The 57,290-nt window shown below is 62.9% G+C and carries 52 protein-coding genes (1 of these 52 running past the window's edge); 33 read left to right on the top strand and 19 right to left on the bottom strand.

Features of this window, described 5'->3' with window-relative positions; genetic code table 11:
* The 3 genes from gnd to dnaA all read right to left on the bottom strand — a co-directional run.
* Positions 1-680, bottom strand: partial view of a phosphogluconate dehydrogenase (NAD(+)-dependent, decarboxylating) gene (gnd, locus tag VLA65_RS15965; RefSeq protein ID WP_059388866.1) — the 5' portion only. 205 nt of this gene lie to the left of the window's left edge; only the first 680 of its 885 coding nucleotides appear in the window; it begins with the start codon at positions 678-680; the stop codon falls past the left edge of the window.
* Positions 681-776: 96 nt separating this feature from the next.
* Positions 777-1,901: a DNA polymerase III subunit beta gene (gene dnaN, locus VLA65_RS15960; protein ID WP_059388865.1), complete on the bottom strand. Its 1,125-nt coding sequence runs from the start codon at positions 1,899-1,901 to the stop codon at positions 777-779.
* A gap of 536 nt (positions 1,902-2,437) precedes the next feature.
* Positions 2,438-3,859, bottom strand: coding sequence for a chromosomal replication initiator protein DnaA (gene dnaA / locus VLA65_RS15955; RefSeq protein ID WP_059388864.1), 1,422 nt, complete (start codon positions 3,857-3,859; stop codon positions 2,438-2,440).
* A gap of 456 nt (positions 3,860-4,315) precedes the next feature.
* Here dnaA and rpmH point away from each other — a divergent pair, with 456 nt between their 5' ends.
* From rpmH to VLA65_RS15915, 8 genes are all read left to right on the top strand, one after another.
* Positions 4,316-4,453 carry a 50S ribosomal protein L34 gene (rpmH, locus tag VLA65_RS15950; RefSeq protein WP_011776797.1) on the top strand — a complete coding sequence of 46 codons (138 nt, stop codon included), beginning with the start codon at positions 4,316-4,318 and terminating at the stop codon, positions 4,451-4,453.
* Positions 4,454-4,493: 40 nt separating this feature from the next.
* Positions 4,494-4,901: a ribonuclease P protein component gene (gene rnpA / locus VLA65_RS15945; RefSeq protein ID WP_084784496.1), complete on the top strand. Its 408-nt coding sequence runs from the start codon at positions 4,494-4,496 to the stop codon at positions 4,899-4,901.
* A gap of 1 nt (position 4,902) precedes the next feature.
* Positions 4,903-5,292, top strand: a complete 390-nt coding sequence (gene yidD, locus VLA65_RS15940) for a membrane protein insertion efficiency factor YidD (RefSeq protein ID WP_306963491.1) — start codon at positions 4,903-4,905, stop codon at positions 5,290-5,292.
* A 17-nt stretch (positions 5,293-5,309) separates the two neighbouring features.
* Positions 5,310-6,284: a membrane protein insertase YidC gene (yidC, locus tag VLA65_RS15935; protein WP_059388863.1), complete on the top strand. Its 975-nt coding sequence runs from the start codon at positions 5,310-5,312 to the stop codon at positions 6,282-6,284.
* Entirely contained in the window at positions 6,284-6,859 is a 576-nt protein-coding gene (locus VLA65_RS15930; protein ID WP_332603068.1) for a Jag family protein, read from the top strand. The genes yidC and VLA65_RS15930 overlap by 1 nt, the downstream gene beginning before the upstream one ends.
* Before the next feature lie 6 nt (positions 6,860-6,865).
* Complete coding sequence (gene rsmG / locus VLA65_RS15925) at positions 6,866-7,516, top strand: 16S rRNA (guanine(527)-N(7))-methyltransferase RsmG (RefSeq protein WP_059388861.1); 651 nt, start codon at positions 6,866-6,868, stop codon at positions 7,514-7,516.
* 86 nt (positions 7,517-7,602) lie between these two features.
* Complete coding sequence (locus VLA65_RS15920; RefSeq protein ID WP_253257323.1) at positions 7,603-8,658, top strand: ParA family protein; 1,056 nt, start codon at positions 7,603-7,605, stop codon at positions 8,656-8,658.
* Positions 8,659-8,725: 67 nt separating this feature from the next.
* Positions 8,726-9,922 carry a ParB/RepB/Spo0J family partition protein gene (locus VLA65_RS15915; RefSeq protein WP_307054157.1) on the top strand — a complete coding sequence of 399 codons (1,197 nt, stop codon included), beginning with the start codon at positions 8,726-8,728 and terminating at the stop codon, positions 9,920-9,922.
* Positions 9,923-16,068: 6,146 nt separating this feature from the next.
* Here the strand turns inward: VLA65_RS15915 and trxA are convergent.
* From trxA to VLA65_RS15890, 5 genes are all read right to left on the bottom strand, one after another.
* Complete coding sequence (trxA, locus tag VLA65_RS15910; RefSeq protein WP_059388860.1) at positions 16,069-16,395, bottom strand: thioredoxin; 327 nt, start codon at positions 16,393-16,395, stop codon at positions 16,069-16,071.
* Between the two features lie 36 nt (positions 16,396-16,431).
* Complete coding sequence (gene trxB / locus VLA65_RS15905) at positions 16,432-17,388, bottom strand: thioredoxin-disulfide reductase (RefSeq protein WP_306963420.1); 957 nt, start codon at positions 17,386-17,388, stop codon at positions 16,432-16,434.
* A 268-nt stretch (positions 17,389-17,656) separates the two neighbouring features.
* Entirely contained in the window at positions 17,657-19,303 is a 1,647-nt protein-coding gene (locus tag VLA65_RS15900) for an ABC transporter substrate-binding protein (protein ID WP_332603067.1), read from the bottom strand.
* A 143-nt stretch (positions 19,304-19,446) separates the two neighbouring features.
* A complete protein-coding gene (murJ, locus tag VLA65_RS15895) occupies positions 19,447-21,510 on the bottom strand; it encodes a murein biosynthesis integral membrane protein MurJ (RefSeq protein ID WP_284988553.1) in 2,064 nt (687 codons plus the stop codon).
* Positions 21,511-21,570: 60 nt separating this feature from the next.
* Complete coding sequence (locus VLA65_RS15890) at positions 21,571-22,071, bottom strand: NUDIX hydrolase (RefSeq protein WP_059388857.1); 501 nt, start codon at positions 22,069-22,071, stop codon at positions 21,571-21,573.
* 216 nt (positions 22,072-22,287) lie between these two features.
* On the opposite strand from VLA65_RS15890, the gene VLA65_RS15885 reads away from it, so the two are divergent.
* Together VLA65_RS15885 and VLA65_RS15880 are read left to right on the top strand one after the other, a co-directional pair.
* Positions 22,288-23,784, top strand: coding sequence for a CCA tRNA nucleotidyltransferase (locus tag VLA65_RS15885; RefSeq protein WP_332603066.1), 1,497 nt, complete (start codon positions 22,288-22,290; stop codon positions 23,782-23,784).
* A complete protein-coding gene (locus tag VLA65_RS15880; RefSeq protein WP_059388855.1) occupies positions 23,785-24,369 on the top strand; it encodes a histidine phosphatase family protein in 585 nt (194 codons plus the stop codon).
* A 113-nt stretch (positions 24,370-24,482) separates the two neighbouring features.
* Here VLA65_RS15880 and VLA65_RS15875 read toward each other — a convergent pair whose 3' ends face one another.
* Positions 24,483-24,905, bottom strand: a complete 423-nt coding sequence (locus VLA65_RS15875) for a hypothetical protein (RefSeq protein WP_332603065.1) — start codon at positions 24,903-24,905, stop codon at positions 24,483-24,485.
* A gap of 44 nt (positions 24,906-24,949) precedes the next feature.
* On the opposite strand from VLA65_RS15875, the gene VLA65_RS15870 reads away from it, so the two are divergent.
* From VLA65_RS15870 to VLA65_RS15860, 3 genes are all read left to right on the top strand, one after another.
* Complete coding sequence (locus VLA65_RS15870) at positions 24,950-25,090, top strand: hypothetical protein (RefSeq protein WP_172465581.1); 141 nt, start codon at positions 24,950-24,952, stop codon at positions 25,088-25,090.
* 190 nt (positions 25,091-25,280) lie between these two features.
* On the top strand, positions 25,281-26,834 hold the full coding sequence (locus VLA65_RS15865) for a glycosyltransferase family 87 protein (RefSeq protein ID WP_332603064.1): 1,554 nt from the start codon (positions 25,281-25,283) through the stop codon (positions 26,832-26,834).
* Entirely contained in the window at positions 26,827-28,272 is a 1,446-nt protein-coding gene (locus VLA65_RS15860) for a phytoene desaturase family protein (protein WP_332603063.1), read from the top strand. The genes VLA65_RS15865 and VLA65_RS15860 overlap by 8 nt, the downstream gene beginning before the upstream one ends.
* Positions 28,273-28,472: 200 nt before the next feature.
* Here VLA65_RS15860 and VLA65_RS15855 read toward each other — a convergent pair whose 3' ends face one another.
* Complete coding sequence (locus VLA65_RS15855) at positions 28,473-29,078, bottom strand: NAD(P)-dependent oxidoreductase (protein WP_332603062.1); 606 nt, start codon at positions 29,076-29,078, stop codon at positions 28,473-28,475.
* Positions 29,079-29,160: 82 nt separating this feature from the next.
* Here VLA65_RS15855 and VLA65_RS15850 point away from each other — a divergent pair, with 82 nt between their 5' ends.
* Complete coding sequence (locus VLA65_RS15850; RefSeq protein ID WP_284988547.1) at positions 29,161-29,553, top strand: winged helix-turn-helix transcriptional regulator; 393 nt, start codon at positions 29,161-29,163, stop codon at positions 29,551-29,553.
* On the opposite strand, the gene VLA65_RS15845 is transcribed toward VLA65_RS15850, so the two are convergent.
* Positions 29,540-30,259 (bottom strand): ABC transporter ATP-binding protein, encoded by a 720-nt coding sequence (locus VLA65_RS15845; RefSeq protein WP_332603061.1) that lies wholly within the window; start codon positions 30,257-30,259, stop codon positions 29,540-29,542. The genes VLA65_RS15850 and VLA65_RS15845 overlap by 14 nt on opposite strands.
* Positions 30,260-30,298: 39 nt before the next feature.
* Positions 30,299-31,390 carry an ABC transporter permease gene (locus VLA65_RS15840; RefSeq protein ID WP_332603060.1) on the bottom strand — a complete coding sequence of 364 codons (1,092 nt, stop codon included), beginning with the start codon at positions 31,388-31,390 and terminating at the stop codon, positions 30,299-30,301.
* A gap of 269 nt (positions 31,391-31,659) precedes the next feature.
* On the opposite strand from VLA65_RS15840, the gene VLA65_RS15835 reads away from it, so the two are divergent.
* The 9 genes from VLA65_RS15835 to VLA65_RS15795 all read left to right on the top strand — a co-directional run bounded on the left by VLA65_RS15835 (position 31,660) and on the right by VLA65_RS15795 (position 42,185).
* Entirely contained in the window at positions 31,660-32,916 is a 1,257-nt protein-coding gene (locus VLA65_RS15835; protein WP_332603059.1) for a sensor histidine kinase, read from the top strand.
* The gene (locus VLA65_RS15830) at positions 32,913-33,572 is read left to right on the top strand and encodes a response regulator transcription factor (protein WP_284988543.1); all 660 of its coding nucleotides are present in this window, start codon (positions 32,913-32,915) and stop codon (positions 33,570-33,572) included. The genes VLA65_RS15835 and VLA65_RS15830 overlap by 4 nt, the downstream gene beginning before the upstream one ends.
* 191 nt (positions 33,573-33,763) lie before the next feature.
* Positions 33,764-35,755: a penicillin-binding transpeptidase domain-containing protein gene (locus VLA65_RS15825; RefSeq protein WP_332603058.1), complete on the top strand. Its 1,992-nt coding sequence runs from the start codon at positions 33,764-33,766 to the stop codon at positions 35,753-35,755.
* Positions 35,756-35,915: 160 nt separating this feature from the next.
* Positions 35,916-36,095 (top strand): hypothetical protein, encoded by a 180-nt coding sequence (locus VLA65_RS15820; protein WP_332603057.1) that lies wholly within the window; start codon positions 35,916-35,918, stop codon positions 36,093-36,095.
* Positions 36,096-36,299: 204 nt separating this feature from the next.
* A complete protein-coding gene (locus VLA65_RS15815; protein WP_332603056.1) occupies positions 36,300-37,580 on the top strand; it encodes an FAD-dependent oxidoreductase in 1,281 nt (426 codons plus the stop codon).
* Between the two features lie 23 nt (positions 37,581-37,603).
* Positions 37,604-38,182, top strand: a complete 579-nt coding sequence (locus VLA65_RS15810; RefSeq protein WP_284988539.1) for a TetR/AcrR family transcriptional regulator — start codon at positions 37,604-37,606, stop codon at positions 38,180-38,182.
* Positions 38,183-38,216: 34 nt separating this feature from the next.
* A complete protein-coding gene (locus VLA65_RS15805) occupies positions 38,217-39,899 on the top strand; it encodes an ABC-F family ATP-binding cassette domain-containing protein (protein WP_332603055.1) in 1,683 nt (560 codons plus the stop codon).
* Positions 39,900-40,224: 325 nt separating this feature from the next.
* Positions 40,225-40,995, top strand: a complete 771-nt coding sequence (locus VLA65_RS15800; RefSeq protein ID WP_332603054.1) for a DeoR/GlpR family DNA-binding transcription regulator — start codon at positions 40,225-40,227, stop codon at positions 40,993-40,995.
* Positions 40,992-42,185, top strand: a complete 1,194-nt coding sequence (locus tag VLA65_RS15795) for an MFS transporter (RefSeq protein WP_332603053.1) — start codon at positions 40,992-40,994, stop codon at positions 42,183-42,185. The genes VLA65_RS15800 and VLA65_RS15795 overlap by 4 nt, the downstream gene beginning before the upstream one ends.
* A gap of 75 nt (positions 42,186-42,260) precedes the next feature.
* On the opposite strand, the gene VLA65_RS15790 is transcribed toward VLA65_RS15795, so the two are convergent.
* The 5 genes from VLA65_RS15790 to VLA65_RS15770 are packed head-to-tail and all read right to left on the bottom strand — an operon-like array spanning position 42,261 to position 47,017.
* Positions 42,261-42,674, bottom strand: coding sequence for a hypothetical protein (locus tag VLA65_RS15790; RefSeq protein WP_332603052.1), 414 nt, complete (start codon positions 42,672-42,674; stop codon positions 42,261-42,263).
* Positions 42,675-42,734: 60 nt separating this feature from the next.
* Positions 42,735-43,982, bottom strand: coding sequence for an ABC transporter permease (locus VLA65_RS15785; protein WP_059388845.1), 1,248 nt, complete (start codon positions 43,980-43,982; stop codon positions 42,735-42,737).
* Positions 43,979-44,707, bottom strand: coding sequence for an ABC transporter ATP-binding protein (locus VLA65_RS15780; protein ID WP_234752919.1), 729 nt, complete (start codon positions 44,705-44,707; stop codon positions 43,979-43,981). Before VLA65_RS15780 ends, VLA65_RS15785 begins: the two co-directional genes overlap by 4 nt.
* Positions 44,708-44,713: 6 nt before the next feature.
* Positions 44,714-46,252 (bottom strand): efflux RND transporter periplasmic adaptor subunit, encoded by a 1,539-nt coding sequence (locus VLA65_RS15775; protein WP_284988533.1) that lies wholly within the window; start codon positions 46,250-46,252, stop codon positions 44,714-44,716.
* 57 nt (positions 46,253-46,309) lie between these two features.
* A complete protein-coding gene (locus VLA65_RS15770; RefSeq protein ID WP_059388841.1) occupies positions 46,310-47,017 on the bottom strand; it encodes a phosphatase PAP2 family protein in 708 nt (235 codons plus the stop codon).
* Positions 47,018-47,054: 37 nt separating this feature from the next.
* Between VLA65_RS15770 and VLA65_RS15765 the strand changes: the two genes are divergently transcribed.
* From VLA65_RS15765 to VLA65_RS15740, 6 genes are all read left to right on the top strand, one after another.
* Positions 47,055-48,560 carry a bifunctional phosphatase PAP2/diacylglycerol kinase family protein gene (locus VLA65_RS15765; protein ID WP_332603051.1) on the top strand — a complete coding sequence of 502 codons (1,506 nt, stop codon included), beginning with the start codon at positions 47,055-47,057 and terminating at the stop codon, positions 48,558-48,560.
* A gap of 167 nt (positions 48,561-48,727) precedes the next feature.
* Positions 48,728-49,726 carry an ABC transporter ATP-binding protein gene (locus tag VLA65_RS15760; protein WP_284988530.1) on the top strand — a complete coding sequence of 333 codons (999 nt, stop codon included), beginning with the start codon at positions 48,728-48,730 and terminating at the stop codon, positions 49,724-49,726.
* Positions 49,723-50,613 (top strand): ABC transporter permease, encoded by an 891-nt coding sequence (locus tag VLA65_RS15755; RefSeq protein ID WP_284988529.1) that lies wholly within the window; start codon positions 49,723-49,725, stop codon positions 50,611-50,613. Before VLA65_RS15760 ends, VLA65_RS15755 begins: the two co-directional genes overlap by 4 nt.
* A gap of 64 nt (positions 50,614-50,677) precedes the next feature.
* Positions 50,678-51,964: a sensor histidine kinase gene (locus tag VLA65_RS15750; protein WP_332603050.1), complete on the top strand. Its 1,287-nt coding sequence runs from the start codon at positions 50,678-50,680 to the stop codon at positions 51,962-51,964.
* The gene (locus tag VLA65_RS15745) at positions 51,961-52,656 is read left to right on the top strand and encodes a response regulator (protein WP_059388839.1); all 696 of its coding nucleotides are present in this window, start codon (positions 51,961-51,963) and stop codon (positions 52,654-52,656) included. The genes VLA65_RS15750 and VLA65_RS15745 overlap by 4 nt, the downstream gene beginning before the upstream one ends.
* Before the next feature lie 54 nt (positions 52,657-52,710).
* Positions 52,711-54,012: a M18 family aminopeptidase gene (locus VLA65_RS15740; protein WP_332603049.1), complete on the top strand. Its 1,302-nt coding sequence runs from the start codon at positions 52,711-52,713 to the stop codon at positions 54,010-54,012.
* Between the two features lies 1 nt (position 54,013).
* Here the strand turns inward: VLA65_RS15740 and VLA65_RS15735 are convergent, their stop codons facing one another.
* Positions 54,014-54,685: a DUF1345 domain-containing protein gene (locus VLA65_RS15735; protein ID WP_253257315.1), complete on the bottom strand. Its 672-nt coding sequence runs from the start codon at positions 54,683-54,685 to the stop codon at positions 54,014-54,016.
* 171 nt (positions 54,686-54,856) lie between these two features.
* Entirely contained in the window at positions 54,857-55,195 is a 339-nt protein-coding gene (locus VLA65_RS15730) for a YnfA family protein (protein ID WP_332603048.1), read from the bottom strand.
* A gap of 259 nt (positions 55,196-55,454) precedes the next feature.
* Here VLA65_RS15730 and rpsF point away from each other — a divergent pair, with 259 nt between their 5' ends.
* The 4 genes from rpsF (at position 55,455) to rplI (ending at position 57,226) form a co-directional block, all read left to right on the top strand.
* Positions 55,455-55,760, top strand: coding sequence for a 30S ribosomal protein S6 (rpsF, locus tag VLA65_RS15725; protein WP_028267876.1), 306 nt, complete (start codon positions 55,455-55,457; stop codon positions 55,758-55,760).
* 55 nt (positions 55,761-55,815) lie between these two features.
* Positions 55,816-56,391 carry a single-stranded DNA-binding protein gene (locus VLA65_RS15720; protein WP_078107100.1) on the top strand — a complete coding sequence of 192 codons (576 nt, stop codon included), beginning with the start codon at positions 55,816-55,818 and terminating at the stop codon, positions 56,389-56,391.
* Positions 56,392-56,516: 125 nt separating this feature from the next.
* A complete protein-coding gene (gene rpsR / locus VLA65_RS15715; protein ID WP_003800144.1) occupies positions 56,517-56,756 on the top strand; it encodes a 30S ribosomal protein S18 in 240 nt (79 codons plus the stop codon).
* A gap of 17 nt (positions 56,757-56,773) precedes the next feature.
* On the top strand, positions 56,774-57,226 hold the full coding sequence (rplI, locus tag VLA65_RS15710) for a 50S ribosomal protein L9 (protein WP_059388834.1): 453 nt from the start codon (positions 56,774-56,776) through the stop codon (positions 57,224-57,226).
* Positions 57,227-57,290 lie beyond the last annotated feature (64 nt).

Genomic DNA, 57,290 nt, shown 5'->3' with positions numbered 1-57,290 from the left:
AGTCCCGGATCTTCGTCCAAGGCTTTGACCATGAGGTCCAGTAGCCAAGAACGGACAACGGTGCCTTTTTGCCACGCACGGAAGGTGCCGGGAAGGTCTTTGATGATGTCCTTGGCGGCGAGCAGTTCGTAGCCCTCGGCGTAGGCCTGCATCAGGCCGTATTCGATCCCGTTGTGGACCATCTTGGCGTAGTGGCCTGCTCCAACGCCGCCGACGTGGACGAAGCTGTCGGCACGATCGCCTTCGGGACGGAGTGCGTCGAACACCGGCATGGCGAGTTCGATGTCTTCATCCGCGCCGCCTGCCATGAGTCCGTAGCCGTTCTGCAAGCCCCAGACCCCTCCTGAAACACCGCAATCGGCGAAGCGGATGTCCTTGGAGGCCAGGAAAGTGGCGTGTTTTTGGTCTTCAGTAAAGCGCGAGTTGCCGCCGTCGATCACCATGTCCCCGGCGGAAAGCTTCTCGCCGAGTTCGCTGATCACGGCATCGGTGATCTCGCCGGAGGGAACCATGACCCAGACCAGGCGCGGCGCCGGAAGGGCAGCGATCAGTTCGTCAACGGACGCGACGTCGGCGATGTCCTGATTGCGGTCGAAGCCAGTGACCTCGATTCCGCCCTTCCGCATGCGTTCGCGCATGTTGAAACCCATTTTTCCAAGGCCGATCAGTCCGATGTGCACGGGGTGAACTCTTTCCTGCGTTGGTGGTTTTGGTCTTGACCCGACTGACTCGCATTTGTTGTCGTTTTGGGCGCCCAGAACGACAACTAATGTGAGCTAGTTGGGGAGGCGGACAGGCATCACGAGGTAGCGGTAGTCGCCTTTGTCATCGCCGTCGGCGTCAACCTGGGCGGTGATCATGGCCGGCTTCGGTGCCGTGGTGAAGGAGAAGCGCACGAACTTGGTCTCGATCACGCTCAGGCCTTCCACCAGGTAGTGCGGGTTGAACGCTACCGTGATGTCTTCGCCGCTGAGCTGGGCTTCCAGTTCCTCGGAGGCCTGCGCATCTTCGCCGGTACCGGCGTCCAGACTCAGCTGGCCCTGCGTGAACGCCAGGCGAACCGGGGTGTTCCGTTCGGCCACCAAGGACACGCGGCGAACGGCTTCAACGAGTTCCTGCGTTTGGACCGTTGCGTGGATCGGCGTGGAATCCGGGAACAAGGACCGAATCTTGGGGTAGTCGCCGTCAACGAGCAATGAAGTGGTGGTGCGCCCGCCGCTTTCGAAGCCAATCAGGCGGCTGTCGTCGTCGGCGAGGGCGAGATGGATGTCACCGCTGCCGCCGAGAGTCTTGGCTACCTCGTTGAGGGTCTTGGATTTCACCAAGGCACTCGTGGAAATTCCCGGGGTGACGGGCTTCCACGGTACTTCCCTCATGGCGAGGCGGTAACGGTCAGTGGCGAGGAGGGTGATCATGTCATCCTCGATCTCCATCCGGACACCGGTGAGGATCGGCAGGGTGTCATCCCTGCTGGCGGCGATGATGACCTGCGAAACGGCCTGGGCGAAGGCGTCGCCGGGCAGAGTTCCGCTGATGGCGGGAAGCGCCGGAAGCGGCGGATATTCGGATTCCGGCATCGTGGCGAGATGGAAGCTGCTTCGACGGCATGTGAGGGTGACTTTGCTGCCATCGGTTTCGATGTCGACGGGAGCCGAGGGCAGGCTGCGGCAGATATCGGCCAGGAGCCGTCCGGAAACCAGGATGGTTCCTTCGGTGGTGATGTCAGCTGGAATCTCGAGACGGGCGGAGGTCTCGTAATCGAAGCTCGAGAGGCTCACTGTTCCGGCTTCCGCCTTGAGCAGGAGACCTGAGAGTACCGGGACGGGCGGCCGCGGAGACAAGGACCGGGCTGTCCATGTGACGGCTTCTGCCAGGACATCCCGCTCGACTCTGAACTTCACGGAAGGGTGCCGCCTTTCATTGCTGCTGCCAGTGTTTCACCGGAAACTCCCCCAGGAGCTCCGAAAACCAGCGCCCGGAACCCGAACGCTGCATGGTCCGCACTGAGCGAACTACAAAGCAGCGCCAAGGATGGACGCGATGCAGACAGCTTAGCCGGAACTTCGGGCATTAACCCATCCCCGGCATGCTGGCTTGTGGTTCGAAGCAGCCGCGGGCTGCGTCGGTGGGTGGGCGGAAGGAGATTGTTATTTGAGGGAATTCATTTTTTTGGGATTAGTAGTGTTAATAACCCCTGTGGAAACTGTGGATAACCGTCCCTGGACCCGCAGTTCCGCGGTTAAGGCCTGTTCACGATATGTGGGTGACAGGGGTTTTAAACAGGGTGTGGACGTGGATAACCCCCAGGGCCGTTTTTAACGATCCACAGACGACTTAAGGGTTTTAAGCCCATTAACCGCGCTTGTCCCCTTAAGTATCCACAGGCTTATCCACATGTGCCTGTTAATAAGGTATGTAGTACCTCGAGCGAGCCGGCTCAGGAATCGCGTTGCTGCTGCTTGATGCGGTTGGTCAGCTCAGTCACCTGGTTGTAGATCACACGGCGCTCGGCCATCAGTTCGCGAATCTTGCGATCTGCGTGGATCACTGTGGTGTGGTCACGGCCGCCAAGCTCCTGGCCGATCTTCGGCAGGGACATGTCGGTGAGCTCGCGGCACAAGTACATGGCGATCTGCCGTGCGGTCACCAAGGTGCGCGTCCGGGACTTGCTGCAAAGCTCTTCCATGCTGAGCTTGAAGTACTCGGCCGTCTGCTTCAGGATCTGGTCGGCCGTGATCTCCTGGGCGCCATCGTCGGTGATCAGGTCCTTCAGCACCATTTCGGCGAGGGCCACATCCACGGGCTGGCGGTTGAGGCTGGCGAAGGCAGTGACGCGGATCAGCGCGCCTTCGAGCTCGCGGATGTTGCTGGAGATCTTGGAAGCGATGTACTCCAAGGCGTCGTCAGGTGCGGACAGTCCCTCGCTCTGGGCCTTCTTGCGGAGGATCGCAATACGGGTTTCGAGTTCCGGCGGCTGGATATCGGTCAGCAGGCCCCACTCGAAGCGGGACTTCATGCGGTCCTCGAAGCCGGCAAGCTGCTTGGGCGGGAGGTCCGAGGTGATGACCACTTGCTTGTTGTTGTTGTGCAGTGCGTTGAAGGTGTGGAAGAACTCTTCGAGCGTCCGGTCCTTGCCAGCCAGGAACTGGATGTCATCGATCAGGAGCACGTCGACGTTGCGGTACGTGGTCTTGAAGCTGGCGCCTTCGTCGTCCCGGATGGAGTTGATGAAGTCGTTGGTGAACTCTTCGGAATTCACGTAGCGCACCCGGATGCCGCTGTAGAGCCGGCGGGCGTAGTGGCCGATCGCGTGCAGCAAGTGCGTCTTGCCGAGTCCGGAGTCACCGTAGATGAACAGCGGGTTGTAGGCCTTTGCCGGTGCTTCCGCGACCGCGACGGCGGCAGCATGGGCGAAGCGGTTGGAAGAGCCTATGACGAAGGTGTCAAAGACGTACTTCGGGTTCAGCCGGCCGAATTCGTGCGAAGTACTCGGCGGGGTGGGCTGTGGCTTGGATTCCACGGCCAGGTCGTTCACGGAGGAGAGTTCGACGGCGGGGGCCGGCTCTTCGTGGATGGGCACTAGATCCGTGTCGACGTCGATCGCGCACCGGATGTCGTCGGAAAAGACGCTGCGGAGGGCGTCATCGAGGGCGTCCTTGACTTGCGTCTGGAGAACCTCGCGGGTCAACTCGTTGGGTACGGCCACCAGGAGCGTGGAGCCGATCAGGCCCTGTGCCTGGGCAAGGATAACGAAACCACGCTGCCGGGGTGTGACGCGATCGTCTTGTTCCAGCAGGCTCAGCACCCGCCGCCAGGAACTTCCGACCGTGTTGGCGTGGTTGGCTTCGTCTACCGTCATCAATTGGTTCCCTCGAGTGCTTGCTTGCCTGGATTGCGGCAGCCGAAGGTCCAAACCATGAGTGGATTCCGAACCGAATCCACAGGGTTATGCACAGTCCGTGGATAATCGGCTACTGAGACACTCTAGGGGATGGAAACTCCAGAAGATAGCTGGGAAGAGGCTTGTGGATAATTACACGGTTGTGGTTCTGAAACGGGGTCTGTGACCGGCTTCATCCACAGGCTGGGGGTGTACTTAGCCACAGCTGGGGATAGCGGGCACCGAGGCTCCCAGTTTGACCTTGGGGGTCTTTTTGCCCTAACGTTGTGAAGTCCTATGTGTCCGCTTTTTGACCACCCGCACTTCCGGTAAATCCGGCGTTGGGCGGCGGCGGATACTCAATAAACTTAGCGTCGGCCAGTTCTTCCCCTTTTGATCGGGTGGGCGCACCTTTGATCCACTGGAGTAACTAACGTGAGCAAGCGGACTTTTCAGCCGAATAACCGCCGTCGGGCCAAGAAGCATGGCTTCCGCCTTCGTATGCGCACCCGTGCCGGCCGCGCCATCCTGGCCGCCCGTCGTGGCAAGGGCCGCGTCGAACTGTCGGCCTAAATAACTGACTCGTCGGTCAGCCTTCCAAGCGAGTCAATAGGTGCTAGCCACCCGTAACCGTCTGCGGACTTCTACCGACTTTTCAACAACTGTACGTTCCGGCGTCCGCAATGGACGCCGGAACTTAGTGTTATATACGGCACCTATCGGTGCCGGAGAACCGAGCCGCATCGGCTTCATCGTTTCCAAAGCTGTCGGGAACGCTGTGACCAGGAACCTCGTTAAGAGGAGACTGAGAGAAGCAGGTGCTTTGTCCTTGAAAAGGCATGGCACGGGTCTTGCTGTTGTGGTCCGGGCGTTGCCGGCGGCTGCGACGGCGAGCTGGGACCAGCTGCTGACGGATTACAACGCCGCCTTGGCGGCAACCACGAAACGGCTCGGCGGATCCTCTCCGCGGGTTGTTTCGCCCACCCAGGGCACCACAACGGAAGGGACACCGCGTGCATGAGCTGAGCTCCGCCGTCGTCCGCTTCTTTAGAGTCGCTCCGAGGATCCTCGGAACATTTCTGTGGGAGCTGCCGCGCAACGTCCTCATCATCTTGTTGAAGACGTACCGCAAGATCATCTCTCCCTTATACGGCCAGGTATGCCGGTTCTTCCCATCCTGCTCGGCATATGCCCTCGAAGCGGTGACGGTACATGGTGCCGTCAAGGGAAGTTGGCTCGCAGTGCGGCGCCTTGCGCGGTGCCACCCCTGGAACGCCGGCGGCGTGGACCACGTCCCCGCCGGACATCGTCACTGGCCCGAAGGCCAGACGCCCACAATTGTTGTACTGAACAACCCGGACCAGTTCCTGGCTGTGTGGTCTGATGAAGACGGTCGCCGCACAGCGGCCTGAGGAAATAGGGAAAACGTATGGACATCTTTGGAACAATTCTGGCCCCGTTCAAGTGGCTAGTGTCCGCGATCATGCTGGGGTTCCACGACGGGCTGAGTTTCATCGGCCTGCCGCCGGAAAACGGCTGGACCTGGACACTGTCCATCATCGGCCTGGTGCTGGTGATCCGTGCCGCCCTGATCCCTGTCTTCGTCAAGCAAATCAAGGCACAGCGCGGTATGCAGCTGCTTCAGCCCGATCTGAAGAAGATGCAGGCGAAGTACAAGGGGAAGACGGACCAGCTCTCCCGCCAGGCGATGGCGCAGGAACAGATGGCGCTGTACAAGAAGCACGGCACCAACCCGTTCTCCGCTTGTTTGCCCATGCTGATCCAGATGCCGTTCTTCTTCGCGCTGTTCCAGGTGCTTTCCGGTATTACCCAGGCCCGCCAGGCCGGCCAGGGTATTGGAGCCTTGAGCCATGAGCAGGTGGTGCAGTTCGACGAATCCAGCATCTTCGGCGCTCCCCTGTCCGCGTCCCTGCTTCACGGCGGCCCTGCGGGTACCGACCAGACGGTTGTGTGGATACTCTCCATCGTGATGATCCTGGCCATGACGGCGTCCCAGTTCATCACGCAGAAGCAGATCATGGCCAAGAACATGTCCGAAGAGGCCATGGCCAGCCCGTTCATGCGCCAGCAGAAGATGATGCTGTACATCCTGCCGCTCGTCTTCGGCGTCGGTGGCATCAACTTCCCGATCGGTGTGCTCATCTACTGGACCACTACCAACCTGTGGACCATGGGCCAGCAGTTCTTTGTCATCCGCCGCATGCCGACGCCGGGATCCCCCGCAGCCAAGGCACTTGCTGAGCGTCGCGCCGCCAAGGGCCTGCCGTCCATCCCGCTCCTGGGCGGCAAGAAGGACGCAGACGTCGCTGCCGAGGTGGCCGCCGTCGAGGTCAAGGCACAGCAGCGCATCCAGCCACAACGTAAGAACAGGAAGAAGAAGTAATGTCTGTTGAAAGCACCGAAGAGGCAACGGCCGCTGCCGCCGAGGAATTGGCAGAAGCCACAGAAGAAACTTCCGAAGAGGGCGCTGCTGTCGGTAAGGGCACTTCCGTGAGCCGCCTCGAGGAAGAGGGCGACGTCGCCGCAGACTACCTTGAGGAACTCCTCGACATTGCCGACATCGACGGCGACATCGACATTGAGATCCGCAATGGCCGCACCTACATCTCGATCGCAGCCGAAGACGACTCCGAGGGCCTTGAGAGCCTGGTAGGACGCGACGGTGAAGTGCTCGAAGCCCTTCAGGAACTCGCGCGCTTGTCCGTGCTGTCCGCGACCGAAAACCGGTCCCGCCTGGTGCTCGACATCAATGGCTACCGCAAGGAACGCGCCGGCGATCTGCAGCAGATTGCCGAAGACGCCGTGGCGAAGGTCAAGGAAACCGGCGCCCCTGTGGCACTCGAACCCATGAGCGCCTACGAACGCAAGATTGTGCACGACGCTGTCGCGGACCTCGGTTTCGTCTCCGAGTCCGAGGGCGAAGGCGCCGGCCGCCACATCGTGGTTTCGGCCGACTAACGGATCATGGTTGAAATCACGGCAGCCGAACTGCAGGCGGCAGAGAAGATTTTCGGTGACCGGCTTGGCCTCGCCCAGCGGTACGTAGAACATTTGGCGACATCGGGAACCGAGCGCGGGCTGATTGGCCCGCGCGAGGTTCCCCGCCTATGGAGCCGGCACGTTCTCAATTGCGCCGTCATCGAGTCCGCGATTGCCCACGGAAGCCATGTTGCGGACGTCGGTTCCGGTGCGGGGCTTCCCGGCTTGTGCTTGGCGATTGCACGTCCCGATCTTGAACTCACGCTGATCGAGCCGCTGGAGCGGCGCGTCATTTGGCTTCAGGAAGTGGTGGACGACCTCGGGCTGGGCAACGTCACGGTCATGCGCACCCGCGCCGAGCTCGCAGTGGGCATGGTAGACGCGGACGTTGTCACGGCGAGGGCTGTCTCTGCCCTGTCCAAGCTTGCCGGCTTGACCATTCCTTTGCTTAACGGCAAGGGTGAAGTGGTTGCGATCAAGGGCCGCAGTGCTGCCGAGGAGATTGAGCAAGCAGCAAAAGTGATCCGCAGGCTCGGCGGCGTGGAAACGTCCGTTGTGGTTTGTGGGCAGGAGCTCCTGGAAGAACCCACCACAGTGGTGAGGATCGTCGTTAACAAACAGCGGAAGATCGCTTAGCTTCGGCGCTGTGTCCCGCGTGTCCGCAACTGAGCGGTTAAGCTAGAGAACGGCAGCTAGAGCCGAATGAGAGTGAGAGTGTGACAGTGGGCAGTAGCGAAACCTCCACCCAGCGGATCCCGCCATTTATTTCCTTGGGGTCGGCTCGGGCCATGGCTGCACCCTCGGCGTCTTTTGAATCTGCGCTGATGCGTACGAATTCGGTTGCGAACGCCGCTGTTTCACGTGAAACGCTGATCGTCGGACACGACAACGTCATGGACTCCATCGACGACTCCAGCCCTATCGCGCGGCAGCTCGCCAACGAAACCCGACGGCGCGAGCGCCTGGTGGGACGCGAGCTTCCCAAGCCGGAGAAGACCCGCATTTTCACCGTCTCCAATCAAAAAGGCGGCGTCGGAAAGACCACGACGACGGTCAATATTGCGGCTGCCCTCGCTTCCGCTGGGCTCAACGTCCTGGTGATCGACATCGATCCTCAGGGAAATGCGTCCACCGCGCTGGGTATTGAACACCACGCAGACGTCGACAGCATTTACGATGTGCTGATCAACGACCTTCCGCTGCGTGACGTTGTGGCTCCTTGCCCTGATATTCCGAATCTCATCTGTGCGCCGGCGACCATTCACTTGGCGGGCGCCGAAATCGAACTGGTCTCCCTCGTGGCACGCGAGCAGCGCCTGCGCCGGGCAATCGATGTCTATTCGAAGGAGCGCGCGAAGAACGGTGAAGGTCGCCTGGACTTCATCTTCATCGACTGCCCGCCCAGCCTGGGCCTGCTGACCGTCAACGCCTTCTGCGCGGCCAGCGAGGTACTCATCCCGATCCAGTGTGAGTACTACGCCTTGGAGGGCCTGAGCCAGCTCCTCAAGAACATCGAAATGATCCAGAAGCACCTCAATGCTGATCTGGTCGTTTCCACCATCCTCCTCACTATGTACGACGGCCGCACCAATCTGGCCGCGCAGGTGGCTTCTGAAGTCCGTCAACATTTCCCGAATCAGGTTCTTGGCGCAGTGGTTCCCCGCTCCGTGCGTATCTCGGAGGCTCCGAGCTACCAACAGACGGTAATGACCTACGATCCGTCTTCCAGCGGCGCGTTGTCCTACATGGAAGCCGCCGCGGAAATCGCCGAGCGCTAGACTTCCTTAATCACTGCAATATCCTTGGCGGGCTCTATTCTTGCCATTCCACCGGAGGGACATACTAATGAGCGAAAAGCGACGAGGCCTGGGTAGGGGTCTTGGGGCTCTCATTCCCAGCTCCGCTTCGGCCGGTGCATCGGGCAATGGCGTTCCGGCGTCCCGCCCCGTGGACCTCTTCTTCCCTGAGGCGCGCAAAGCCCCGGAGGCGGTGGATACGCCTGCGGTGCCTGAAACCGAGGTAGCGAAGAGTTCGCCTTCGCGAGGCTCTTCGTCCAAGAGTACGACGGCGGCAAAGACGCCTGCTGCGAAGTCGCCATCCGCGAAGGTCACCACTGGTGAAGACCCGTCCGCGTCCGAACCGTCCGAGGCTCCTGCCGCTGCTGCTGGGAAAGCAGTTTCTGAATTCGCTCCGACGGAAGCGTCCGAGGTCCAGCTGGTCGAGGTTCCTGGCGCGCGCTTTGCCGAAATCCCGGTCGGGGACATTCATCCCAACCGCAAGCAGCCCCGCAGCGTCTTCGATGAGGACGACATGGCGGAGCTGGTTCACTCCGTCAAAGAAATAGGCGTTCTCCAGCCAATTGTTGTACGTACTTCAACCGAAAAGGGTGGAGAACCGTATGAGCTGGTGATGGGTGAGCGTCGATGGAGGGCTGTACAGGCCGCCGGGCTCGAAACTATCCCGGCGATTGTCCGCGATACCAACGATGACGACCTCCTCCGTGATGCTTTGCTGGAGAACCTCCACCGGAGCCAACTGAACCCCTTGGAAGAAGCAGCTGCTTACCAGCAGCTCCTGGAAGACTTCGGCACCACACACGAGCAGCTGGCTGATCGAATCGGACGTTCGCGTCCCCAGGTGTCCAACACGCTCCGTCTCCTCAAGCTTCCTCCCTTGGTGCAACGGCGCGTTGCAGCCAGCGTGCTCTCGGCCGGCCACGCTCGTGCGCTGCTCGCTCTCCCGGACGCAGCCGCGATGGAGCGTCTCGCTCAGAAGATTGTCTCCGAGGGTATGTCCGTACGGGCTACCGAGGAAGCAGTCGCGTTGTACCAGGATCCTACGGTGCCGCCCAAGAACAGCATCCCGCGCCCCAATGCACGCCATGAGCGTCTCGACTACCTTGCTTCCTCCCTTTCGGATCGACTCGACACAAACGTCAAGATCACCTTGGGTGCGCGTAAGGGCCGGGTCAGTATTGAGTTCGCGAGCGTTGAAGATCTGAACCGCATCATGGATGTATTGTCGCCCGGGGACGAAGGCTAGTCGCTGGATCTCTACGGAATCGGGGTTTGCTTCTAAAGAGGCAAGCCCCTTTTTCGTTTAACGGTCGATCGAGGCGGGAATCGACATTCGGAGGATATCCGGCCACGTTTGTCGCGCTGACTGGCGACAATTCGCTCCGCGGATGCCCTCGATGTGCATCCGGGGGCTGTGGATGGCTTTTGCAGCAAACTGGGATCCGTTGCCCTTTCTGCAAACGGGGTCAGGTGACGGCTGCCCTTGCCTGGAATGGAGCAAGCCGCCACCCGCGCTTCTCAACGATGCTTCGCTGTAAGACTTTCCGCTGCGTCTTATCCCTCGTATGTGGCGCGCCTTCGCGCCCGCGGGGTCGGCGGCAAGCGATCTTCCCGTTTGGAACGATCGGGGCTGCTGCGGATCTAGTCGGGTGTTTCACGCGAAACGAACAGACTTTAGTGCACAGGAGGGCAGGAGTCCGCTTATCGTTGACCGGATGAGCTGCAGTTCGAGTCTCTAGTAGGCGATTGAATACTTGGGTGCCTTCTTCGCTGCATCCCTTTCGCACTCATTGAGAGTTCGCCTCCGCTCCTGGCGTGTTCGAGATATGCTCCTTCATGCCTGGCCGCCAGGTTCCTTATGGGCCCATACCCCGGCGTTTCACGTGAAACAACACAGCTTGCCGGCCTTCAGATCGACCGTCACCCGGATCTCCCTCGGCTAGAGCGCAGGGGCTTCGCCAACACTTCGCTGCGGACTCAGGTATCTGCTGTCCTGGATCGATTTGTTCTCTGGCGTTCGGTTCAGCTTCGTCCCCTTCTCTCGTGTTGTACCCGCGCGAGGCGGACTTGTGGACAAGAGCTGAACAACGTCCAGCTGCCATGTCTTGCGCGCAGAGATCGCGACCATGCCGATCAACGGCACCCGGGATTTAGGGATGGTTCAGAATGCGGAGCTGCCAGTTAGGGACTCCTTCCCCGCACCGCAGTGGCCACTGTTTCACGTGGAACAGGAAGAGCACCAGACGGGGCCTCGCATAGCTGGAGTTCGGCTAATCCCCGTGAGCTCGTTTGGTTAGGACACTAGTCTGTCAGTGGGCCTGTAGCCAGTGCTTCTGTAGTGGATAGCGACTTGCTCTGTTTCACGTGAAACGAAGCGGCGCAGTCTGGGCTGTGGGGTTCAGGGCGAGACACCCAAGGTAATTGGTAGTCGACTCGCAGAACGAGGTAAATCTCCAAGACGCGGCTTCGTAGCGTGTCTCACCGGCTGGTGGTTTTCCGCTTTGGTTCTTTCAATTCACCGTCCATAAGGTGATGCTTCGGCATTTCGGCGCCGCCATCTGGCCTGTCAAAGGAGCTGGCGCTCTGGCCTAAAGCCACTGAGCGAAACCTCCAGATGGTGGCGATGGCCCGATGATGCCTTCGCATCCGCCATTCTCGAGCGCCGAACTGACTCCTCTCGGCGCTAGCCTCCCCCTGTGGTGGACTACGATCACACTCAGCGCCAGGCCAGTTGGCTGCGCGCGGAAGGCCAAGAAGTAGTTCTGTTGGGCGCTTGATGCCGGCAATCGCGCGTCCGTTCAGCTTCCTCCTCCAATTCCCCTCCAGCGTGAGGTGGGCTTCAATAGCGCTCTGCTCGCGTCAGGTGCAGGCGGGTGCGCGGCTCACTGTGGCGGTTGGGCACCGATAGGTGCAATGCAGAAGGGTGCTCTGCGAGTCTTGAACGCCGAAGGATCAGGGGCCGGTCACGGTGTGTGGGAAGGTCGCGGCGGAGTTTCCTCCGACAGCGCAGCGTCACGTGAGGGGTTGTCGTTCTCTTGCCGGAGGTGTCTGTCGCATGCGCCGACGACCGATGACGGCAAGCGTAAGGTTCGGATCGAGCCCATGCTGAACCCTCGTGAACTCCGACACATGCGACGCGCGGTCGAGGTCGGCGCTCGGATACCGCTTCCCTGTTTGGATACAAGGTGAGATCGATACAAGCAAAGTGCCCTCTGGGTAGACTGCATCTCGCTCCGGAACAATAGGCCGGTCCGGTCTGGGTAGACATCAACGTTGTTCCATGCCCGATGCAGGTAAGCAGGCAAGACTGCTCACAAAGGTCCCGGCCCGTGGGATGGAAGTCGTCCAATTTGTGCCGCCGGCTCGGGCCGTGACTCAAGGACCGGTAGGGTCAGCGGATCCAGACGTAGCCTCACCGCATTCCCTCTGTACGCCTGAACTCGCCGGCTTCGTGTGTAGGAGTGTTCTCGTTGGAGCTGAGACCAGCTTCCACGCCGGGAGTCGGACTGGTGATTAGTGCCCTTGTACTAGTCGCGTGATCGCCGGGAAGGAGTTGAAGGAGCGTCTGCTCCCCCAGGCTCGTAACCAGAGTGCGCCCTCGTGCCTTGAATGTGGTCTTACTGGCCCCGGGCCCAACTCTTGCTTGGCAGCGCCTTCGCTGTGACCGTTCTTTCGTTGGCTCACGCGTTCGCGTTGTGTGAGTGACGCGAGGCAAGGTGGTTGGCCGTCAACCCATGCGGAGGAACAAGTATGTTGTTGAAAGCCCTGGAAGCGGTGGCGCGTGTGAACCTGGACCCGACAAGGCATCCTCGTGGCCGCGCGAATCAGGTGGGTGTGGCTCTGAGCACTGGTTGGTGATGCGCAGTGTTTGTGTCCGCTGCTTCACATGACCATCCGAATTCTGGGGTAGTACGCGGACCGGTCTCTCAGCGCGTCATCGTAGGAACACTGAGTCTGCCCCGGCCACTTCATTCGGAAGATCGGCTGGAGATATTGACGGTCCTAAGGGCTGACGATGACGCAAGATGGAGGCGTCGTGTGGAGCTGGCTCCGTGTACGAAAGTGAAAATTTGCTCCGCCCGCAGGATGTGTACACGTCCTGCACCACGAGAAGCCGCTGTTGAAAAGTCTGAGGGCAGCGGTGGATATCTCTGTGGATAACTTTGTTGATAAGTCTGCCAGGTTGAAGTGTAGACAGCGAGCAGCGTCTGGGTCTGTATCTGGCTGGCGGTCATAGTCCTTTCAAGCTCGTGTCCTTCGATCGCTCTGTTTCACGTGAAACAGGGCCACGGTCTTGAAGCTGGCCATTTTCACCCGAATTGGGCCTGATTTTGGGCAATTAATCGCTCTTTGCGAGCATTTCGGGCCCCCGCTCTATCTGATTTGACGTGCGGAGCTGGATGTCGCCTTGATTCGCACTGATCGCGCCCAATACCCGGGTAGGAGGAGTTGTTCGAACCGACCCATTCATGCGGTGGATATCGCTGTGGATAACTTTGTGCATAACTTTTGACTGAACGGTGGATATCCGGCGGAGCCTCGACGCAGCCGCTGTGGCACGCCGTCCCATGTTGGCGACTAGTGTCGCCACTTTGATCGCCGATCGACGGGACCCCACGGGCTCCCAAGCCTAACGTGACTTGCGTTTGAGCGGCCGGACTTAGTCATGTTTCACGTGAAACGACGTCAGCCGACGGAGAAATTCTCGACCCTCAAGGCGGTACTGAGACGTCCCGGATGCAGGTCTGGGAGTACATCAACATGGGCCTTGGACGAAAGGCTGGTCCGCCGAGTTAGTGTCCGTCCACGGGACCAGCGAGTAGTCGCGCCCGCCTTCGATCTAGATCGAAGGCACGGACGCTTGTCCTGGGTCCAGCTTGAGTCCCACTTTCACGGGCGAAAGATCGGTGGACGATCGCCATGTACGCGCGACGAGCGAATCCTCAGCCATGGGATCTGTGGTCCGATCTTCAGTCTGTACAACCGGGCGCACCTTACGCTCCAGGATGTGCACCGGTCCTTCAATACACGCTAGACGTTTCGCGCCCCCGCAAGTACCGAATGCCCTTCATCGCCCCCACGTTCCGCGCTCCCTGCGGTCGAATCGGCCCGTTCCCACTCCTGTCTGTGCCGGGTGCTTAAGCTCATGGAAGCGGTGTCAGGGCGGTATGTCCTGTCCCTATGCGGTGTCCGCGGTTGCTGCGTGTCTGGATGATCACCCCCACGAGCCCGCAGTTGGTGTCTGAGTGCCTCCGCGCCGTGAGGCTGCCAGGTCGGAAGGAGGGGCAAATTCAGCCGAAGTCCAGGCAATAGTTCGCCCCGCGGAGGTGCGTCGTCGGTTCTGGGCTTGGGGTTTATGAACAAGCACCACTGTTCCCGGATCGATGCAGAGTTGCCTACGGCGCGGTACTGAGTTGTCTCGGACGACTGTCCTACGTTGGAATTGCGCGTGGAAACTGCCGGACGAGCTTAGTGAGCGGGGGCGTGGCTTCAGCCATTCCGGACCCCATGCCAATTGGAAACACGATCTGTCTATCGGGCCTGGCCTTCGAGAGGCAGACCCCCACGCCCGGGCATGGTCCGGTCGCCTGGTCACGATTCAACCTCCCGAATGACGTGCCGGGGGCAAATGGACGTCTGTTAGGGCGTGCTGTTTTCCCGGCCGCCGCCCCCGCAGGAGGTGGATGCAATGCTGTTGTTCTTGCCCTGTGCGAATGATGGCTGCTGGAGAAGATCCGGGCGGTTGGCCTGAAGGCGTAAGCTTCAATATCGCCCTTGTGGGTTCACCATGCAAGCTGCCCTCGAAGGCAGGCGCGCGGCCGGCGACTGGGCCGCGCGCGAATCTGAACCACTCTCACGCGCCAAGAAGCCAACGTCACGCTGCAAGATGCCAAACATCAGTCCTGGCGCCACTGAGAGGGATGTCTCTGCACAATGCCTTCCCGCACGCCTCACGGTGTATCCAGCCCAGGTGCACCGGTGGATCATCTTCTCTCAGTCCCTTGTCAGCAGCCTTCTTTAAAGTCTCCGATCGGAAAGCTACTGCGGACGCTGCACAGAAAGGGACTGAGTCCTTAGGTGCGGAAGCCCGCATATATGCAGACAGACTCCCTAAATTGATTGATCGCGGTTGTAAACACCGGTTTCCGCAGAAACTAGGCGCCTCGATGCATCATCGCGTCACCGAAGGCGCCGTCTGGACACACCGGGCAGTGCGTGCGACGAGGGCGCCGTCTGGATACGCCGGGCAGTGCGTGCGACGAGGGCGCCGTCTGGATACGCCGGGCAGTGCGTGCGACGAACCCAAGACCCAGGCTAATTGCCTTGGCATCCGCAAGATGAAGCGGAGACTACCAAGGACCAGTCATCCCGCGAGTGGGAACTGAAGCTTCTCTCGGCCATGCGTGAGTCGCCGTGTTGACGCATGTCGCGGCGGGACCTTACGCGCGAATCGTCCGTCAGCCCGCACCCAGTCAGCCCGAGTGATGTGCGGGATGCTCTCCGGACGGATCGCCGTTTCACGTGAAACATGAAGCACGGAAAGGCGCGCTGGCGATACGCATATGTACCGGTGTCGAATGGCCCGGAGCGTGCACGTGCACTCACCAAGTGGGGATTCCAAGTGGCGAGCAGGAAGCGGCGTTCAGTGGTTCCGAGGAAACGGGAACCTAGCCCAACTTGAGTGCGGCAGCGCTGGAGTCCGCCAGCCCGGAACGTGTCCGCAGCTCTCGAATCGATCAGCTATTACGTTTCACGTGAAACCGCGTCAGTTTCTACTTTCATGCATTTCTGGCCACTCGGAACTGGAAACCGACGTGCAGTTCGAGGACAAGAGTCGGTAGCTACGTTTCACGTGAAACGGTGCGTGTACCGAGTGCAAAAAGGTACCTGTCTGGAATTGATTCAATTTGGGAGCCTTCCTAGATCGTATGAGTGGACAACGCGGTTTCACGTGAAACAGTGGAATGGAGGACTTCGTCGTTGCCCGCTCCCGCGGGCCACGCACGTGTGTGGACCCCTCGGCATCGGTCCTGCCTTAGGAGACTCGACAGTAGTCCCCCTGTCCCCTTTGCTCTTGGCCTGGGCCGTATTTTCCCGGCAATTGCCCTACCACTGCCCGGTTCCAGCTCAGCAACGGACCCCCCGACTATCTATGCCGTCTCCCAAAAGAACTGCCTGCTTTGAAATTGAAATAGGTCACAAATGGCGGAGCCAAACTTAAGGCAGCCGCCGCGCGTACCAGTGACCACCAATACCCCAGCAATCACCACCGGCGGCGAGGCTTTGGACCCAGGACCGTGTGCCCGAAGGCACGAAAAAGCCGATGGCCTTCGCTCAAGAGCGAAAACCACCGGCCGAATCAGAGGCGCCCGCTAAGGGACGCCAGACGAACTAGGACAGGACGGATTCAAATTCCTTTTCGAAGAACTGCTTCGGCTTGGCGCCGATCACCGTGCTCTTCACTTCTCCCCCGCTGAAGAGGTAAACCGCCGGAATAGACGTGATGCCGTATTCAGCGGCGATGGCTGGGTTGTCGTCGACATTCAGTTTGACGACATCGACCTTGTCTCCGTACTGGACAGAGATCTCGTCGAGGATGGGACCCAGCTTGCGGCACGGGCCGCACCACTCTGCCCAGAAGTCCACAATGACCGGCTTTTCAGCGGCCAGGACGTCGGTGCTGAAACTGGCGTCGGTAACGTTTTTAGCGTTGCTCATAATTCTTTCCCTTCGAATGGATGGCTGCTGTGCCGATTAGGCGTGCAGGTCTGCAAGATAGTGCTCGACGTCCAGGGCCGCGACACAACCGGAACCAGCGGCTGTGATGGCCTGGCGGTAAGTGGGGTCCACTACGTCGCCGGCGGCGAAGACGCCCTTGATGCTGGTCTTGGAGCTGCGGCCGTCGACGGCGATGGTGCCTTCAGGAGCGAGCTCCAGTTTTCCCTTGACGAGCTCCGTGCGGGGATCGTTGCCGATGGCCACGAAAACGCCTGTGACGGCGAGTTCGGACTCGGTGCCGTCGACGAGGTTCTTCAGCTTCAAGCCGGTCACCTTGTCCCCACCGATGACGTCCTCGACGGCGGTGTTCCACACGAAGTTGATCTTCTCGTGGGCCTGGGCGCGGTCACCCATGATCTTGGAAGCCTTGAGCGTGTCGCGGCGGTGCACCACCGTGACGGACTTGGCGAACTTGGTGAGGAAGAGCGCTTCCTCCATGGCAGAGTCGCCACCGCCGATCACTGCGATGTCCTGGTCCTTGAAGAAGAAACCGTCACAGGTTGCACACCAGCTCACGCCGTGCCCGGAAAGACGCTTTTCATTCTCGAGGCCGAGCTCACGGTATGCGGAACCCGTGGAGAGGATGATGGCACGTGCCTTGAAGGTCTCCCCCGTGGCGATGGTCACGGACTTGATGTCGCCGTCGAGGTCCAGTTCGGTGACGTCCTCGAACTGGATTTCAGTCCCAAAGCGTGCCGCCTGCTTTTCGAAGCTCTCCATGAGATCAGGTCCCATGACGCCCTCGGGGAAACCGGGGTAGTTCTCGACGTCTGTTGTGTTCATCAGTTCGCCACCTGCAGTCACGGAACCGGCGATGAGCAGCGGGTTCATGTTGGCGCGTGCCGTGTAGACGGCCGCCGTGTAACCGGCAGGCCCTGAGCCTACGATGATGACATCACGTACGTTGGACGCGGTGTTTTCTGCGTTGCTCACTGGTGGGTGAACCTCTTCCTTAGTCGATGCACCGGATCCTTGCGGCCGGCCACATGGCACAACCCTATGTCGGCGCGGAATATTCCGATGTTCCCGGGGACCCTAATATCCGCCACCATTCAGGGTACCTTCCGGGAGCACAAGGCATCGAAGGAGCAAGACTCCGTTACCGGAGTTGACGGCCGCCCTTGACGCACGCGCCCCAAGCTCCCAGCGGAAGCAAACGCCAGAGCGGTGACAAGCGGCCGAAGGGTCCTCCCGCCGTCGGCTACTGGACCTTGATCTCCGCAAGGCGCAGGCCGAAACCGTAGCGCGTCTTCGGCGCGGTCAGCTTGGGCAGGGACTTAATGGAGATGATGACGTATTGGGCCGTTACAGGGGAACTGAGCGGCATGGTGAGCTCCGGTGAGGTGAAGCTGTTGGTGCCAACCAATTTGGCGCCGTCCATAGCCGGACGATCGTTGGTATAAACGTTGATGTTTCCACCGGAAGCGCCCAACTGGCTCAATGTGACGGATGTCACTTGCGAGGGTGCCTTGAGCTTGACGAGCAGCGAAACTCCATCAGGAGCGAGTCCACCCCAGTCCGCAGTGGCGAACTCCATGTCCGACCAGTAACTCGCGGCATTGCCGTCGTAAGCCTTGACCAGGTCTTTGTCGTAGGTCGCAGCGAACTCGAAATCGCCCATGCGAGTGACTCCATCAATGGCCGGAGGCGCTGCGACCGGAGGTGCTGATGCGCTGCTGCTCGGCTGGCCGGTCACCGTTTGGGACGCTGTGGAGGATTGCTTGGCAGCGGGCGACCCGCCAGGGATCAGGTTGCCGAGGTTGGTGACAGCCAGGATCAAACCCACGATCAAGACGGCGGCAAGGACCCCGCCCACGAGCCAACGGAAGGAACGGGGCTCGCGTACTGGTTCCTCGTCGTAGTATTCGTCCTCGTCGAGCGGCTCTGCCTGCTCACGCGCAGTCGACGGGAAGCTCGATGCTCCTCGGCTGTACCCGCCGGTAGCGGCAGCCGCATCGCGGGAAGCGCCCGTACCGCGGGAGCGGGCGTCGTCGTTAACGAAGCCGTAGTCGTCTTCGGACCAGAGGGAAACCTTGGATTCCTGGGCGGGGTTCGCGGAGGCAGGCGCCGGAGGGGCGGACGCTTGAACAGCCTGCGTGGCAGGGGGCGCCTGGATTTGCTGGGGAGCGGTCCGGTTAGACTCATCGGCCCGGTTCGATGGGGCGGCAGCCGAAGGTGCGGCTTCGACGTCGTCGCTGTTTGACTTGCCGGTGCCCTTAACGGCGGCCGCGGCCGCAGCGGCAGCCGCCCCCGCTCCGGCTGCCGCAGCGGCGATCCGGGAACCGATGCCTCCCGGGGCCGACGCCGGCCGGCTGGCGGGCATGGGAGGAACCACCGGGCGGCGCGGGTCCGCGGGTGACGCGGCGCCTGGTAGTGGTTCGCCGGCCGGATTCGGCTCGACCTCGTCGTAACTGATGTACTCGGCGTCGTGCTCTTCGTCGTCGTACAGTCCGTCGTAGGTCTCGGGCTCGTGGGACCGGGCCTGGCCGAAGATCTCGCTGCCAAGCGTGTCCGTGAAGAACGGTTCGACGTAAGGCGGGTTGGTAGCCACCACGAGGTCCAGCAGGTCAGGAGCGCTGCTGTGGTTGGTGATGAGGTACGTGGTGCTGTCGCTGACGCCGAGATCGAGGATCTGGACATGCCCGGGCCGTTCGCCAGTGGCTACCTCGCGGGCGCTCTTGGCAACCTGATCGGCGTTTCCGGGGCCCGCCACGAGGATGCTGACGGGTCTGTTGAGGACCTGGTCCACGCCGTCGAGCACCAGATCTTGGTCGTGCGAAGTCAAGACGGTGGCTGTGACTTTGTAGCGGCCGCCAAGCACTGATCCGACATCGATCGGGTGGGACACGGGTTCCTCCTATGACTGTCCGGAAGCTGCGGGTCCTGAATACGGGATCCGGCCAGCCGGGTGACCCGTGGTCTGCAACTACCTGTATTAGTTTCTGATCCTAGCTGATTGGGCCGTTCTGGCTCCCGGTTTGCGAGGATGCGTCACCTTTTGCGGCGGGGTCCACCGCGGAAATAGGGGTTGTTTCCCAGCGTCCCCTGATAGGTGCGGCGGCCGGGCAACGGGATGCCTGGGCGGCCTGCGGCCCCCTGCGCGGTGCTGGGGATGTCTTCATCGGGCAGGTATGCCTTCTCGACGTCGGACCAAGCGTCCACCTTATCTTTCCCTTCGGCAGTAGCTCCATCGCGGACGTCATCCCACCCGTCCTTGGAAGGGATTGTCTGCAAGGCGGGTCCGGCGCGGAAGGATGCGGCGTCGAACTCGCCCGAGATGCGCGGAATGAGCCCGGTGTCGTCCGAAACTGTGGCGCGGACCGCCGTTGTGGGCTGCTTTCCGCCCGCGGACGGTGCCTTGGCGACCGGGACTCCCCGGCCGAGCCGGCCGAGCACCGGGCGGAGCAAATCGCGCAGCTCACTGACGTGGAAGACACGCAGGAGGAACAGATACGCAACGAGCATGACGGGTCCGACGACGACCACCGTCACCAAAGCGGCGAGCCTGCTGCTCCAGGCGAAGCCGTCAGCGTGATAGCTGCCCAGGAGCCATAGGGCCAAGGCGCCGGCGATCGCCGATCCCAGAGCGGCGTAGCCCATGCGAATGTACGAGTTTGCGATCCGGGGGCCGTCCACGTGGCCGAGGAGGCGACGCAGGAACCAGACGCTGATGACCACGGAAAGGATATTGCCGAGCGTATACAGGACGGCGATCGCGAAGATGATCCGGCCCACCGGCAGGAATTGGATGATGAACGCACCCACAACGTTGAGCAGGGCCAGCATGAGCTGGATGTAGAAGGGCGTCCGGGCGTCTTCGTTGGCGTAGAAGACCCGGGACATCATGAAGTTGGCGCTCATGAACGGCGTGCTCAGCGCCAGGATCGTCAGCGTCTGGGCGAGCATGACGCCGTCCTGGGGGTTCCCGCCGGAGAAGAACATGCCCAGCGGTCCGGCGAGGGCGAACAGGGCCAGTGCCCCGAAGACAGTGGCGACGGCCATGGTCCGCAGCCCGTGCGAAAGTGCTTCGCGGAGCTCGGCTTTGTTGCCTGCCTGGGAGGCGTGGGCCATCCGGTTGAACAGCACTGTGGCGAGCGACAACGCGATGATCGAGTGCGGGAGCAAATACAGCTGGCTGGCGACTTCCAGGACCGCGTTACCGGGGAGGGTGGCGGCAGCAGGGTCCCCTTCGTGTGCCAGGCGGAGCCGCTCGGAGCCGGGAATCGTGGCAATCCTCATGACGTAAAGGAAAGCGAGCTGCCCGACGGCGGCGGTCAGGAGCGTCCAGACGCTCAGTTTTGCTGCCTGGCCCAGTCCCACGCCCCGCCAGCCGAAACGCGGCCGGAGCCCGAGCCTCAGGCGGATCACCGGGACGAGGAGTATGGCGGTCTGCGCGATCACGCCGACGGTCGAGAATCCCGCGATCAGGAAGGTCTGGAAAGGTCCCCAATTGTCCAAAGTGTGGGGGTTGGTGATGTTGGCGCCGAGGATCCAGATGAACATGCCCAGTCCAGCGATGGCCACCACATTGTTCAGGATCGGCGCCCACATGGCGGGCCCGAAGGCGCCGTTGGCGTTGAGGACCTGGGTCAGGAGCGCATACAAACCGTAGAAGAAGATCTGCGGCAGGCAATAGAACGCGAAGGTTACGGCCAGCGATTTCTGCTGGGGTGAATAGCCCTGGGTCGTGAGGTCGATAACCATCGGCGCGGCCAGTGTGACCAGCGCCGTCAGCGCCAAGAGAACCAGCACCGCCAGCGTCAGCAGCCGGCTGATGTAGTCCGCGCCGCGGTCCGGGCCCTTGCTGGCTTTGATGATTTGCGGGACAAGCACGGCGTTGAACACACCGCCCGCCACCAGAAGGAAGATCAGGTTGGGCAGGTTGTTGGCGTTGATGAACGTGTCGTTAACCGTCGATCCCAGGCCCAGCGCGGCGCCAAGCATCCAGGTTTTGGCGAAGCCGAGGAACCGCGAAACGAGCGTCCCTGCGGCCATGACGGCGCTGGAACGGGTTTCTCCGGACTGGGTTGACTGGGTTGTTTTGGCGGCAGACATTGTCATTATCGTCCCATGAGCCGGGCTGCCTGATGCGTCAAGACCATATAAAAGGCCGCGTTAGAGGTGTTCGGGCAAGACTTCCCGGGCAAGATCGGCGATGCGCCGCTCATTGGGAAAGGACAACTTGCGGGCCAATTCCTGGAGCGGAACCCAAGCGGCATCGATGGCCTCTTGGTCGGGATCGTTCTCGATGGTCAGCTCTCCGCCCGTCGCACGCAGGAGGAAATGGTGCACCGTTTTGTGCACGCGGTGCCCGCTTACGGTGAACCAGTAGTCGATGCTGCCGAGCGGAGCGAGGACGTTGCCTTCGATCCCGGTCTCCTCCGCAATCTCGCGCACGGCTGCTTCTTCGTTGTTTTCCTTGCCCTCCGGGTGCCCCTTCGGCAGGCACCACTCGAGCCGGCCACCCCTATTAAGGCGGGCGATGATCGCAACCCTCAGTTCGCCGTCGGACGTGTCCACTACGACGCCGCCGGCGGAGACTTCTTCCACGGTCGGAAGGGCGGCCTGTGCCGGGTGCGGAGCGGGCGCGACGTGGGCACCAATTGCCGACGGCAATGGTGCGTTCGTCCTCCTGCCAGGAGCACTCGGGATCGGGTTGGCCATGAAGTCCACTCTAACGACTCTTGCCCGTTGGTGATGACCGGGACATGGACTCAGGGTGACGTGCGGATGGCGTTCGGCCGTGATCCCGGTGCAGTCGCCACGCAATCGCAGCGCAATGACAAGGATCCGGTGGGATGGCGCAGCGAAATCTGACAAGCTTAAGGAACTATGGCGCAAGTATTGGACAGTTCTTCAGTTAATTTCCAGATGGATCCAGTGGTCCTGGACCTCGGCCAGCGGTTTGTGGACGCTGGCTTCGAACTGTCGCTGGTTGGCGGGCCCGTGCGTGACCTCTTCCTGGGCCGTGTTTCGCCGGACCTGGATTTCACCACCGACGCCACGCCGGACCAGACCCTTTCCATCATCAAGAGGTGGGCCGACAATTTCTGGGAGATCGGCCGCGCTTTTGGAACGATCGGGATGAAGAAGTCCGGCTTCCAGATCGAGATCACCACCTACCGCGCCGAGGCCTACGACGCCGGTTCCCGCAAGCCCGCGGTGGCCTTCGGCTCCTCGCTCCTGGACGACCTCCTACGCCGCGACTTCACCATCAACGCCATGGCGCTCCGGCTGCCCTCCTTGGAACTCGTGGATCCATTCGGCGGGGTCCGCGACCTCCACGCCTCGGTGCTTGCTACCCCTGGCTCTCCCGAATCGTCATTCTCCGACGATCCCCTGCGCATGATGCGTGCTGCCCGCTTTGCCGCGCAGCTCGGCGTCGCAGTGCACGACGACGTCCGCCTCGCCATGTCCGGCATGGCCGAGCGGATCAAGATCATTTCCGCCGAACGCGTGCGCGAGGAACTCGTCAAGCTCGTCAACGGTGCGCACCCGCGTGCGGGCATCGACCTCCTCGTGGAGACCGGACTGGCCGAATTCGTCCTCCCCGAGGTTTCCGCGCTGCGCCTTGAAGCCGATGAGCATCACCGCCACAAGGATGTCTACCAACACTCCCTGCAGGTCCTGGAGCAAGCCGCGTCGCTCGAGACGGGCCCGGACGGCCCGGTGCCTGGTCCGGACTTTGTGTTGCGCTTCGCCGCGTTGATGCACGACGTCGGGAAGCCGGCGACGCGCCGTTTCGAACCGGGCGGCGCGGTGAGCTTCCGCCACCACGACATGGTGGGCTCCAAGCTGACCGCAAAACGCATGAAGGCCCTGCGCTTCGACAATGACACCATCAAGGCCGTGGCCCGGCTTGTGGAGCTTCACATGCGTTTCTACGGCTACGGAGACGCGGGCTGGACCGATTCCGCGGTCCGCCGTTACGTCGCCGACGCCGGCCCCCTGTTGGAGCGCCTGCACCGACTCACCCGGTCCGACGTCACCACGCGTAACCAGCGCAAGGCGGAGCGGCTCTCTTTTGCCTACGATGACCTTGAGCAACGGATTGAGGTCCTGGCCGAACAGGAATCGCTCAATGCCATCCGGCCTGACTTGGACGGAGCGCAGATCATGGCTTTGCTGGGACTCAAACCCGGGCCCGTGGTTGGCCGCGCCTACAAGTTCCTGCTGGAGGAGCGCATGGAAAACGGTCCGCTGTCCCAGGAGGATGCCGAGTCCAAGCTCCTGGCGTGGTGGGCCGGGCAACCCGAGTCCGCCGTCGAACTTTCATCGGAACCAGCCGTCGATGCCAAAGCAGGCACCGCCGAACTAGAGGAGTCCTAAGTGAACCCTGCAGCCAAGCCTTCCCGGCCACAGCTCTGGATCATGCGTCACGGCGAGACCGAATGGTCCAAGAGTGGCCAATACACCGGTTTGACGGACCTTCCCTTGACGGTGGAAGGCGAACAGCAGGCGGTGGAAGCCCGCAAGATCCTGGAAGGCATCGACTTCGACCTGGTCCTGACATCGCCGCTGCGCCGAGCCCGGCGTACCGCGGAGTTGGCGGGCTTCCCCGACGCCGTTCATGAACCGCTCGCTGTGGAGTGGAACTACGGCGACTACGAAGGCATCAGCTCGGACCTCATCCGCAAAGACAACCCCGACTACCTCATCTGGTTCGACGGCGTTCCCAACGGCGAGACTCTCGACTCCGTGGCGGCCCGTGCCGACAAGATCATTGCCCGCGTCCTCGAGTCCGGAATGGACAACGTCCTGATTGTGGCCCACGGCCATTTCTCCCGCATCCTCACGGCCCGCTGGCTTGAATTGGATGCCCGGGAAGGACGCCATTTTGTCCTGGGAACAGCCAAAGTTTGTACCTTGGGATGGGACAAGCGGACGCCTGCCATTCTTCGCTGGGGACTGTAGGAAGAATTAATTTCTAAATTCTTTGTAATTGGCTGGTCAACAGTGCGATTCATGGTGTAACTTTATTTTTGATCCCAGAGCGATTCGCCGGGATTGAGGCGTGCACTATCCAGTCAGTCAACTGCGGTAGTGCCAAAGCAGAAAAGGAGGTTGGGAAAATGATTACTTTGACTAGCGGATGGAAGATGACCGTTGCTGGCACCCCGGCCTTTGCTGCTCGACGCCGTTTTGCGGCCTAACTCCCCCTGATGTACTTCCTCCCCTGATTCCTCGGGGCGGTTCACAGTGCAATCAGGCTTCGAGTCGGGCCTGCCATTGAGCGGTATCACGCGATCGACGTGGTGCGCAGTTTCCTCATAGTTCGGAACCAGCTTCTTGTTGGGGACGGCTGCCCCTGGATACCAGGTACCGGAACTCCACGCTTCGGTACTGTTTACGGTCATTCGATAGATCCGCTTAATCCACCCACCATCGCCGGCATTCACATGCCTAATTCCGCCTTTGTTTTCTTCGAATTCAGGGGGCTTAATTGTCATGCCCGAATTCCGGCAATTCTCTTCACTACGAAAGGAGGTGAACCTTGGCCAAGCGCCTCAAGGACCTGATGGTCTTCAACGGCAAGCCCGTCGTCAAAGACAAGACGCTCTTCAACGGACAACTGCTGGATCAACGCCGGGAAGATGTCTACGTCGTCCTGCACCAAATGGGCATCATCCGCTAAGTGTCCCCCACCATTGCACTTCAGGAGGGACTGATGGCACACATCGGACCGTTCGCCTCGGAAGCCCACGCGGCTATGCGTGGGCTTCCGCCTTTTAATGGCCCGAGTTGGGAAGGGCTGTCCTCGGCCGGATCCCGTCCCCCGCGCCTGGCCGGATCCCGTCCCCCGCGCCTGCGCTAAGCTCGATTCCATGCAGGAGACGAAGCCGCACAGCCAGGAAAAACGTGCTCGCTTTGTGGTTCCCAGCCGTAGTGATTCCTTGCTCAGGAGCTTCACCGAGTTGATCGGAGGACCCCTCGGGCAGCGGTCCTCGCCTGGAGCGGTCTCCCCGGGATTCTTCACGGTTGAACGGGTCCTGATTATCCTCACGATCGTTGCGGCACTCCTGTCGATACTGATCAAGGGCTATTGCCGCGTTAACGGCTGGCACACTCCGCAGCAGTTCTACGCCACCTGCTACTCGGATTTCCCCGAACTTTTCAGCAGCCGGGGCCTTGCAGATGGCGTGTTTCCGCTCTTCGACCAGAAGGCCCTCTTCGAATATCCCGTGATCACGGGGCTGATAGCGGGTATCACTGCATGGCTCGTGCCAGGGCGCGGTGCCAGCCCGGACCGGATCCTTGGCTATTTCGATGTGAATGCCACGCTGATTGCGGCCATGTGGATCGTGGTTGTCCTGGCCACCGCACGCATCAACCGGCGCCGGCCGTGGGACGCGGCCATGGTGGCCCTGGCGCCCGGGATTGTGCTGGCCGGAGTCATCAATTGGGACATATGGGCGGTGGCCATGCTTGCGGTGGGGATGTACTTCTTCGCTAAGGAACGTCCCGTCATGGCCGGTCTGTTCATCGGTTTGGGGACGGCAACCAAGCTCTATCCGCTGCTCATACTGGGCGCAGTTTTTCTACTCGCGCTACGCACCGGCCGGCTGCGGGTCCTGTTTGTGACCACCCTGTCCGCGACGGTGGCTTGGTTGGCAGTCAATGTGCCGGTCGCAGCGGTCAATCCGGCCGGCTGGCGCTACTTTTTCGACTACACCCGCGATCGCCCCGCGGGTTACAGCTCGCCCTGGTTCGCCTACAACCTCGTTGCGGAGCGACTTCAACTGGTGCAGCTTGGCCCGGAAGCCATCAATGCCCTGGCGATGGACATGTTCCTCATTGCCTGCGTTTTGATTGCTGGATTGGCGCTGACAGCGCCACGGCGCCCGCGGCTAGCCCAGTTGACGTTCCTGATAGTGGCGGCCTTCATCCTGAGCAATAAGGTCTATTCGCCGCAATATGTGCTCTGGCTAGTGCCATTGCTGGCTTTGGCGAGACCCAACTGGCGCGATTTCCTGCTCTGGCAGGCCGCCGAGGCGTTGCATTGGACCGCCACATGGATGTATCTGGGCCAGACGAGCAGCGGCGGGGCCGCGCAGAACAATATCGATATGCCGTATTACGTCATGGCCGTGATGCTACACATGGCCGCGACGGCATATTTGATGCTGCGGGTTGCGTGGGACATCTGGGAACCCCATCTGGATCCCCTCCGAGTCCAGGGGGTGGATGATCCTCACGGTGGTGTGTTCAACGGGGCCCAGGATTGGTTCCGGATAGACCTCAAGAGTCCGGCGGCATCAGTGCTGCCTTGGCGGAGGGCGACTGTGCTCTCGGGTGCGTCCCGGGCGACTGACCACGCCGCGCCGCCCGGGCACGACTCAGTGCCGTCTACGCACGGCGAGGCCGAACGCGATGGCTGAGGTCGCCGTCGTCGGCTCCGGACCGAACGGCTTGGCCGCAGCGGTAGTCATGGCCCGCGCGGGACTGGCTGTACGGGTCTACGAGGCCGCCGAGACGATCGGTGGGGGCACGCGGACGGCAGAACTGCTGGAACCGGGGCACGTCTACGACGTCTGTTCCGCGGTCCATCCGATGGCGCTGGCTTCGCGTTTCTTCCGGGAATTCGAACTCGAGCGGCGCGTGGCGCTGCGTTTGCCTGAGGTCCAATACGGAACTCCGCTCGACGGCGGCAGGGCAGCCCTCGCGTATCGCTCACTGGAGCGGACCGCTTCTGAACTCGGGGCCGACGGAGCTGCGTTTACCCGCCTGATGGGACCGCTGGTGGAGCGGCTCGGCGGGGTGCTGGACGTGACGCAGAACCAATTGCTGCGGATGCCTGCCGATCCGGTGGCGGCGTTGCGACTCGGCCTTGCAACCTTGGAGCAGGGTTCGCCGTGGTGGAACCGGCGCTTCGCCGGGGATGCGGCTCCCGCACTCCTGACCGGGGTCGCGGCGCACGCCGTCGCTCCCCTGCCTTCGCTCGCTGCCGCGGGGGCGGGACTCCTTCTGGGTGGGTTGGCTCATGCCGGCGGGTGGCCCATTCCCGTTGGTGGCTCCGTTGCTATTGCGGAGGCCATGGTCCGGGACATCGAGGCCCACGGCGGAGTGATTGAAACCGGGGTGCAAATAGACGCACTGCAAGAGTTGCGTCCCGCGAAGGCGATCCTGCTGGACGTTGCGCCCCCAGGACTGCTGCGCATGGCGGGTGCGGCGCTTCCCGATCGCTATCGGCGGTCGCTTGAAACATTCCGTTTCGGGAATGCAGCGTGCAAGGTCGATTTCATCCTGTCCGGGCCGGTGCCTTGGGCAGCTCCGGGGCTGGCAGCCGCCGGGACAGTGCACGTGGGTGGCACGCGCGCCGCCATGGCAGAGGCCGAGAACTTGGTAGCGGCCGGCCGGCATCCCAAGAAGCCTTACGTCTTGGTGGCCCAGCCCTCCATCGTGGATCCCGGGCGGGCTCCCGCTGGGCGGCACATTCTCTGGTCCTACTGCCACGTACCCAAGGGTTCGACCACGGACATGGCCGAGGCGGTCATGTCCCGGATCGAGGAATTCGCGCCGGGCTTCCGCGACGTGGTGGTTGGCTGGAAGACGACGACGGCGGCAGGCTTGGCCGGCTACAACGCGAACTATCTAGGCGGCGATTTCAGCGCGGGCGTTATGGACATTCGAGGGCTCGTGCAGCGTCCCGTGCTCTCTCCGGTACCGTGGCGGACCCCTTTGCCGGGGGTGTATTTGTGCTCCTCGTCCACGCCCCCAGGACCCGGAGTAACAGGAATGCCGGGGTATCACGCTGCTAAATATGCCTTGAATGACATGTTTGGACAGCAGGTACCCGGGCTGGGTTTGGGCGCGTAACCCCTCGACGCTCGCTCACGTGTCTGCCCTTTTTCCTCGACGCTCGCTCACCTATGCCGTCGAAATCCGAAACGCTCGCTCACCTATGAGGCCGACCGGCGGATCGCTCCTGCAGATGATCTGCAGGAGCGATCGGTGCTTTTCCCTCAAATGTGAGCGAGCGTTGGCAAATGGGCCGTTATACGTGAGCGAGCGTTGGGTTAGTTGGCTGCCGTGAAGCGGGCCCGGCGGTGGGCAGGAGTTTCGATTTCGTCCAGCATGGCTACGGCGTAGTCCTGGGTGGAGATGGTGTTGCCTGCTGGGGAATCCTTGGCAGTGGAGTACTTTCCCGTGCGCTCACCTGGCTGGATGACAGGCGCGGGTGCGAGCACTGTCCAGTCCAGGCTCTCTGGAGTTTCCTTGACGGCGGCGAATGCTGCGGCCGCCGTGGTTGCTTCGGCCTTATAGGCCTCAGGGAAGTCGGGCGAATCGAGGAGGCGAACGCCGTCGATCTCCAGCGTGCCTGCTCCGCCGACGATCATGAGGCGGGTGCCTTCTGCGTTGCTGTAGGCGGTGTCCATTGCCGCAAGCCACTCTCCGTGGTCGCCTCCGGTGCGGCTCGGGCCGGTGGCGAGGATGACGGCGTCGTGCTCTTTGGCGATCTCCGCGAAACTCTGGCCATCAGCGAGATCGGCAGCGAGGGCCTTCGCTCCGGCAACCTCCGAGCCCTTGCGGGAGATAGCGGTGACTTCGTGGCCGCGGGTGAGCGATTCGTTGACGATCTGGCTTCCGACCATGCCTGTTGCGCCGTAGACTGCGATTTTCATGACTCTCCTTGGGTTGCTATCCTTGCAATATCAAAACAGTATCTAATTGATACTGATAGCTTCAAAGGAACTTAGTTACCTCATGGATACCAACGACCTGCCGGCAAACGTCCTCGACCCTGATTGCCCGTCCCGGGTGATCTTTCAGCGCATCGGTGACAAATGGGCTTCGTTGGTGGTCCAGGTCCTCGCGGACGGTCCCATCCGTTTCTCCGAGCTTCGCAAGATGGTCCACGTCGTGACGCCGAAGGTGCTGACCCAGACCCTTCGCACCCTTGAGCGCGACGGTCTCATCACCCGGACTGTCCACGCGCAGGTGCCCCCGCGCGTGGACTATGAACTGACCGAGCTTGGAGCTTCCCTTCTGGAGCCTTTGACCCTGCTGCGTCTCTGGGCTGAGGACCATGTGCCCAGCATTCTCAAGGCCCGCGATGCCTATGACGATGCCCAGGACGAGGCTGTCATCGGGGGCTGACCGTTCGCGCTTTGGGTGTCCCGACGGGGACGCGCGCACCGAGGCGCCCGTCCCGCATGGTCGCGACCGAATCGGTGAGCGGCAGGAACTCGGTGTCGTGCGTGACCATGACGGTCGCCGTCGCGAACTCGTCCGTGACCTGGCGCAGCAGCCGCACGATCGATTCACTACGCTCGTGATCCAAGGCCGCGGTCGGCTCGTCGACGAGCAGCACCCTGGGTTGGCCCATGAGCGCCCTCGCGATATTCACGCGCTGCCGCTGGCCTCCCGAGAGCTGGTGCGGCCGCTTATTGAGAGAAGGCCCGAGCCCGACGACGTCGAGCAGTTCCGTAGCGCGCTTGCGGGCCGCTTTGGCCGGCTTCCCCCGGAAATGGTCGCCGAGGATCAACTGCTCGACGGCGGTCAGCGAAGGCAGGAGGTTGGGTTGCTGGAAAATGATGCCCACCTTTTCCCGGCGCAGGGCAGTGAGTTCGGTGTCCTTGAGTTCCGTGGCAACCGTGCCGTCGACGATAACGAGCCCGGAACCCGGCCGGACCAAAGTTGCCGCCACAGCGAGGAGCGAGGACTTCCCGGAGCCGGACGGGCCCACGAGGGAAAAGAATTCGCCGGCGTCCACGCTGAGATCCACGGCATCCAGGGCCTTGAGGGTGGAATCGCCGTCCGGATACTCCAAGGTGACGTTGACGAGGTTGAGTACGGGGTTCATTGATATGCCTTTCGTGGAATATTAAGTTTCGGGGCAGGCCTAGTTGCCGCCGAGGGCAATAAGCGGATCCACTCTGGTGATGCTGCGTACTGCCAGCGCCGCACCGCCAAGCCCAAGGAGCACGATCCCGGCGATCGGGACGAGGGTAGTTAGCGGGGTCACGAGGAACGGGGCCGCCTTGGCAGCAAAGAAGCCGCCCAGAACGCCAAGGCCGCCACCCAGTCCCGCGCCGGCGAGCAAGACGATTCCTGCTTGGACCAGCGCGTCCCGCACCACGTAGCCGGACGAAGCGCCCATGGCCTTGAGCACCGCGATGTCGCGCGTGCGCTGGACAGTCCAGACGGTCAGGAATGCAACGATGACAAGCGCGGAGATGCCATAGAGGAAGGCCTGCATGAGCATGAGGGAGCCGTTTTCGCTCTTGTAGGAGCCGAGGGCCTGGAACGAGCCGCTCGGGGTGGCGCTGAAAGTGCCGGCCACCGCATTGGCGGCGTCAAGATCCACGGTGGCTCCGGCGTCGTACTCCACGGCAAGGACCGTCCCAATCGATTCCCCGGCAGGAATATGTGCGAGCTTCTGCCACGTAGCCCGGGAGGTCCAGACGACTCCGGTGTGTGAATACCACTCGTCCTGGGTGATGGCGGAAACCGTCAGACCCGTACCGCCTACCGTCACCCTGCTCCCGGTACTCAGCAAGAGTTCCTTCGCCAAGGACTCCCCGACCACCACCTCGCCTTCCTTCACCGCCACAGGTGAGATGCCGCCGTCGGCCCCGAAGACCGCCACGTTCGCAGTGCCGGCAGCATTATTGGCGGAATCGAGGGACTGGAACCGCGTCTGGCTAATACCAATGGCTTCGGCAGAGGCAACACCCGGCCGGTTCCGCCAAGCTTCGAGCTGCTTGTTGGAGACCTCCGATTCCGTATAGGAGGCCTTGGCCTCGCCTCCAGCCGGCGCGCCGAAGGCAATTTGCTGCACAGGAAGGGCCGCGATGGCCGACGTCGACTGGTTGCCTAGGCCCGCTGTAAGCCCGGAGAGCATGACGAGGAGGAGTGTGATGAGGGCGACGACACTTCCCATGAGGGCGAAGCGGCCCTTGGCGAAGCGGATGTCGCGTATGGCGAGAAACATGGAATTCCTTTGGGTCGGAGGCGATCTTCTGGTCCTGTTTCAACTCTCCGGGCAGGGGGCGCGTGAAACATCGGGAAGTGGATGGACTCCTCCAGTCGCCTTGATTGACCCGCGGATCAACCATTCGGTTGATTGGGCCCGCATACCGCCGAATCGGGGTAAAAGTGTCGGCGCGCGAGGCTACGCTGGAAGGCATGCAGGGAGACGATTCGCCCCAAGCCACGGCGCAGCCGCAGCCAGCGCCACATCAGCAGCCAAGTGGCTCGGCCATGATTTTGCGCGTCCTGCGCGTCAGCCTGCACGTTGGTTTTGCGGTGCTTCTCTTCGTTGCAGTCGTCAGGCTTGCGATCGCGGGCCTTTCGCCCTTCGCCACTTGGGCAGGCCTCGGCCTTGCCCTGCTGCTGGCTGCCGTCTACCTCTTGGGGACGGTCCTTGAAAAGAGGCACGCCGGCCATCCTGAGCGCTTCGATCCGAAGCCTTACGCGCGGTGGTGGCTCGCCGTCGTTGTTTTCCTGTGGCTGCTGCTCATGCTCATCAGTCCGGATTTCGCTTGGATAGCTTTCCCGTTGTTCTTCCTGCAACTGCATATCCTGCCGCGGCGCATCGCCCTCCCCGCGATTGCTGTCAGCACAACACTCCTGATCGCGGCGATGTGGTTCCACAACCGCGGTGCCTGGGCGGATGCCCTGCAACTTGCCATGGTCCTCGGGCCTCTTTTCGGGGCCGCCTTCGCGGTTGTCACGGGCCTGGCGTATCGGGCGCTGTACGTCGAGGCGGAGAACCAGCGACTCGCCGCTGAGGAATTGCGCCGGACCCGGGCCGAGCTGGCACAAAGCCAGCACGACGCCGGTGCGCTGGCCGAGCGCGAAAGGCTCGCACGTGAAATACACGACACCTTGGCACAGGGATTCTCGAGCATCGTCTTGATGGGGCGCTCGGCGGAGAAAGCCCTCGACGCCGGTGACAACGCCGCGGCCCGCGATCGGCTCAGGACTGTCCGCGAGACAGCGGCCAGCAACCTGGCGGAAGCCCGCAATTTTGTCCGGGGACTGGGGTCCCCGGAGCTGGTCGAGTCCTCGCTCGCAGACACGCTGCGGCGCCTCTGCACCAAGACCGAGGCCGAGGCGGCCGCACGCGGAGCTACGTTGCGCTGCCGTTTCGAGCTCCAGGGCACGCCAGTGGCGCTGCCCAACCCCTACCAGACCACCTTGTTGCGCGCGGCTCAGTCTTCCCTGGCGAACGTGTGGGCGCATGCCCAGGCGAGGACCGCCGTCGTCACCCTGTCCTTCCTGGATGCCGAGGTAACCATGGACGTGTTCGACGACGGTGCGGGCTTCGATCCCGCAGCGGCCGCTGCCGCGGCAACCCGTGGCGACGGAACCGGCGTCGGGCTCAAAAGCCTGCGCGAGCGGCTAGCGGCCCTGAATGGAACGCTCGACGTCGAGTCGGCTCCCGGCGAGGGGACCGTGGTGGCAATCCGGCTGCCGCTGGGCACTAGCAACGCAGCCCTTGAGGCGTCCCCATGACCAACAACATCAGGGTTTTGCTGGTTGACGATCATCCCGTGGTGCGGGCGGGGCTCCGGGCCATGCTTGCCGACTTCGAAGGAGTCCAGGTCGTGGCGGAAGCGGCCGACGGCGGAGCCGCATTGGCGGAACTCTCGAAGCTCCACGCCCTCGGCGAACCGGTGGACGTAGTCCTCATGGACTTGCAAATGGGCTCGGGGATGGACGGCGTCACCGCCACCGGCAAGATCAAAGCCGGTGAGGCGGGGACTCCCCCGCCGCCGGTCCTGATCCTGACCACATATGACAACGACGCCGACATCCTCGCCGCAGTGGAAGCCGGAGCCAGCGGATACATGCTCAAAGACGCTCCACCTGAGCAAATCCGGCAGGCCGTGGTGGCTGCGGCCGCGGGTCAGACGGCCCTTGCGCCCGAGGTTGCCGCGCGGCTCATGGGCAGGATCCGCAATCCGGTGCACGCCCTGAGCGCGCGTGAAGTCCAACTCGTGGAACTCCTCGCCACCGGAATGAGCAACCGTGCGATGGCGAAGCAACTCTTCATTTCCGAGGCCACGGTCAAGACCCATTTGGTGCACATTTACGGCAAGCTGGGTGTCGACAACCGGACCGCGGCCATCGCGGCGGCAACCCAGCGCAGGATCATCCGGAGTCAGTAGGGTTGGCGCGCAGCCTGGGTGCCTGTCGGACCCAACTGACTAGCAGTAAGTGTCGTTTTGACACCCGAAAACGACACTTACTGCGAGTTAGTTGGGCGAGGCCTGGTTCTTGAGCGCCTCAACCATCACAAAAGCGCAACGTGCTGTGATTTGTATCATTCCTGTCGGCCCGAGAAGGCATAATGGCGCAAATGGGGAAAACCAAGAATCTTGTCCTGGGGCTTGCCGCCCTGATGATCGCCGGCTCGCTGGCCGCTTGTGATGACGGCCGCTCCGGAGCGGAGGGCGCTGCCAAGCAGCTCGCGTCGTCCCTCGCGGCGCTCGACGTCGGATCGCTCGCCGTCGACGGCAAGGATGCCGCAGCGGCGAATGAACAGCTCAAGGCGGTGTTCGCGGCCCTCGATCCGGCCAAGCCTTCGGTTGAAAGCGGCGCGGTAAAGCTCGACGGCGACAAAGCCTCGGTTCCGCTCAACTTCACGTGGAAGATCGGAACTGCGGAGTGGAAGTACACCTCCCAGGCCGCCCTGAAGAAATCGGGCGACAAATGGGCCGTCCAATGGAATTCGGCACTCTTGGAGCCGGATCTTAAGGACGGCGAGGTACTGGACAAGACCGTCACTGCGCCATCCAGGGCCGAGATCCTTGGCGCAGGGGACGCGAAATTGATCAGCTACCGTCCAGTGGTTCAGGTGGGCATCGACAAGACCGCGATTGGATCGGCGGATCCCGCGGCTTCGGCGGCGAAGCTCGCGCAACTGGTCGGCGTGGACGAAGCCGCGTATGTGAAGCAGGTCCAGGCGTCCGGCCCGCAGGCATTCGTCAGTGCCATCACCCTGCGTCAAGAGGGCCGGACGATCACTGACCAGCAGATTGCTGCGATTCCGGGGGCCCGTGGCATTCCTGATTCCCTGCCTTTGGCACCGACGCGTACCTTCGCCCGCGCCGTGTTGGGTAGCGTCGCTGAGGCAAGCGCCGAACAGATCCAAAAAGCCGGGGGTGCCCTCAAGGCGGGAGATGTCGTCGGGACCGGCGGCCTGGAGGAACAATACGACAGCCAGCTCCGTGGCCAGGATGGGGTCTCCATCAAGGCCCGGCCGCAAGGCATGACCGACGACCAGATCAAGGCCGCGAAGCCCGACCCCCGCCGGGTGCTTTTTGCCGCCGACGCCAAGGCCGGCGATCCGCTGAAGACCACCCTGGATCCGCGCTTGCAACAGCTCGCCGAAGACACCTTGGCCGGGGTCGGCCCGGCCTCGGCAATTGTGGCGCTCCGCCCCTCCACCGGCGCCGTCCTGGCAGCGGCCTCCGGGCCCGGAAGCAACGGCTACAACACGGCAATGCTGGGCCAATACGCTCCGGGTTCCACCTTCAAGATCGTCGATTCCCTCGCCTTGATCCGCAATGGAATGACGCCGGATTCCAAGGTGGAATGCACGCCGACAATTACGGTGGACGGCCGGACCTTCAAGAACGCCGAAGGCTATCCGGCGTCGTCTCTTGGTTCTGTTGCTTTGCGTGACGCTTTCGCGCATTCGTGCAATACGGCCTTCATCAGTTCCAGGGACAAGGTCAGCCAAGCCCAGCTCGAGTCGGCGGCAACTTCATTGGGAGTGGCAGTCCAAGCCCCGAAGCTGGGGGCCGATGCCTTCCTGGGATCCGTCCCGGGAAACGCCGACGGCACCGAGCACGCAGCTTCGATGATCGGCCAGGGCAAAGTGCTGCTCTCTCCCCTCGCCGCAGCTATCATGGCCGGTTCGGTGGCACACGGCGCGCCGGTGTCGCCGCAACTCGTCCTGAACCCCGGCGCAGCCTCACCCTCCGCGGGTGCCACACCGACGGCGTCTGGCTCGCCGTCGTCGTCGGCCTCCCTCGCCGCGCCAGCGTCTCCCGCCGCGCCGGCGTCCGACAAGCCGGTCACCCCGGCGGAGGCAGCAGCACTTAGCGACATGATGAGGGCTGTGGTGACCTCCGGCCACGCCGGTTTTCTCGCCTCGGTGCCGGGGGCGCCCGTGGGCGCGAAGACCGGGACGGCCGAATTCGGAAACGACAACCCGCCCAAGACGCATGCCTGGATCGTTGCAGTGCACGGAGACCTCGCCGTGGCAGTGTTCGTGGAAGACGGCGGCCTCGGTGCAACAACCAGCGGCCCGTTGCTCAAGTCGTTCCTGACCGCGGCAGGCTGAGCGTCGCAGACCGCTGACCCACCACCGTCCGATCAGCGCCCTGTGAGCATGGGTCAGCTGCAGTGGTACATGGAGGGCATGAGGCACGCGCGCCTGGCGGCCGTGTTCGGCGTGATCGGAATCTTCTCATTGGGCGTTGTTTTCGGACCCTTGGCCAATTATGCAGGCTAAGAAAGCCGAGGGATTCGGGGTAGCGGCCCAGGATGGAAAGATCCTCGGTTGGGTGGGGATCGGCCTGTTCATCTTATGGGTCCTGTTTTTCGTTGCCTACATTGTCCTGTTCGCAGCGATCATCGCGAACTTGCCACACACCCCGTACACGGGCCGCACCGGCTCGTAACGGAACATTTCCTGACCGCGGCAGGCCCAGCTGCACGGGATTCGCCGCGATATGTGAGCGAGGGTCGCCCGAAAGGGGGCGATATGTGAGCGAGCGTCGCAGGGGGGATGGGCGCCCTCTGGACAGGTATTTCCGGCGGGTGCACACTTAATTCAACGCTTGTTGAATTAGTTGCGGCAATGAAGGTCAACTCCGGGAGTGGCCATGAACCAGCCTGAAAGCACCACATGCGTCGTCGTGGGTGGCGGTCCCGCGGGGGTGATGCTCGGACTCTTGCTGGCAAGGGCAGGCGTCGAGGTCACGGTCCTCGAAAAGCATGCCGACTTCCTGCGCGATTTCCGCGGCGACACCGTCCATGCCTCCACCATCCGGCTCTTGGATGAGCTCGGGCTGGGCGAAGGATTCCGGGCCTTGCCGCAAAGCAAGCTCGGCAATTTCAAACTCCCGGCGGGCGGCAAGGAGGTGACCCTGGCCGACTTCGACCGCCTCAAGCCGCCTTACGATTACGTAGCCATGGTTCCGCAGTGGGACCTCCTGAACTTCCTGGTGCACGCCGCCCAGCAGGAGCCGCAGTTCACGCTCCGGATGAACACTGAGGCCACGGACCTGCTGTACGACGACGGCGGGAAGGTCGCCGGGGTGGCGTACCGCGCCCGGGACGCGGCATCCGGCGTCGAAACCGGGACGGGGGAGCTTCGCGCGACGTTGACGGTGGCATGCGACGGCCGCGGCTCGGTGCTCCGGCAAAAGGCAGGACTGGTCCCCCGCGAGTTCCCCGTGCCGTTCGACACCTGGTGGTTCAGGCTCTCCCGGCACGCGGACGAGCAGGAACAGTTGGCCTCGATCATGCCCCGCTTCTCCGGTGCCGATGTCCTCCTCAGCCTGACCCGCAAGGATTTTTACCAGATCGCCTACATCGCGGAGAAGGGCAAGGACCCGCAATTGCGCGCAGAAGGGGTGGAGAGCTTCCGTGCCCGCGTGGCCCGCATCCGCCCGGATCTCGCGGACCGCGTGGACGAAATCAGCTCGATGGACGATCTCCATTTGCTCGACGTGAAGCTCAACCGGATCAAGCCGTGGCACAAACCAGGTCTGCTCCTCATCGGAGACGCCGCCCACGCCATGTCTCCCGCGGGCGGTGTGGGGATCAACCTCGCCATCCAGGATGCCGTCGCCGCTGCCCAGCGCATCGCCCGCCCATTGCTTCAAGGCACCCTTGGCGAGTCAGATCTCGCTTCGGTGCAGAAGCGGCGATGGTTCCCCACCGTGGTGATCCAGAATGTGCAGCTTGTCATTCAGAAAGCGGTCTTCGGTCCCGCTGTGAAAGGCCGGTTGATGGGCCCGCCGAGTCCAGTGGTCTTTGTCGCGCTCCACGTTCCTTGGTTCCGGAAACTTCCAGCACTCATGATCGCCTTCGGCCCGCGGCCGGAGCACGCCCCCGATTTCGCGCGCCGGAAGTCCGCCGTGACGCGGAAGTCGGTGTGAACAGGGGGCGCCGCCCCGGACAAGTGAGCAGCCGGGACGCAGTTCTCAGGGCGGCCCGCGAACAGTTCAGCCGCAAAGGATATGACGCCGCAACAGTCCGGGCCATCGCGGCCGAGGCCGGCGTGGATCCGTCCATGATCAACCATCATTTCGGCACCAAGGAGCAGCTGTTCATGGCTGCGCTCGAATCACCCGTGGATCCCAAGGACCACGTGTCGGCTGTCTTGAACGGGCCACGGGAGGACGTCGGGGAGAGGCTGGTGACCCGCTTCCTGACCGTGTGGGACTCGCCAGCGGGGGCAGCCGGCGTCGCGGTTTTGCGCACGGCGATGCAGCACGAGTGGAGTGCCGCACTGGTCCGCGAGTTCATCCTGAACCGCGCTATCAAACCGCTTCTCGCGGGCCTGGGGGTGCCTGCGGAAGAGGCCTCGTGGCGCGGAAACCTGGTGGCATCGCAGCTTTCCGGACTCATCCTGACCCGATACCTCGTCAAACTGGAGCCGATCGCCTCGGCGCCGCACGCCGTCGTCGTCCGGGCGTTGGGGCCGACAATCCAGCGGTATCTCACTGGCGCGGTTGGTGCGGACCACCTGGGCGGCTGAGGAGTCCCCCGCGGTCCGTGGGAAGATTGAACGCGTGGCCCATATTGACGTTTCAGGCATCGACTACTTCCTCTCCGACGGCACCCAATTGCTCAACGGTGTGACCTTCAAGGTCCCGGACGGCAGCAAAACAGCCCTGATCGGGCCCAACGGAACGGGAAAGACCACCCTGTTCAAGATCATCGCGGGCGACCTTACGCCTGACGAGGGAGTGGTAGGCCGTTCCGGCACGATGGGCATCATGCGCCAGTTCGTCGGCCAGGTCCGCGACGAATCCACCGTCCGCGACCTGCTCGTTTCGGCCGCGCCGCCGGCCCTCGCCGCGGCCGCCAAGGCGGTCGAGGACGCCGAGCTCGCCATGATGGAGCACGACGACGAGCCCACTCAAATGCGGTACGCCCAGGCGATCGTGGACTGGGGAGACGCCGGAGGGTACGACGTCGAGACCGTCTGGGACGAGGTCTGCATGGCCGCACTGGGCATCCCCTTTGACCGCGCACAGCACCGCCGGGCGTCGAGCCTTTCGGGCGGCGAGCAAAAGCGGCTGGTACTTGAGGCGCTCTTCTCCGGACCTGACCAGCTGCTGCTCCTCGACGAACCGGACAACTACCTCGATGTTCCCGGCAAGCGTTGGCTCGAAAGCAAACTCAACGAATCCAAGAAGACCGTCTTCTTCATCAGCCACGACCGCGAGCTGCTCAACAATGCCGCAGGCCGCATCGTGACGCTGGAACCCGGCATCAACGGCGCCGGCGCCTGGGTGCACGGCGGCGGCTTCGGCACCTATGTGGACGCGCGGATCGACCGCAATGCGCGATTCGAGGAACTGCGCAAGCGCTGGGACGAGGAGCACCTGAAGCTCAAGGAACTCGTCATCATGTACAAGACCAAGGCGGCCTTCCGCTCGGACATGGCCAACAAATACCAGGCCGCCCAGACGCGGCTCGCCAAGTTCCTGGAGGCCGGGCCGCCCGAGGCCCTGCCGCTCGAGCAGAACGTGCACATGCGCCTCAAGGGAGGCCGGACGGCCAAGCGCGCCGTGGTGGCTGAAAAGCTTGAACTCACGGGACTGATGAAGCCGTTCTCCACCGAGATCTGGTTCGGAGACCGGGTCGGCGTGCTGGGTTCCAACGGCTCGGGAAAGAGCCACTTCCTGCGGCTCCTGGCCGCCGGTGGCACCGACCCGGAGCGCGAACATTTGCCGGTTTCCGACGTCGAAATCGCTGAAGTTCCGCACGAAGGCACCGTCAAACTGGGTGCCAGGATCCGACCCGGATTCTTCGCGCAGACCCATTCCCGCCCGGACCTCCTGGGCCGGACGCTCCTGGACATCCTGCACCGCGGTGACGAACACCGTTCCGGGCTGGGCCGCGAAGCCGCTTCCGGCGCGCTCGACTCCTACGGGTTAGTGGGCTCGGCCGAGCAGAAGTACGAGTCGCTGTCGGGTGGGCAGCAGGCGCGGTTCCAGATCCTGCTCCTCCAGTTGTCGGGCGCCACGCTACTGCTCCTGGACGAACCCACGGACAACCTGGACCTGCACTCGGGCGAAGCCTTGGAGCGCGCGATCGACGCGTTCGAGGGCACCGTTCTTGCCGTCACGCACGACCGTTGGTTCGCGAAGTCCTTCGACCGTTTCCTCGTCTTCGGATCCGACGGCAAAGTCTACGAGTCCGACGAGCCCGTCTGGGACGAGTCGCGGGTAGAGCGGGCGCGCTGACTTCCAGCCGACTTCGTCCGGGCGCCGAGCCCGGGTCCCGATGCGGGCCCGGGAACGCACGACGCCGTCCCGCGCCTTCGAACCCTCGCTCACCTATGGCGTGTGATCGCGGAACGCTCGCTCACCATTGGTGAGCGAGCATCGGCCGAAAGTGCCCCATAGGTGAGCGAGCGTCGGTGGAAAGTGGCGCATAGGTGAGCGAGCGTCTAAGCCATTCGGCACGCAGGGTGCCTGCCAGCTCACGCGACCGGTTTACACGCCGCACCCACGCGGCCATATGATCACCAAAGATGATGAAATGATCATTTCTGGATAGCATATGAGCATGAGGACTGCTGACCGCCACCGGCTCATTGGCGAGCTGCTGCGCAAGCGCGAAGAGATTACCGTTGACGAACTGGTTGTCGAATGCGGGGCATCGGGGGCCACTATTCGGCGCGACCTGGAAATCCTCGCTTCCCACGGTGTCCTGCGCCGGGTGCATGGCGGGGCCCGCAGCCTCGTGGACCGCGGCGACAACCCCGGCTACGGGCAGCGCGAACTCGAGGACCAGGACGCCAAGGAGAGGATCGCCGTCGCCGTCGAACGGCTGCTCCGCGACCGCGATCATGTGTGGCTCGACAGCGGTTCAACGGCAACGGAGATCGCGCGCCGGCTCGCGCAGCGTGAACTGACCATCATGCCGATGTCCCTACGCGCGGTGGAGTTCCTGGCCACGGACCTTCCCTCTGGACGGCGTCCGGGCCTCCTGTTGCCCGGCGGCAGCCTGGTTCCCGGAGAGCAGTCATTCCGGGGACCAATGGCAGAGGCCAACATCCGCTCATTGCGCTTTGACGCCGCCATCGTGACGCCGTGTGCCATCAACCTCAAGGACGGCCTGCTGGCGCACGATCTCGAGGACGCCGCGATCAAGCGGGCAGGCTTGGAATCGGCCAGCCGGGTGATCGTGGCCTGCACAGGAAGCAAATGGAATGCACAGGCCGTGGCCTTGGTTGCAGCCATGGACGCGGTAGATGTCATTGTGACGGACCGGAAGCCAAGCACCGAAGAACGCACCCTACTTGAAAATCTCTCCGTGGAAGTTGTGATCGTATGACCACCAGCACCCGAACCGCTCCGAACGTCAAGGCCGCGGCAATCGCCACTTTCCTGGTCTTCGGCATGAACGGGCTGGTATTTGCCAGCTGGGCGGCGCGCATCCCCGCCGTCACCCAGACCCTGCACCTTACGTCCGGACAGATGGGCACCCTCCTACTGTGCACCGCCGTCGGGTCCCTTGTGGCGCTGCCCTCCGCGGGGTGGGTTGTGGGCAGGATCGGTACGGCCAATACCGTCCGCGCCGCGGGGCTCCTTGCCGCTTCCGCCGGAGCGGCTATTGCCTTCTCCTTGATGGCTGAATCCGTAGCCGGCACCGCGCTGGCGCTGTTTTTCTTCGGTGTGGGAGTCGGTCTGTGGGACGTTTCGCAGAATATTGAGGGGGCCGACGTCGAACATCGCCTCGGGCGCACCATCATGCCGCAGTTCCACGCAGCCTTTAGCGGGGGCGCCTTTGTGGGTGCGCTGATTGGTGCATCGCTTTCCGAGATAGGCGTCGGACTTCCGGAGCACTTGCTGGTCATTGCCGGCGTCGTGGTTCTTCTCACCTTGACCGCGCCGCGCTACTTCATGCCCCACGAGACCACGGGAACGGCGCCCGACGACGGCGCGCCCGCCGTGAAGGGTCCCTCCGCCTGGCGGGACTCCCGCACCCTGTTGATCGGCGTCGTGGTCCTTGGGGCGACCCTGACGGAAGGCGCCGGAAACGACTGGATCGCTAAGGCATCGGTGGATGGCCTGAATGCTTCCGAATCGACGGGCGCCCTGTTGTTCGCGCTCTTCGTGGCGGCGATGACCTTGATGCGTTTCGTTGGCGGCCGTGCGATCGACCGGTTCGGACGCGTAGCCGTGCTGCGGGTCAGCATGGCCGCCGCAGCGGTGGGCCTGGCTCTCTTCGTTTTCGCGGGCAACCTCGTCCTTGCCGGGGTGGGTGCGGCCCTTTGGGGTATCGGCGCAGCCCTGGCCTTCCCGATGGGCATGTCCGCTGCTGCCGATGACCCGAAACACGCGGCCGCACGCGTCTCGGTGGTCTCGACCATCGGTTATGTGGCGTTTCTAGCCGGCCCGCCGCTTCTGGGATACCTGGGTGACCACACCGGCATCCACATGGCCCTCCTTGCCATCGGGGTGCCGATCCTGATTGCCCTGTGGCTGGCCGGCGCCGCGAAGCCCCTCGCTAAAAGCAACTGACTCGCAGTTTTTGTCGTTATGACGCGTCAAAACGACAACAACTGCGAGTCCGTTGGGTGGCTACAACGAGCGGTGCTACGGGGCCGAGGTGGCGGGAGCCGTAGGAATGGCGCTCGGCGATGCCCCGTTGGTGGGAGCTCCGCTCTGCCGATTCCGGCCCTGGCCGCCCTGGCCGTTGAAGTTCTGGAACTGGCCGCGGCCCGGACGGGCCTGGCCAGCATCCATGAGCTTGGTGACGCCGACGCCTCCGAAGAAGCCCACGGCGACGAGAAGCACGGCAAGGAGGATCTGCGTCAGACGGCCCATCTGGAAGCGCTTCTTGGGCACGAACGGCTCGGGCGCCTGAGGTTGGCCCCAACCCTGCCCGGTGGGTTCCTGGCCGGTGGCCTGCAGGACCGCGGTGGGCTGTCCGGCGTGGGGCTGCTGGGTGTAGGGCTGCTGGGGCTCCGGCTGGTTCGTGGGGCCGGGCTCCGGTGGTGAATAGGACATTTGTGGATCTCCTGTTGGCTGTTTCTTTTTTGAGTTGCTGGGGGGTGGAAGTGTGGGCGGCTATTCGTACCGCAGGGCGTCGATCGGCCGTAGTTTCGCCGCCTTGTTGGCCGGGTAGATTCCGAAAATCAGGCCGATCGCAGCGGATACCAGGAACGACAGCCACACGGTCCACCACTGGACTTCGGGTTGCGTTCCGAGCAAGGGGAAGGCGCTGCCGATGTAGCCCGCGGCAATTCCCAGCACCCCGCCGATCAGCGAAATGATGAGCGATTCGATCAGGAACTGGCTCACGATGCTGCCGCGCGAGGCTCCGATCGCCTTGCGGATGCCGATTTCGCGGGTGCGTTCAGTGACCGTGACGAGCATGATGTTCATGACGCCGATTCCGCCAACCAGGAGCGAAATGCCGGCCACGGCCCCCAGGAGGATGGTCAGCGTGGCCGTGGTGGTGGTGGCCGTCGTGAGGATCTGCGCCTGGTTCCGCACCTGATAGTCACGATTGGCGGAGGTGACGTTGTGCCTGGCATCGAGGATCATCTGAACCTCGTTCTGGGCCTGGTTCATCACGTCCGCTGACTTCGCCTGGACCGTGATGGAGGCAAGGGACGGCGAGTACCCGGTGAACTTGTCCTGGGCTGCGCTGTAGGGGATCACCACAATGTCGTCTGGATCGTTGAGCCCCGAGGACCCCTTTTGAGCCAGGACGCCGGAGACCACGAAATTCTGGCCATTGAGGGCGATGGTCTGCCCAACGGCCGAGGTCACAGAGCTTCCCACCAGGTCCTGCGCCACGGTATTGCCGATCACGGCCACTGCGGTGCCGCTGCTGGCGTCACCGTCGCTGAAGTAGGACCCCGCCGCAAGCGTGTCGTTCGAAATGGAAAAGTACGACGGCGTGGTCCCCACGAAGGTTGCGACAGCATGGGTTGCGTCCTGGTAAGTACCCGTGACGTTCTGTGCCGTGACTACCGGCGCTGTTGCGGCGACGTCGGGGGCCATAACGGGATCTGTCAGCGCGGCCATGTCCTGGAGCGTGAGGTTGGTGCCGCGGGAGCGCGGACCGGTGACGGCTTGTCCGCCGCCTGCTGCGCGGCCGCCCGCCGTCGTCTGGCGGCTGACCGTAAGCACGTTGGTTCCCAGCTTGCCGATCTGGGCCTTGATGGCGTTGGAGGTTCCGGCTCCTACGGCCAGCAGGATGATGACGGATGCGATGCCGATCAAGATGCCCAGGGTGGTGAGGATGGAGCGCATCTTGTTGGCCATCACCCCCGTCAGGGCGAAGCGAACGGATTCGGCGATCATCATGCCGGCACCGCCGTGGCTACAGGGTGGGCATTAACGGCGCGGATCCTGTGATCCTCAATGATGTGACCGTCCTGGAAGCGCACAACGCGGTTGGCCCGCGCCGCGACGTCCGCCTCGTGGGTGATCATCACAATGGTCCGGCCGTTGGCGTGCAAGGACTCGAAGAGATCCAGGATTTCGTGCGAGGACTTGGTGTCCAAAGCTCCCGTGGGCTCGTCGGCCAGGAGCAACACCGGGTTGGTCACGAGTGCCCGGGCGATGGCAACACGCTGCTGCTGTCCACCGGACAGCTGCGAAGGCTTGTGGTCCGCCCGCTCAGCCAAACCCACTGAATCGAGTACTTCCAGGGCCCGCTCGCGCCGTTCCTTCCGGTGCACTTTTGCGTAAGCGAGCGGCATGGAGACGTTGTCCACGGCCCGCGTGCGCGGTATCAGGTTGAAGTTCTGGAAGACGAAGCCGATTTTCCGGTTGCGGATCTGCGCGAGCTGGAATTCATCCAGGGTCCCGGTATCGATGCCGTCCAAGTGATACGTCCCCTGGGTGGCGCCGTCGAGGCAGCCGATGATGTTCATCATGGTGGACTTTCCGGAGCCCGAGGCGCCGATGATGGCCACGAAGTCGCCCCGGTCAATGGAGATGCTGACGGAATCGAGTGCCCGTACTTCGGCTTCCCCTTTGCCATAGATCTTGCTCACGGAGTCCAGTTGGATGACAGCGTCGTTCACGGCTGCTTACCCGCCATTTCCACGTGTGCCACCGGTGCCGCCCGTAATTCCGGCGCCCCCGGTACCACCGAATCCGCCCGTACCGCCAAGTCCGCCCGTCCCGGTCCGTCCGGTGGTGCCGGTGGTGTCCAGGGTGGATGAGATGGCCGGGAGTTCAATCTGGTCGCCCGCGCTGAGTCCGGTGAGCACCTGGGTGCGGCCGTTGTCCGTGATCCCGGTGGTGATGGTCACCGCCGTCGCCGTCCCGTTCTTCATCACGTTGACGGTCTGCCTGGTTCCCGTGGTGGTAATGGCCAGCGAAGGCACAGTCAATGCGTTCTTGGCGGTCGCCGTGGTTACGGAGATGTTTGCGCTTTGGCCGAGCCGCAGGGCGGCCGGAGGGTTCTTGATGGAGATCGTCACGGGATAGCTGACCACGTTGTTGGTGGTTGTGGCGTTCTGGGCGATCGCCGTGATGGTACCTGTGACCGGCGCCGCGGAGGGGTCGGTCTTGAGCGCCGGGAAGGTGAAGGTGGCCGAGTCGCCGGTCTTCATGGCGGCAATGTCCGATTCGGCGAAGTTGGCGATGACTTGCAGGTGCGCGGTGTCGCTGATCGTGATCAGTCCGGAGGACGAGGTGCTCGCGGCGCTCGTGGAAGAGCTGCCGGAGGAGCCGGAAGCCCCGGACGAGCCGGAACCCGAGGATCCGGAAGAGCCGGAGCTGCTGCCGGCGTTGCCGCCGACGACGGCGTTCACGGCGGTGACAGTACCTGAAACCGGGGCCGCGAGTGAGCAGGACGCCAGGTTTTTGGTTGCGGTATCAACGGCAATCTGGGCAGACGTGGTGTTGGATGTGGCGCCGCCACCGCTTTGGGCGGAATTGAGGGCCGTCGCTGCCGAGGCAATCTGCTCCTTGTCCTTGAGGGCCGAGCTGGCTTGCTGGTTGGCTGCCTGGGTCAGTGCTTGGTTGTCCTTCGCAAGCTGGGCCTGTGCTGCACTGAGCGCGTTCTGGGCCGGCTGGCTGCTCGGCTGGGCGCTGGCAGCGGCCTGGGCCGTGGCGACAGTCGCATTGTCATTGTTCACGGCCGTCTGCGCGGCGGCCACGGCACTGGCCTGCTGGCTCGCGTCCAGGTTGGCCGTTTGCTGGGCGTTCGTGAGGCTCTGGCTTGCCGAAGCCACCTGGTTGCTGGCTGAGGCCTGTTGTTGGTTTGCCTGCGCCGCGGCGGAATCCAGTTGCGCCTGGGCAACGGCCAGCGCGTTCTGGGCGTTCGTCGGATCAATGGTGACCAGCACCTGCCCGGCCGTGACCTGCTGACCGGTCACCGCAGAGACAGTGGCGATGGGCCCGGTGCAGTTCTGCGCATTGATGACGGTGGTGCTTGCGGGCGAGACGTTTCCGCTGGCCGTGGAAACCGCGGCGAGGTCCGCTGAGCTGACCGCGACGGTGCGGGCGGTAGTATCGGCGGCCGTTTGCGGCACACCGTTCAGCACGAAGAAGGCACCGGCGGCAATGCCCACGACGGCCACCCCGATGCCGCCGTTGATGAGTTGAGGTTTTGAGAGCATGCCCGAAGACTATTGTCGCTCTCTTGGAGAAGACCGAGTGCTACCTGATGGTTTACCCTACGTGACGCTCCGCTCGACGTGCCGCTTGCGGCGCGCGACCCTCGATCTCCACTCCAGGGCGCGCCGTGCGTCTATATTCTCCACAATGCATATTTTCTGACAGGCCAGCCACCAGAGAAGCACGACGGCGGACGCCAAGCAAGCGCCACCCACCACATCCGTGAACCAATGGGCAGCCAAATAGATTCGGCTGATCATCATGGCCAGCATTCCGCCGATCGCGAGCAGCCACGTCCAGGCGCGGCCGATGAGGAGCGCTATCACCAGAACGAATGCCGTGGTAGCGGATACGTGCCCCGATGGGTATGAATAGGTGTCCGTAGCCACATGCGCATTGAGGGGACGCGGCCTGTGAATGACCAACTTGAGCAACTGGGTCAGCAACATCACGCTGAGTCCTGCCATGGCGGAGAATACGGCCGAACGGGGTCTCCTCCGGATCAACAATGCCAAGGCGAGCAGAATGTGGAAGACCAGCATTCCCGTGTAGCCGGTCCAGTTGAGGGCGATGTTCAGGCTGTCCCAGAACGGTGCGTGGAGGGTCGCCATGAATGCTTGCCATGCGTCGTCCACGCCCTGGAAAGGCGGGTTTCGATCCCCCGCAAGCAGAATGCCGCCGAGGACCGCGGCGATTGCGAGCAGCACGGTCGAGATGACAATGGTGCGTCCCTGATCGAGCTTGCGGGGGAGAATGACCCTCACCATCTCCACATCCTAACCAGCCCGCCGATAGTCTGGTGGGATGGGAAGCAAGCTGCGATGGGGCCATTGGGACGTGAGAAACGTGGCGCGGCTCGATCGCGCCATTGTCCGGGCGGTTTCCCGGTGGCCGGAGGGCCGGCACGATGCTGTCTGGAAAAACCTCTCGGAGGCCGCTACCAAGGGCAAGCTCTGGTTTGCCGTAGCTGGCGTCTGTGCGGCAATTCCAGGTAAGCCCCGCCAGGCCGCGATCCATGGACTCCTGGCCCTTGGGGTGGCATCCGCCGTCACCAATCTGGGTTTCAAGACGCTTCTTCCACGGACGCGGCCGTTGCCCGAGCACCTTCCGGTCTTCCGTTTTGTGAACCCGCAGCCCACAAGCTCGTCGATGCCTTCGGGCCATTCCGCGTCTGCGGTGGCATTCACTCTTGGCGTCGCGCTGGTGGATCCCCGCCTTGGTGCAGTTTTGGCTCCTGTTGCGGCGGGTGTGGCGTATTCCCGGGTCCATACGGGCGCCCACTGGCCTTCCGACGTCGTGCTGGGCTCCGCGATCGGAGCCGGAGCGGCCCTCCTGACGCGAAAGTGGTGGCCGGCCCGGCCTCCGGTTCCGGACACGGACCGTTCACCGGCCGACGCGCCTGCAGTCGGCGACGGCGAGGGGCTAAGTATTGCGGTCAACGCCCTCGGCGGTTCCTACTCGCCGGACACCGAAACCCAGCTCCGAGAAATATTCCCCAAGGCGTATATAAACCTGATTTCCGATGGCGATGACGTGGCTGCCGAAATCCAGGCCACAGCAGGGCGGCCCGGGACGAAGGCCGTGGGCGTGTGGGGCGGTGATGGAACTGTCGGCGCGGCCGCAGCGGCCGCCGTCGAGCACTCACTGCCCTTGCTGGTGCTACCGGGCGGAACGCTCAACCACTTTGCTCGCGACGTGGACGCACGGTCCCTCGAAGGCGCCCTTAAGGCCGCCAAAACGGGCGCCGCGGCGTGGACAGATCTGGGCCACGTGAGCGCCGGCCGTGGGATCGACGGCAAGGACGAGGTTGCGGAGCTCATCATGCTGAATACTGCCAGCGTTGGCGTGTACCCCAACTTGGTGCGCCGCCGCGAGCGGCTTCAGCCTGCCATGGGGAAACCCCTCGCGGGACTCGTCGCGGGTCTGCGCACCTTCGGGGCGGCAACCCCCACCACTCTCCTGATCAACGGAGTGCACCACAAGCTGTGGATCCTCTACATAGGCCGCGGCCGCTACTACCCGCGGGACCTGGCACCATTGACGCGGCCCGTGCTCGACGACGGGGTGCTGGATATCCGCATGGTCACGGCCGACGAGCCCTTTGCGCGGTTGCGTCTGCTGTGGGCGGTCCTCACTGGAACCGTGAGTACATCGAAGGTGACCCACCTCAGCGAGGCCGGGAAAATCAGCATCGAAGCGATCGGAGAGCCGCTCGTGATTGCGGTCGACGGCGAGCCGTTGCCGGGTGTGCGGACCGCGGAGTTCACGGTCCGCCGTCGTGCGCTTCGGGTGTATTCACCGCTTGCCTAATGCTCTCCCAAGTGCCCTGCAAGCCCTGGGCGCGGCCGGCATCATCCATAGGGACTACCCTGACCTGCCCCTGAATCATCCCTGAGACCGGCGAATTCGGCCGTACTGGTGGATAGCGTTGTACGTACAGTCACCACATAGCTGCAGCAAGCGGAGGGAACGCTTCCATGATTGAGGCAACAGGCTTGAGGAAGGTCTACGGCGCAAAGACAGCCGTGGACGGAATCAGCTTCACCGTACAGCCCGGGAAAGTCACGGGCTTTCTTGGCCCGAACGGCGCCGGCAAGTCCACCACCATGCGCATGATCATGGGTCTCGACCGCCCGACGTCGGGCGACGTCATTGTCAACGGCCGGCATTACTCCCAGCACAAAGCCCCGCTCCACCAAGTGGGAGCGCTGCTCGATGCAAAGGCGGTGCACACGAGCCGCAGTGCGTACAACCACCTGCGCGCAATGGCAGCGACCCACGGGATTCCAAACTCGCGCGTTGAGGAAGTCATCGAGATGACCGGCCTCACCGCAGTTGCCAAGAAGAAGGCCGGAGGGTTCTCCCTCGGCATGGGCCAGCGGCTTGGCATCGCCAACGCATTGCTGGGTGATCCCCAGACGCTCATCCTCGACGAACCGGTCAACGGGCTGGATCCCGAGGGCGTCCAGTGGGTCAGGAACCTCGCCCGTTACCTGGCAAGCCAGGGCAAGACCATCTTCATTTCCAGCCACCTGATGTCCGAGATGGCCCAGACCGCCGACCACCTCATTGTGATCGGTCGCGGCAAGATCATTGCCGACACCACGGTGGATGCGCTGATCGAGAGCCAGAGCCGCAAGCGCACGTTGGTCCGTACCTCGGAGACCACCCGCTTGTCCGAGTTGCTGGCCCGCGACGGTGTCCGGGTGGAGCAGAACGAACGTGAAACCCTGGAAATCTACGGGGTGGAGCCGATCCGCATCGCAGAGCTCGCCCTCGACAACCGCGTGCTGGTTTACGAACTCACTCCGCTCACGTCGTCACTGGAGGAAGCCTACTTCCAGCTGACCAAGGACGAGGTGGAATACCATTCGCACATCACCGGCGGACCGGCAGCGCCAGGCGGGACGCTGAACGGAAGCCCTGCCAGCGCCGGCGCCACATCCGCTGCCACCATGGAAGGGATCCAGTCATGAGCACCACCACCGTCAGCAAGAAACATGCGATCCCGTCAGCCGGGACCGGTGGCGTCACTTTCCTCCGGGTGCTGAACTCCGAGTCCATCAAGTTCCGGACCCTCATGAGCACCAAGATCCTGTTGCTCCTCACCTTCGTGGCCATTGTCGGCATCGGCCTGCTGTCCGCCCTCGTCCGCTGGAACTTCATCAACCAGATGGTCGAAGTCGGCCGGCAGGGTCACAAGGAAACGGTGCAGCAAGCAGTTGACTCCTTCCCGCCGGGATCGGGATTCAGCCTCTACAACCTGCCGAACGCCGGACTCAACATCGGCATCCTCGTCATGGGATCCCTGGCCGTGCTCTTCATCGCCTCTGAGTACGCCACCGGCATGATCCGGTCAACCATGAATGCGGCGCCGGGGCGGCTCTCCACCTTCGGTGCAAAAGCCGTGGTCCTGGTTGTGGTCTCCTATATCCTTTCGGTCGTGGCCGGCGTCGTGACCTTCCTCTTGGCCTCACCCATGTTCGCCAACTTTGGCCTTGACCTCGGCTGGAACACGGACGGCGTCCTTTACAGCGTTTTCACCGGCGGCCTTTATGTCTCCGGTGTCGCGCTGATCGGCCTCTCGCTCGGAACACTGCTGAAGAACCCTGCCGGCGGCATCACCGTCCTGGTGGGCATCATGTTCGTCCTCCCGTTCGCAGGCCAGTTCCTCAGCTTCGCACCGGGAGACTTCTGGAAGTACGTCCCCCAGTACCTGCCCAGTGAAGCCGGCGGCCGCTTCTTGTCGATCGGCCACGTCGACGGCACCCTGGATCCGTGGGCGGGCGGCCTCGTGTTCCTTGGCTACGTCATCTTGTTCATGGTTCCTGCCCTCATTGCGCTCAAGAAGCGGGACGTCTGATTCGCAATCGCTTGATCTGCGATCCATGGACAACCTCTCCGCGCAAGCCCACTAGGCTCAAGCCATGAGTGAAGAGTTGCCAGCACAGGACGCGTCGGCCCACGTGGCCGACGCGTCCTTTGCTGAAATCACGCTGCGCCGCCGTGGCAGGATCCGCCGCTATCTCTTTGAGCACCCGCGCGTCATGGACGCGGTGGTGGTGCTTTGCTATTCGCTCCTGGCACTGCCTACGCTGATCAGCTCCATCGTGGACGGCAAATGGTTCGCCGCCCTGCTGCTCGTTGCCATCGCCGCCATCCTGTTCCTTCGACGCCGCAATCCGCTGAGTGTCACCGCGACCGTTGCGGTCCTCGAAGTGGCCGTGACGCTGCTGAATCCCTGGGGTTCGAACGTCTCGGCGGGATTGTGGTTTGCGCTGTATGCGGTGGCCGTGGCGAGGGCCCGGACCTTCGCGTTGACGGTGTTCGGCGCGGCGAGCCTGCCCCTGACGCTCGTGTATCTCTTCATGTGGACCAGTCCGGCGGCCCCTGCCAACGGAGAGGCGGTTCCGGAGAATTTCCACCTCATCAGCAACATTGCGGCGGCGGTCAGTATTTTGTTGTCCAACCTGATCGCCACCGGCATCGGCATTTCGGTGCGGCAGCGGCGTGAGCATGAGAGCGAAATCAGGGCTTGGGCTGCCCGCACGGCCCGCTTGGGTTCCGTCACCGAACGCAACCGGATCGCCCGCGAGATGCACGACGTCGTGGCCCACTCGCTGACGGTCATGATCAGCCTCTCGGACGGTGCCGCCGTCGTGGTCAAGAAGGATCCTGAGCGCGCGGGTGAGGTGCTTGGCGAACTCTCGCGCACCGGCAGGACTGCGCTGGCTGATATGCGCCGCGTCCTCGGCGTGCTGCGGGAAGACTCCGCGCGCCCGGCGCCCCTGGAGCCCTTGGTTTCCGGGCACGACCTGAGCAAACTCCTGGACGGATTCCGGACGGCGGGGCTGCCGTTGCACTATTCACACACGGGCCCTGCCCTTCCTGAAGACCCGGCGTTGCAACTCACGGTCTACCGGATCGTGCAGGAATCCCTGACCAACGTGCTCAGGTACGGGCGCTCCTTGAGTCAAGTGGATGTGCGGATCGTGCGGGAGGGTGACTCGGTCACCATTGAAGTGCTCGACGACGGCAGGGGCTCCCGGGAGCCGGGAACCGAAGAGGCGGCCTTGGGCACGGGCCAAGGCATCGCGGGAATGCGTGAACGTGCGGGAATTTATGCTGGAACCGTGGATGCCGGTCCTGGAATCCACGGCGGATGGCGGGTCCATGCGGAGCTGAAATGGAATGGCGACAAGGGGAAATCATGACAGACAATGCTCCCATCAGGGTTCTATTGGTCGACGACCAGCCCCTGCTACGCATGGGATTTCGGCTCATCCTCGAAGGCGAGGACGACCTCGAAGTGGTGGGCGAAGCCTCCGACGGTGCCGAAGCCGTGCGGAAGGTGAAGGAACTGGAACCCGACGTCGTGCTCATGGACGTCCGGATGCCCGCCATGGATGGAATCGAAGCCACACGGCGGATCACGGCCTCGTCAACCAACGCCAGGATCATCATCCTGACCACCTTCGACCTCGACGAGTATGCCTTCTCCGGCCTGCAAGCTGGGGCTTCCGCCTTCCTGCTCAAGGATGTTGCGCCTGCCGAGTTGGTCCAAGGCGTCCGGCTCGTGGCCAGCGGCGACGCCGTGGTTGCTCCGAGGGTCACCCAGCGGCTCCTGGAAACCTACGTCCGCGGGGGCCGCGTTCCCGGCCAGGCCGCAGCCCCAGCCCGCGATCCACTGCTCGAAGAATTGACGCCCCGCGAAACCGAGATGCTGGAGGCTATCGCCGGAGGGCTCTCCAACGCCGAAATCGCCCACAAATTCTTTTTGTCCGAAGCCACGGTCAAGACCCACGTCCGGCGCATCCTCACCAAGCTGCACCTGCGGGACCGGGTCCAAGTGGTGGTCTACGCCTACGAAACAGGACTCGTGATCCCGAGCAACCCGGATTACTAGTGACGCGATAACGCCTCGCCGGCGACGTCCGCGGCCGCGGCTAGACTCGGAGCCATGCCTTCGAACTCCGCTGCAGAACACATCCAGGACCTTGGCGCGTATGTCAGCGCATCGCCGTCGAGCTTCCACGCCGTCAACGAGGCCGCGCGCCGGCTCGATGCGGCCGGTTTCACGGCCCTTGATGAACTTCAGCCTTGGGAAGGCGGGGCTGGCAGCTTCTACGTGATCCGGGATGGCGCCCTCATCGCATGGGTGACGCCGGAAGGCGCCACTCCGACCACGGCATTCAATATCCTTGGCGCCCACACGGATTCTCCGTCTTTCAAGCTCAAGCCCAAGCCGACAACGGGCAAGTTCGGTTGGCTGCAGGCCGGCGTCGAGGTCTACGGCGGACCTTTGTTGAACTCCTGGCTGGACCGTGAGCTTCGGCTCGCAGGGCGGCTCGTGATGCTGGACGGCACCCAGCACCTCACGGCAACCGGACCGCTCCTGCGCTTCCCGCAATTGGCCATCCACCTGGACCGGGCCGTCAATGACGGCCTCACGCTGGACAAGCAACAGCACATGAACCCCGTGTTCGGCCTCGGCGATCCCGATTCCGCGGATGTCCTGGCAATCCTGGCGGACTCGGTGGCCGGGGTTTCCGTGGATCCGGCGCAGATCGGCGGCTACGACATCGTCGTCGCGGACACCCAGGCACCTGAGCAGTTCGGTGCCAAGGGCGAACTGTTTGCATCGGGGCGGCTCGACAACCTCTCCTCAACCCACGCCGGGCTCGCGGCACTCATTGCGCACGCAACCGCGGGCGCGCCAGCTGCCGGCCCCATCGCGGTCCTGGCCGCCTTCGACCACGAAGAAATCGGCTCTGCCTCGCGCTCGGGCGCCTGCGGACCCATCCTCGAAGACATCCTCACCCGGATCTCCGACGGATTGGGCGCAACGGTGAGCGAACGGCGCCAGGCGTTGTCGGCGTCGTTCTGTGTTTCCGCGGATGCCGGCCACGCCGTCCACCCCAACTACCCGGAGCGGCACGATCCGGCCAACCGACCGATCCTCAATGGCGGACCGCTTCTCAAGATCAACGCGAACCAGCGGTACGCCACGGACGCTACCGGCGCGGCATTCTGGGCGCGGCTCTGCGGCGAGGCGGGTATCCCCTACCAGGAGTTCGTCTCCAATAACGACGTCCCGTGCGGCTCCACCATCGGTCCGCTGACGGCCACCCGCCTGGGGATCCGGACGGTCGACGTCGGCGTGCCCCTTCTGTCGATGCACTCCGCACGCGAGCTATGCGGCGTTGAAGACCCGCGCCACCTGGCCACGGTGACGGAGTTGTTCTTCCGCACGGCGATCTAGCTCAAGACGCCAGGCTCACCACGAGGTTGATGGTGGTGGCCAGGATCCCGACGCCGAAAACGTAGGCGAGCAGGCTGTGCCGCAAGGCGGCAGACCGCATTGCCCTGGTGGTGATCGACGTGTCCGAAACCTGGTACGTCATCCCGAGGCTGAAGGCCATGTAGGCGAAGTCCGTGTATTGCGGGGGTTCCTTTTGGTTGAACTCGATGCCGCCGGGCGGATCGGACGTGTAGTACACCTCGGCATAGCGCAGGGTGAAGAGGGTGTGCACCAGCAGCCACGACGCCACGGCACCGACGAGGGCCAGCAGGGCGAGCATGAATTTGTCCACGCCGTGCGCGTCCTTCGCGCCGAACATCACCAGGACGAAGGCTGCGAGGGAGCCGACGGCGGCACACAGGATCAGGAGATCGGCCGTGGAGCGCCGTGGATCTTCTTCCCTGGCGTGGCTTCTGGTCTGATCGGCCTTCATCCGAGTGATCACTGTCCACACGAAGATGTTGTAGACCACCGCGGCCACTGCCCAGCCCGCCGCGGGCGCGTAGATCCACTGTCCCCAAATTCCGGTCGCCACTGCGGCAGCGATGCCGGTGACGATCATCAGCAAGAATCGCAATCGGGAACGTTTGGCACGGGCAGACTTCGGACCTTGGTTCTTTGCTGCGGCGTTCATAGTCAGATCATGGCACGCCTGGCTGGAGGCTCAGGCGTCACGCCACGCAGACTTTTGGGCTCATGCATGGAGCAGCGCCCCGGAAAACCGGGGGATCCCGACGTCGGACGGTCCAGAAAGTTGCACAGCGTGACGGCTTAGCTGCGTTGACGGCTTAGCTGCCGTGACGCCTTAGCTGCCCGGCCGGGGCGCGAACATGATGACGGCCACTCCGAAGATGCAGATCATGGCGCCGATGATGTCCCAACGGTCCGGGCGGAAGCCATCCATGAGCATTCCCCAAGCCAACGATCCGGCGATGAACACCCCGCCGTAAGCGGCAAGCACGCGGCCGAAGTGTGCGTCAGGCTGGAACGCCGCCACGAAACCGTAGATACCCAAGGCTGCGATACCGAGGCCCGCCCACCACCACGGTTTGGCCTCCCTGACCGATTGCCACACGAGCCAGGCCCCGCCGATCTCGGCGATGGCCGCGAGGATAAAGAGTGCGGCGGATTTGAGGACGGTCATGGGTTCAGTCTGCCTGAGCCTGGCGTCGCGGTACCACGCGGGTTATCCACACATCTGGGTTATCCACATACGCGGCGCCGCGCATTCCACCATGCCGACACGCCGAATAGGCTTAGAGGCGGGAAATGGACTAAGATATTGAAGTCTGTGCTGCGCCTGCTTCCGCTTCTGGAAGCGGTCATCAGCACTGTTCATCGCAAATGAACCTCCTGTTACGGAAATGCCGTAACCGCTTAGCCCAAAGGAGGTGGGTTCACATATGCGTCCTTACGAATTGATGGTAATCATCGACCCCGAGGTCGAAGAGCGTACCGTAGAGCCGTCGCTTCAGAAGTTCCTCAATGTCATCACCACCGATGGTGGAACCATCGAAAAGGTTGACATCTGGGGCCGCCGTCGCCTCGCTTACGACATCAAGAAGAAGTCCGAAGGTATCTACGCTGTGGTGAACTTCACCGCCAAGCCGGAAACCGCCAAGGAACTTGACCGCCAGCTGAGTCTCAACGAGACCATCATGCGCACCAAGATCACCCGCCCCGAAGAGCAGAAGGTCGTTGCTGAGTAATTTCAGCTCCAGGCTTTCATTCTTTACCCCGCAGGAACGAACAAGGAGGCAGTAGATGGCAGGCGAAACCACTATTACGGTCATCGGTAATCTCACCAATGACCCCGAACTGCGGTTCACACCGTCAGGCTCGGCGGTAGCGAACTTCACCATCGCTTCTACGCCCCGGACCTTCGACCGCCAGTCCAATGAGTGGAAGGACGGGGAAACCCTGTTCCTCCGCGCATCGGTATGGCGCGAAGCAGCCGAAAACGTCGCCGAATCCCTCACCAAGGGCATGCGCGTGATCGTTTCCGGCCGCTTGAAGAGCCGTTCCTACGAAACCAAGGAAGGCGAGAAGCGCACCGTTATCGAGCTCGAAGTCGATGAAATCGGCCCGAGCCTGCGTTACGCCAATGCCAAGGTCAACCGCACCCAGCGCTCCGGCGGTCAGGGTGGCCAGGGCGGCTTCGGCGGCGGCAACAATAGCGGCGGCTTCGGAGGTGGCGGCGCTGGTGCAAACCAGGGCGGCAACTCCGGCGGAACGTGGGGCGGCGGCCAATCCGCACCGCAGGAAGACCCCTGGGCTACCCCGGGCGTCAGCAATGCGGGTGGATGGGGCAACGGCCCGGATTCCGAACCTCCCTTCTAAACACTCATAAAAGTTCGACGCCGGAACCCGCCGGACGTGCCGCAAGGCACCCGGGTGGCGACCGCCGTCGAGCACCACCATCCCGTGGATCCATTCCACGGGCTCCATAGAAAAGGAGCTCCACGATGGCTAAGGCTGAACTCCGTAAGCCCAAACCAAAGTCCAACCCCTTGAAGGCCGCTGACATCACCGTCATCGACTACAAGGACGTAGCATTGCTGCGCAAGTTCATCTCCGACCGCGGAAAGATCCGCGCCCGTCGCGTCACTGGCGTCACGGTGCAGGAACAGCGCAAAATCGCCCAGGCAATCAAGAACGCCCGCGAAGTTGCTCTGCTGCCTTACTCCGGCGCTGGCCGCGGCTAAGGAAGGGATTAACTAACATGGCAAAGCTCATTCTGACCCACGAAGTAACCGGTCTCGGTGCTGCTGGCGATGTTGTCGAGGTCAAGGACGGTTACGCACGTAACTTCCTGCTGCCCCGCGGCTTCGCTCTGACCTGGACCAAGGGTGGCGAGAAGCAGGTTGAGTCCATCAAGGCTGCCCGCGCTGCTCGTGCCCACGCTTCGGTCGAAGCTGCACAGGCCCAGGCCTCTGCGCTTTCTTCCAAGAAGGTCAAGCTCGTAGTGAAGGCCGGCGAGTCCGGTCGTCTCTTCGGCACCGTCAAGCCGGCTGATGTCGCTGCTGCAGTTGAGGCCGCTGGCCTTGGCTCCATCGACAAGCGCAACGTTGAACTGCCGAACCACATCAAGTCCCTTGGTTCGTACCAGGCCAACGTCCGCCTGCACGAGGACGTCTCCGCTGTCATCGACCTTGAGGTCGTTGCAGGGAAATAATCTCTGACGTAGCTCGAAGGACCCCCGTCCCCGGTTTCCGGAGGCGGGGGTCCTTTGCTTTGCG

Origin of the sequence: Arthrobacter sp. S2(2024), assembly GCF_036662515.1 — a bacterium.
Taxonomy (GTDB): domain Bacteria; phylum Actinomycetota; class Actinomycetes; order Actinomycetales; family Micrococcaceae; genus Arthrobacter.
Note: the sequence above shows the minus strand (reverse complement) of the source record. Positions and strands in the feature narration are given on the sequence as shown.

Excerpts from the sequence above, each read along its gene's own strand:
- dnaA (WP_059388864.1), bottom strand. The coding sequence starts at position 3,859 with ATGACGGTAGACGAAGCCAACCACGCCAACACGGTCGGAAGTTCCTGG.
- yidC (WP_059388863.1), top strand. The coding sequence starts at position 5,310 with ATGGACATCTTTGGAACAATTCTGGCCCCGTTCAAGTGGCTAGTGTCC.
- VLA65_RS15930 (WP_332603068.1), top strand. The coding sequence starts at position 6,284 with ATGTCTGTTGAAAGCACCGAAGAGGCAACGGCCGCTGCCGCCGAGGAA.
- rsmG (WP_059388861.1), top strand. The coding sequence starts at position 6,866 with ATGGTTGAAATCACGGCAGCCGAACTGCAGGCGGCAGAGAAGATTTTC.
- VLA65_RS15915 (WP_307054157.1), top strand. The coding sequence starts at position 8,726 with ATGAGCGAAAAGCGACGAGGCCTGGGTAGGGGTCTTGGGGCTCTCATT.
- trxA (WP_059388860.1), bottom strand. The coding sequence starts at position 16,395 with ATGAGCAACGCTAAAAACGTTACCGACGCCAGTTTCAGCACCGACGTC.
- murJ (WP_284988553.1), bottom strand. The coding sequence starts at position 21,510 with ATGTCTGCCGCCAAAACAACCCAGTCAACCCAGTCCGGAGAAACCCGT.
- VLA65_RS15885 (WP_332603066.1), top strand. The coding sequence starts at position 22,288 with ATGGCGCAAGTATTGGACAGTTCTTCAGTTAATTTCCAGATGGATCCA.
- VLA65_RS15875 (WP_332603065.1), bottom strand. The coding sequence starts at position 24,905 with ATGACAATTAAGCCCCCTGAATTCGAAGAAAACAAAGGCGGAATTAGG.
- VLA65_RS15865 (WP_332603064.1), top strand. The coding sequence starts at position 25,281 with ATGCAGGAGACGAAGCCGCACAGCCAGGAAAAACGTGCTCGCTTTGTG.
- VLA65_RS15860 (WP_332603063.1), top strand. The coding sequence starts at position 26,827 with ATGGCTGAGGTCGCCGTCGTCGGCTCCGGACCGAACGGCTTGGCCGCA.
- VLA65_RS15855 (WP_332603062.1), bottom strand. The coding sequence starts at position 29,078 with ATGAAAATCGCAGTCTACGGCGCAACAGGCATGGTCGGAAGCCAGATC.
- VLA65_RS15850 (WP_284988547.1), top strand. The coding sequence starts at position 29,161 with ATGGATACCAACGACCTGCCGGCAAACGTCCTCGACCCTGATTGCCCG.
- VLA65_RS15845 (WP_332603061.1), bottom strand. The coding sequence starts at position 30,259 with ATGAACCCCGTACTCAACCTCGTCAACGTCACCTTGGAGTATCCGGAC.
- VLA65_RS15840 (WP_332603060.1), bottom strand. The coding sequence starts at position 31,390 with ATGTTTCTCGCCATACGCGACATCCGCTTCGCCAAGGGCCGCTTCGCC.
- VLA65_RS15835 (WP_332603059.1), top strand. The coding sequence starts at position 31,660 with ATGATTTTGCGCGTCCTGCGCGTCAGCCTGCACGTTGGTTTTGCGGTG.
- VLA65_RS15830 (WP_284988543.1), top strand. The coding sequence starts at position 32,913 with ATGACCAACAACATCAGGGTTTTGCTGGTTGACGATCATCCCGTGGTG.
- VLA65_RS15825 (WP_332603058.1), top strand. The coding sequence starts at position 33,764 with ATGGGGAAAACCAAGAATCTTGTCCTGGGGCTTGCCGCCCTGATGATC.
- VLA65_RS15820 (WP_332603057.1), top strand. The coding sequence starts at position 35,916 with ATGCAGGCTAAGAAAGCCGAGGGATTCGGGGTAGCGGCCCAGGATGGA.
- VLA65_RS15815 (WP_332603056.1), top strand. The coding sequence starts at position 36,300 with ATGAACCAGCCTGAAAGCACCACATGCGTCGTCGTGGGTGGCGGTCCC.
- VLA65_RS15800 (WP_332603054.1), top strand. The coding sequence starts at position 40,225 with ATGAGGACTGCTGACCGCCACCGGCTCATTGGCGAGCTGCTGCGCAAG.
- VLA65_RS15795 (WP_332603053.1), top strand. The coding sequence starts at position 40,992 with ATGACCACCAGCACCCGAACCGCTCCGAACGTCAAGGCCGCGGCAATC.
- VLA65_RS15790 (WP_332603052.1), bottom strand. The coding sequence starts at position 42,674 with ATGTCCTATTCACCACCGGAGCCCGGCCCCACGAACCAGCCGGAGCCC.
- VLA65_RS15785 (WP_059388845.1), bottom strand. The coding sequence starts at position 43,982 with ATGATGATCGCCGAATCCGTTCGCTTCGCCCTGACGGGGGTGATGGCC.
- VLA65_RS15775 (WP_284988533.1), bottom strand. The coding sequence starts at position 46,252 with ATGCTCTCAAAACCTCAACTCATCAACGGCGGCATCGGGGTGGCCGTC.
- VLA65_RS15770 (WP_059388841.1), bottom strand. The coding sequence starts at position 47,017 with ATGGTGAGGGTCATTCTCCCCCGCAAGCTCGATCAGGGACGCACCATT.
- VLA65_RS15765 (WP_332603051.1), top strand. The coding sequence starts at position 47,055 with ATGGGAAGCAAGCTGCGATGGGGCCATTGGGACGTGAGAAACGTGGCG.
- VLA65_RS15760 (WP_284988530.1), top strand. The coding sequence starts at position 48,728 with ATGATTGAGGCAACAGGCTTGAGGAAGGTCTACGGCGCAAAGACAGCC.
- VLA65_RS15755 (WP_284988529.1), top strand. The coding sequence starts at position 49,723 with ATGAGCACCACCACCGTCAGCAAGAAACATGCGATCCCGTCAGCCGGG.
- VLA65_RS15750 (WP_332603050.1), top strand. The coding sequence starts at position 50,678 with ATGAGTGAAGAGTTGCCAGCACAGGACGCGTCGGCCCACGTGGCCGAC.
- VLA65_RS15745 (WP_059388839.1), top strand. The coding sequence starts at position 51,961 with ATGACAGACAATGCTCCCATCAGGGTTCTATTGGTCGACGACCAGCCC.
- VLA65_RS15740 (WP_332603049.1), top strand. The coding sequence starts at position 52,711 with ATGCCTTCGAACTCCGCTGCAGAACACATCCAGGACCTTGGCGCGTAT.
- VLA65_RS15735 (WP_253257315.1), bottom strand. The coding sequence starts at position 54,685 with ATGAACGCCGCAGCAAAGAACCAAGGTCCGAAGTCTGCCCGTGCCAAA.
- VLA65_RS15730 (WP_332603048.1), bottom strand. The coding sequence starts at position 55,195 with ATGACCGTCCTCAAATCCGCCGCACTCTTTATCCTCGCGGCCATCGCC.
- rpsF (WP_028267876.1), top strand. The coding sequence starts at position 55,455 with ATGCGTCCTTACGAATTGATGGTAATCATCGACCCCGAGGTCGAAGAG.
- VLA65_RS15720 (WP_078107100.1), top strand. The coding sequence starts at position 55,816 with ATGGCAGGCGAAACCACTATTACGGTCATCGGTAATCTCACCAATGAC.
- rpsR (WP_003800144.1), top strand. The coding sequence starts at position 56,517 with ATGGCTAAGGCTGAACTCCGTAAGCCCAAACCAAAGTCCAACCCCTTG.
- rplI (WP_059388834.1), top strand. The coding sequence starts at position 56,774 with ATGGCAAAGCTCATTCTGACCCACGAAGTAACCGGTCTCGGTGCTGCT.